Annotated in this window: 42 protein-coding genes and 1 pseudogene; 19 read left to right on the forward strand and 24 right to left on the reverse strand. The window is 73.1% G+C overall.

Annotated elements, in window-relative coordinates:
• The first annotated feature begins 144 nt into the window (after positions 1–144).
• The gene (locus GCL84_RS00295; RefSeq protein WP_156753277.1) at positions 145–1035 is read left to right on the forward strand and encodes an ABC transporter ATP-binding protein; all 891 of its coding nucleotides are present in this window, start codon (positions 145–147) and stop codon (positions 1033–1035) included.
• On the forward strand, positions 1032–2093 hold the full coding sequence (locus GCL84_RS00300; RefSeq protein ID WP_156753278.1) for an ABC transporter permease: 1062 nt from the start codon (positions 1032–1034) through the stop codon (positions 2091–2093). The genes GCL84_RS00295 and GCL84_RS00300 overlap by 4 nt, the downstream gene beginning before the upstream one ends.
• A 333-nt stretch (positions 2094–2426) precedes the next feature.
• Here GCL84_RS00300 and GCL84_RS00305 read toward each other — a convergent pair whose 3' ends face one another.
• The 8 genes from GCL84_RS00305 to GCL84_RS00340 form a co-directional block, all read right to left on the reverse strand.
• Positions 2427–3584: a hypothetical protein gene (locus tag GCL84_RS00305; RefSeq protein ID WP_156753279.1), complete on the reverse strand. Its 1158-nt coding sequence runs from the start codon at positions 3582–3584 to the stop codon at positions 2427–2429.
• Positions 3585–3593: 9 nt separating this feature from the next.
• Positions 3594–4709, reverse strand: a complete 1116-nt coding sequence (locus GCL84_RS00310; RefSeq protein WP_156753280.1) for a hypothetical protein — start codon at positions 4707–4709, stop codon at positions 3594–3596.
• Between the two features lie 37 nt (positions 4710–4746).
• Positions 4747–5079: a hypothetical protein gene (locus GCL84_RS00315; RefSeq protein ID WP_156753281.1), complete on the reverse strand. Its 333-nt coding sequence runs from the start codon at positions 5077–5079 to the stop codon at positions 4747–4749.
• Positions 5076–5573, reverse strand: a complete 498-nt coding sequence (locus tag GCL84_RS00320) for a YbaB/EbfC family nucleoid-associated protein (RefSeq protein WP_156753282.1) — start codon at positions 5571–5573, stop codon at positions 5076–5078. Before GCL84_RS00320 ends, GCL84_RS00315 begins: the two co-directional genes overlap by 4 nt.
• 157 nt (positions 5574–5730) lie before the next feature.
• The gene (locus GCL84_RS00325; RefSeq protein WP_235925894.1) at positions 5731–8673 is read right to left on the reverse strand and encodes an ATP-binding protein; all 2943 of its coding nucleotides are present in this window, start codon (positions 8671–8673) and stop codon (positions 5731–5733) included.
• Positions 8670–9302 carry a hypothetical protein gene (locus tag GCL84_RS00330; RefSeq protein WP_197522905.1) on the reverse strand — a complete coding sequence of 211 codons (633 nt, stop codon included), beginning with the start codon at positions 9300–9302 and terminating at the stop codon, positions 8670–8672. The genes GCL84_RS00325 and GCL84_RS00330 overlap by 4 nt, the downstream gene beginning before the upstream one ends.
• On the reverse strand, positions 9302–10918 hold the full coding sequence (locus GCL84_RS00335) for a CATRA system-associated protein (protein WP_235925895.1): 1617 nt from the start codon (positions 10916–10918) through the stop codon (positions 9302–9304). Before GCL84_RS00335 ends, GCL84_RS00330 begins: the two co-directional genes overlap by 1 nt.
• Before the next feature lie 2 nt (positions 10919–10920).
• Positions 10921–11511, reverse strand: coding sequence for a toll/interleukin-1 receptor domain-containing protein (locus GCL84_RS00340; RefSeq protein WP_197522906.1), 591 nt, complete (start codon positions 11509–11511; stop codon positions 10921–10923).
• Positions 11512–11671: 160 nt separating this feature from the next.
• Between GCL84_RS00340 and GCL84_RS00345 the strand changes: the two genes are divergently transcribed.
• Both GCL84_RS00345 and GCL84_RS00350 read left to right on the forward strand, forming a co-directional pair.
• The gene (locus GCL84_RS00345) at positions 11672–12622 is read left to right on the forward strand and encodes an SEFIR domain-containing protein (protein WP_197522907.1); all 951 of its coding nucleotides are present in this window, start codon (positions 11672–11674) and stop codon (positions 12620–12622) included.
• Positions 12623–12706: 84 nt separating this feature from the next.
• Complete coding sequence (locus tag GCL84_RS00350; protein ID WP_156753286.1) at positions 12707–13402, forward strand: hypothetical protein; 696 nt, start codon at positions 12707–12709, stop codon at positions 13400–13402.
• Positions 13403–13471: 69 nt separating this feature from the next.
• On the opposite strand, the gene GCL84_RS00355 is transcribed toward GCL84_RS00350, so the two are convergent.
• Entirely contained in the window at positions 13472–14116 is a 645-nt protein-coding gene (locus GCL84_RS00355) for a biliverdin-producing heme oxygenase (protein WP_156753287.1), read from the reverse strand.
• Between the two features lie 198 nt (positions 14117–14314).
• On the opposite strand from GCL84_RS00355, the gene GCL84_RS00360 reads away from it, so the two are divergent.
• The 6 genes from GCL84_RS00360 (at position 14315) to GCL84_RS00385 (ending at position 22564) form a co-directional block, all read left to right on the forward strand.
• Positions 14315–14986 carry a Crp/Fnr family transcriptional regulator gene (locus GCL84_RS00360; RefSeq protein WP_156753288.1) on the forward strand — a complete coding sequence of 224 codons (672 nt, stop codon included), beginning with the start codon at positions 14315–14317 and terminating at the stop codon, positions 14984–14986.
• A 128-nt stretch (positions 14987–15114) separates the two neighbouring features.
• Positions 15115–16020: a nucleotidyl cyclase domain-containing protein gene (locus GCL84_RS00365; protein ID WP_156753289.1), complete on the forward strand. Its 906-nt coding sequence runs from the start codon at positions 15115–15117 to the stop codon at positions 16018–16020.
• Positions 16017–18041 carry a hypothetical protein gene (locus GCL84_RS00370; protein WP_156753290.1) on the forward strand — a complete coding sequence of 675 codons (2025 nt, stop codon included), beginning with the start codon at positions 16017–16019 and terminating at the stop codon, positions 18039–18041. Before GCL84_RS00365 ends, GCL84_RS00370 begins: the two co-directional genes overlap by 4 nt.
• Positions 18038–19216 (forward strand): hypothetical protein, encoded by a 1179-nt coding sequence (locus GCL84_RS00375; RefSeq protein ID WP_156753291.1) that lies wholly within the window; start codon positions 18038–18040, stop codon positions 19214–19216. Before GCL84_RS00370 ends, GCL84_RS00375 begins: the two co-directional genes overlap by 4 nt.
• Positions 19217–19253: 37 nt before the next feature.
• Positions 19254–21485, forward strand: coding sequence for a phosphoketolase (locus tag GCL84_RS00380; RefSeq protein ID WP_156753292.1), 2232 nt, complete (start codon positions 19254–19256; stop codon positions 21483–21485).
• The gene (locus GCL84_RS00385; RefSeq protein WP_328618750.1) at positions 21482–22564 is read left to right on the forward strand and encodes an acetate/propionate family kinase; all 1083 of its coding nucleotides are present in this window, start codon (positions 21482–21484) and stop codon (positions 22562–22564) included. The genes GCL84_RS00380 and GCL84_RS00385 overlap by 4 nt, the downstream gene beginning before the upstream one ends.
• An 83-nt stretch (positions 22565–22647) precedes the next feature.
• On the opposite strand, the gene GCL84_RS00390 is transcribed toward GCL84_RS00385, so the two are convergent.
• Positions 22648–23046, reverse strand: a complete 399-nt coding sequence (locus GCL84_RS00390) for a RidA family protein (RefSeq protein WP_156753294.1) — start codon at positions 23044–23046, stop codon at positions 22648–22650.
• Between the two features lie 125 nt (positions 23047–23171).
• On the opposite strand from GCL84_RS00390, the gene GCL84_RS00395 reads away from it, so the two are divergent.
• Positions 23172–24125, forward strand: a complete 954-nt coding sequence (locus GCL84_RS00395) for an arsenic resistance protein (RefSeq protein WP_328618751.1) — start codon at positions 23172–23174, stop codon at positions 24123–24125.
• 156 nt (positions 24126–24281) lie between these two features.
• Here GCL84_RS00395 and GCL84_RS00400 read toward each other — a convergent pair whose 3' ends face one another.
• Complete coding sequence (locus GCL84_RS00400) at positions 24282–24710, reverse strand: hypothetical protein (protein WP_197522908.1); 429 nt, start codon at positions 24708–24710, stop codon at positions 24282–24284.
• Between the two features lie 122 nt (positions 24711–24832).
• Entirely contained in the window at positions 24833–25729 is an 897-nt protein-coding gene (locus tag GCL84_RS00405) for a proteasome assembly chaperone family protein (RefSeq protein ID WP_156753296.1), read from the reverse strand.
• A gap of 231 nt (positions 25730–25960) precedes the next feature.
• On the opposite strand from GCL84_RS00405, the gene GCL84_RS00410 reads away from it, so the two are divergent.
• The gene (locus tag GCL84_RS00410; protein ID WP_156753297.1) at positions 25961–27208 is read left to right on the forward strand and encodes a glycosyltransferase; all 1248 of its coding nucleotides are present in this window, start codon (positions 25961–25963) and stop codon (positions 27206–27208) included.
• An 11-nt stretch (positions 27209–27219) separates the two neighbouring features.
• Here GCL84_RS00410 and GCL84_RS00415 read toward each other — a convergent pair whose 3' ends face one another.
• The 6 genes from GCL84_RS00415 to GCL84_RS00440 are packed head-to-tail and all read right to left on the reverse strand — an operon-like array spanning position 27220 to position 33026.
• Positions 27220–28236: an NAD-dependent epimerase/dehydratase family protein gene (locus tag GCL84_RS00415; RefSeq protein ID WP_156753298.1), complete on the reverse strand. Its 1017-nt coding sequence runs from the start codon at positions 28234–28236 to the stop codon at positions 27220–27222.
• Between the two features lie 36 nt (positions 28237–28272).
• A complete protein-coding gene (locus GCL84_RS00420; RefSeq protein ID WP_156753299.1) occupies positions 28273–29475 on the reverse strand; it encodes a cytochrome P450 in 1203 nt (400 codons plus the stop codon).
• A gap of 52 nt (positions 29476–29527) precedes the next feature.
• On the reverse strand, positions 29528–30598 hold the full coding sequence (locus tag GCL84_RS00425; protein ID WP_197522909.1) for an ANTAR domain-containing protein: 1071 nt from the start codon (positions 30596–30598) through the stop codon (positions 29528–29530).
• Positions 30599–30647: 49 nt separating this feature from the next.
• Complete coding sequence (locus tag GCL84_RS00430; RefSeq protein WP_156753300.1) at positions 30648–31322, reverse strand: GOLPH3/VPS74 family protein; 675 nt, start codon at positions 31320–31322, stop codon at positions 30648–30650.
• A 58-nt stretch (positions 31323–31380) separates the two neighbouring features.
• Positions 31381–32097 carry an ABC transporter permease gene (locus GCL84_RS00435; RefSeq protein WP_156753301.1) on the reverse strand — a complete coding sequence of 239 codons (717 nt, stop codon included), beginning with the start codon at positions 32095–32097 and terminating at the stop codon, positions 31381–31383.
• Between the two features lie 35 nt (positions 32098–32132).
• On the reverse strand, positions 32133–33026 hold the full coding sequence (locus GCL84_RS00440) for an ABC transporter ATP-binding protein (RefSeq protein ID WP_156753302.1): 894 nt from the start codon (positions 33024–33026) through the stop codon (positions 32133–32135).
• Positions 33027–33190: 164 nt separating this feature from the next.
• Between GCL84_RS00440 and GCL84_RS00445 the strand changes: the two genes are divergently transcribed.
• From GCL84_RS00445 to GCL84_RS00455, 3 genes are all read left to right on the forward strand, one after another.
• Positions 33191–34327, forward strand: a complete 1137-nt coding sequence (locus tag GCL84_RS00445) for a sensor histidine kinase (protein ID WP_156753303.1) — start codon at positions 33191–33193, stop codon at positions 34325–34327.
• On the forward strand, positions 34324–34926 hold the full coding sequence (locus GCL84_RS00450; protein ID WP_156753304.1) for a response regulator transcription factor: 603 nt from the start codon (positions 34324–34326) through the stop codon (positions 34924–34926). The genes GCL84_RS00445 and GCL84_RS00450 overlap by 4 nt, the downstream gene beginning before the upstream one ends.
• A 62-nt stretch (positions 34927–34988) precedes the next feature.
• On the forward strand, positions 34989–35903 hold the full coding sequence (locus GCL84_RS00455; RefSeq protein ID WP_156753305.1) for a phosphatase PAP2 family protein: 915 nt from the start codon (positions 34989–34991) through the stop codon (positions 35901–35903).
• Here the strand turns inward: GCL84_RS00455 and GCL84_RS30505 are convergent.
• Together GCL84_RS30505 and GCL84_RS00465 are read right to left on the reverse strand one after the other, a co-directional pair.
• On the reverse strand, positions 35892–36458 hold the full coding sequence (locus GCL84_RS30505; protein ID WP_197522910.1) for a TetR/AcrR family transcriptional regulator: 567 nt from the start codon (positions 36456–36458) through the stop codon (positions 35892–35894). The two genes, GCL84_RS00455 and GCL84_RS30505, sit on opposite strands and share 12 nt — an antisense overlap.
• Before the next feature lie 100 nt (positions 36459–36558).
• Complete coding sequence (locus GCL84_RS00465; protein WP_156753307.1) at positions 36559–37359, reverse strand: poly(ethylene terephthalate) hydrolase family protein; 801 nt, start codon at positions 37357–37359, stop codon at positions 36559–36561.
• Positions 37360–37455: 96 nt separating this feature from the next.
• Here GCL84_RS00465 and GCL84_RS00470 point away from each other — a divergent pair, with 96 nt between their 5' ends.
• From GCL84_RS00470 to GCL84_RS29035, 3 genes and pseudogenes are all read left to right on the forward strand, one after another.
• Complete coding sequence (locus GCL84_RS00470; RefSeq protein WP_156753308.1) at positions 37456–38775, forward strand: zinc-binding metallopeptidase family protein; 1320 nt, start codon at positions 37456–37458, stop codon at positions 38773–38775.
• A 116-nt stretch (positions 38776–38891) separates the two neighbouring features.
• Positions 38892–39715, forward strand: a pseudogene (locus GCL84_RS29030) (serine hydrolase domain-containing protein); the annotation flags it as partial.
• A gap of 100 nt (positions 39716–39815) precedes the next feature.
• A complete protein-coding gene (locus tag GCL84_RS29035) occupies positions 39816–39971 on the forward strand; it encodes a hypothetical protein (RefSeq protein ID WP_197522912.1) in 156 nt (51 codons plus the stop codon).
• Here the strand turns inward: GCL84_RS29035 and GCL84_RS00480 are convergent.
• From GCL84_RS00480 to GCL84_RS00495, 4 genes are all read right to left on the reverse strand, one after another.
• Positions 39966–40682 carry an SDR family NAD(P)-dependent oxidoreductase gene (locus GCL84_RS00480; protein WP_156753309.1) on the reverse strand — a complete coding sequence of 239 codons (717 nt, stop codon included), beginning with the start codon at positions 40680–40682 and terminating at the stop codon, positions 39966–39968. The genes GCL84_RS29035 and GCL84_RS00480 overlap by 6 nt on opposite strands.
• Positions 40683–40719: 37 nt before the next feature.
• Positions 40720–41976 carry a helix-turn-helix transcriptional regulator gene (locus GCL84_RS00485; protein ID WP_156753310.1) on the reverse strand — a complete coding sequence of 419 codons (1257 nt, stop codon included), beginning with the start codon at positions 41974–41976 and terminating at the stop codon, positions 40720–40722.
• A gap of 533 nt (positions 41977–42509) precedes the next feature.
• Positions 42510–42944 (reverse strand): type II 3-dehydroquinate dehydratase, encoded by a 435-nt coding sequence (locus GCL84_RS00490; RefSeq protein ID WP_156753311.1) that lies wholly within the window; start codon positions 42942–42944, stop codon positions 42510–42512.
• A gap of 105 nt (positions 42945–43049) precedes the next feature.
• Positions 43050–44336 (reverse strand): cytochrome P450, encoded by a 1287-nt coding sequence (locus tag GCL84_RS00495; protein ID WP_156753312.1) that lies wholly within the window; start codon positions 44334–44336, stop codon positions 43050–43052.
• Positions 44337–44603: 267 nt separating this feature from the next.
• Between GCL84_RS00495 and mhpA the strand changes: the two genes are divergently transcribed.
• Positions 44604–46202 carry a bifunctional 3-(3-hydroxy-phenyl)propionate/3-hydroxycinnamic acid hydroxylase MhpA gene (gene mhpA / locus GCL84_RS00500; RefSeq protein WP_156753313.1) on the forward strand — a complete coding sequence of 533 codons (1599 nt, stop codon included), beginning with the start codon at positions 44604–44606 and terminating at the stop codon, positions 46200–46202.
• The last annotated feature ends 177 nt before the right edge of the window (positions 46203–46379 follow it).

Below are 46379 nucleotides of genomic sequence, written 5' to 3' on the forward strand. Positions count from 1 at the left end.
AACCCGGTCAGGCGCGTCGTGGGCGGGTCGAGACGGGGTGAACGTTCTGGGCCGGGCCACTAGGTCATCCTCCTCTCGGAGGACACCCCGATCTCGGCCGGCAGCAGGACGCGCGGGCGGCCGATCGTCCATAGTGTCTGCACCATGTTGACGGTGAGCGGTGTCAGCCGCGGCTTCAGCGGCAAGCGCGTGCTCGACGACGTGAGCTTCGCGGTCAAACCCGGTCGGATGACCGGGTTCCTCGGGGCCAACGGCGCGGGCAAGACGACGACGATGCGGATCATCCTCGGGGTGCTGGCCGCGCACGGCGGCGAGGTGAGCTGGAACGGCGCGCCGCTGACCGGCGCGGACCGCAAGCGGTTCGGGTACATGCCCGAGGAGCGCGGGCTCTACCCGAAGATGCGCGTCGGCGAGCAGATCGCCTGGCTGGGCGAGCTGCACGGGATGCCCCGGCAGCGGGCGCGCGCGGCCACCGCGGACCTGCTGGACAAGCTCGGCCTGACCGACCGGGCCGAGGACAAGCTGGAGCAGCTCTCGCTGGGCAACCAGCAGCGCGCCCAGATCGCCGCGGCCCTGGTGCACGAGCCGGACATGCTGATCCTGGACGAGCCGTTCTCCGGCCTGGACCCGCTGGCCGTGGACGTGGTGCTCGGGGTGCTGCGCGAGCGCGCCGCCGCCGGGGTGCCGGTCCTGTTCTCCAGCCACCAACTCGCCCTGGTCGAGCGGCTCTGCGACGACCTGGTGATCATCGCCAACGGCCGGATCGCCGCCGCGGGCGGTCGCACCGAGCTGCGCGAGCGCTACGGGCCGCCGCGCTTCGAGCTGGTCGTGGACGCCGACGCGGGCTGGCTGCGCGACCACCCCGGCGTGCAGGTCGTCGACGTCGACGGGGAGCGCGCGGTGTTCGACCTGGCCGTCGCGGGTGACGGCACCGAGCAGTCGGTGCTGCGCGCCGCGCTGGACCGGGGCCCGGTCCACGTGTTCCGCCCCGTCGTGCCCACCCTGGACGAGATCTTCAAGGAGGTCATCCGATGAGCGAGTCGACCACTGGCGCGATCCGGCTCGTCGCCGAGCGCGAGATCCGCACCTTCCTGCGGGTGAAGGGCTTCTGGATCGGCCTCGGCGTGATCATCGTCGGCCTCTTCGCGATCTCGGTGCTGCCGAGCCTGTTCGGCGGGGACGCGACGCGGGTCGCGGTCGTCGGCGTGGCCGCCGAGGCCGTCCCGGGCACGATGGACGCCGTCGAGGCGCCGTCGGTCGAGGCGGCCGAGGAGCTGGTCCGCTCGGAGGAGGTCGAGGCCGCGGTCGTGCCCGACGGCGGGGGCCTGCGGGTGATCGCGCTGACCAACCCGCCGACCGACGTGCTGGGCGCGCTGACCACCGCCCCGCCGGTCGACCTGCTCGAACCCGCCGACATCGGCAGCGGGCAGCGCCAGCTCGTGGTGACCGTGTTCGGCGTGGTCTTCCTGATGTTCGGCATGGGCGGCATGGCCATCGCGCAGAGCACCGTGACCGAGAAGCAGACCCGCGTCGTGGAGATCCTGGTCTCCGCCGTGCCGGTGCGCGCGCTGCTGGCGGGCAAGGTGGTCGGCCACACGCTGCTGACGCTGGGACAGGTGGTCGTCTTGGCGCTGCTCACGCCGGTCGCGCTCAAGCTCGGCGGGCAGGACGAGCTGTTGACGCTGATCGCGCCCGCGCTGGGCTGGTACGTGCCGTTCCTGGTGCTGGGCTTCGTGCTGCTGTCCGCGCTGTGGGCGGTCGCCGGGTCGCTGGTCAGCCGCCAGGAGGACCTGGGGTCGACCACGGGCGCGATCGTGACGCTGGTGATGGTGCCGTACTTCCTGGTGACGTTCTTCAACGACAACCCGGCGGTGATGACGTTGTTGTCCTACGTGCCGTTCTCGGCTGGGGTGGCGATGCCGGTGCGGATGTTCGCCGGGGAGGCGGCGGTGTGGGAGGCGGTGCTGTCGTTGGGGATCGTGGCTGCCACCTCGGTGGCGTTCCTGGCGTTGGCGAATCGGTTGTACGCGGGGTCGTTGTTGCAGACCGGGGGGAAGATGGGGCTCAAGGCCGCTTGGTCGAATCCTGACTGAGTCCTTGTGGGGGCTGGGCGGGGCTGTTGTGGGCCAGCGTGTGCTGGATGGGGCCTGTCCCGGAGGCCGCGGAGTGTGTAACTCCACGAGACCGGTGTCAAGGGCGCCTGCGGCGTCGGCTTCGCCGATGGGCTGCGCCCACCCTTGACACCGGTCTCGTGGAGCTACGGGCGGCCAGGACTGGGTCGAGGCCCAGGGATGACAGAGCCGGTTTTGTGGGGCGTGGTGGTGGGGCGCTGGGTGGCGGGGGGCGCTGAAACCCTGCTAGGGCGGGGGTTGCTGAAGCGGAGTCGACCGGGGGGTCGGCTCCGCTTTGGTCTCTGGGGATGGTGGTTACTGTGGTTCAGGGGTGGTGGCTGGGCGCTTTTTGGGCAGCACGGTTGCCCGTAGGTAGGCCCACAGGACGCCTGCGCCGGTTATCACCGCGGTGATCGCCGCAGTGGCGCTGACGCTCACCACGCCTGCTAGTAGGGCGGTGATCGCCAGCCAGGACAGGGTGCGGGTGGTGAGGGCGCTGGTGCTCAGTGGGGGTTTGCCCGCGGCGAGGCGGCGGTCGTTGATCGCGTGGGTGAGGCGGGGGTGGCCTGCGAACCAGGTGCGGGTTGAGGTGTCCGCCGCCGTTGCCAGGGTGGTGAAGTCCTTGTCCGGCCAGGGGATGACGGCGGCCAGGCAGGCCAGGTGGCGGGCGTTGATGAGGGTGGCGGACTCGGTCAGGCGTCCGGCTGAGGTTGTCCACAGGGCGCCGTCGGCCAGGGCCACGGGGTGGGTTCGGAACCACGGGTCGTTGGCGATGTGGTGCTGCACGGCGGGGGTGAGGAGCAGGCGGGCGGTGTCCGGGTGCGCGGCGTGGACGGTGAAGCGGTCGCCGAGGGTGACCGCGCCCGTCACCGGTTCCAGTGGGCCTGCCGGGCGCACGGCCCCGAAGCGGTTGCGGGTCGCGGCGGCGGTCTCGGACGGCGCGGCGTCGGCGGGCGCGGGGGCGATCACGACGGCGGGCACGCTGGGCGCTCGCAACTGCACCATCGAATAGGTCGCGTCGAGCAGGGTGATGGCCTCGTCGAGCCTGCCGCCCTCGGCCACGCCGGGTCGCTCGCGGCGGTGGGCCGCGAACTGCACCGCCGACGCCCGGTGGCCCTGCCGGTCGAAGACCACCCCGGTCGTGATCTCGCCGCGGTTGTCGTCGTGGGCGACCGCGGCGTTGCCCGCGGGCAGGACGCCGAAGCCGGGGTCGCCGGGCACCACGGTCCCGAGCCTGCCCATCCACGCGGTCTGGCTGCGGCCGAGCCACCACACGAGGGCGGTGAAGGCCAGCGGCAGCAGGTCCCACAGCGACAGCCACGTGCCGTCGAGGGTGTACCCGGTGGTCAGGCCGCCGACCGGCCCGGCGACGCCGTAGGCGACCCGCGCGGGCAGCCACCACCCCCGCCGCTGGGCGGCGACGCCGAACAGCAGCGCGAGGACGGCGACGGTGTAGCCGACGGCGGGGATCACACCGGGACTCTAGAAGTCGAGGTTGCGGCTGGTCTCCTCGGCGGTGCGGTCGCCGCCGGTGCTGCTCTCGTTCAGCGCGGGCGGGCCGCCGCCGAGCTGCTCGGTCAGCTCCGGCCGGACCTCGCCGTCGACGCCCTTGGCCGCGCCGATGCCCGCCTTGATGCCCGCGCCGGTGAGGAACGGGGTGATGCCCGCGTGGGTGCCCAGCATGGTGGTGAGCACGCGCCTGCTGGGTTGCAGGACCTGCCTGCCGCCGGAGTCGACGATCTTGCCGATCCGGAAGTGCTTGGCCAGCCCCTCCAGCTTGCCGGAGATCTTGACCAGGAACGCCATGAACTGGTCGAGCAGCTTGCCGAACCTGCCCAGGTGCTTGGTGACCTTGGCCAGCACCGAGGCGGCCTTGGCGATCGAGGCGGTCATCGCCGCGGCCACCGAACCGCCGAAGCTGATCACCGAGGCGGCCAGCGCGGGCAGCCAGAGGGTGATCAGCCAGCTCACCAGCTCGCTGATGATCGCCTTGATCACCTCCTCGATGACCACCATGACGATCGACCACATCTGCAGCGTCTCGGCGACCGACCCGGCGCTGGACCCGACGCCCTCGATGCCCACGGAGAAGTCGGCCAGCGCCGCGCGGGCGGCGTCGGCGGCCTCGCCCTGCCAGTCCTGCAGCGAGGTGTCGCCGGTCGCGCGGAAGTCCTCGGCGAGGGCGACGAAGCCCTGCGCGATGGTGGTGAAGTTGTCCGAGGCGTGCCCGATCGCCGGGCCGTCGCCGCTGACCTGGTGCAGCGCGTCCTGCAACGGCTGCACCAGCTCCAGCAGCATGTTCAGCCCGTTGCTGACCAGCCAGCCGATCGGGTCCATGGCGAAGGTGGTGACGTCGACCGCCGCCGAGGCCACGAAGGCGCCGCCGTCGGTGGCGAGCTGCCTGGCGCCCGCGACCACGTCGCCGAAGTCCTCGGCCTGGCCGAGCTCCTGGGCGGTCTCGACGATGCTCTTGCCGCCCTTGTAGACGGTGCCCACGCCGGGCACGTGCTCGACGGCGCGGTCGAGGTTGGCGCCGAAGCCCTCGTCGTAGGCGCTGACGTCCAGCGAGTCGGCGATGCTGGGGTGCGGGTCGGTCACGAGTCTGGTCCCGTCGTCTGGGGCTGCTGGGTGTCGTCTACTGGCCGTCGACCATGGCCTGGTGGCCGCCGAAGGTCATGACCGCGGCGTCCTCGGTGCCCTGGTAGATGGCGGCGGTGTCGCGCATCGCGGTCTGGATCTGCTCGACGCCCTGCTTCATCTCCTCGAGCAGTGACCGCAGCTCGGTCAGCCGCTCGGTGTAGCCGGACTTGGCGAAGGCGCCCATGACGCCCCACGCCTCGTTGCTCACGTCGGCCTCGTCGACCAGGCCGCCGAACTTCCCGGCCTCCTGGTCGTAGTAGCCGAGCTGGGTCGAGTAGGCGCTCAGCGCCTCGGCGTAGACCTGGTTCTGCCCGGTCGGGGGACTCATCGACCGCCTCCTCGCCGCTGGTCGTAGATGGACCCGTCGCCGAAGTCGTCGAAGTCCTCGTCGTAGTCGCGGGGCTGCCGCGCCGCGCCCGGCTGTGACGCGGCGTCCGCGGGCGCGGTTCCCAGCGCCTCCGCCTGGATCGCGCGAACCTGCTCGCCGGTGGCGAGCCCGAACGCCCCGCCCACGGTCTCGTCGACGATGTCGGCCTGGCGGCGCGCGGCCTCGGCCACCGCCTCGCGCAGCGTCGCCATGATCATCTCCGACAGCGCGGGCGCGGGGCGGCGCAGCGCGTCCGCGCCGAGCTGGATGTCCTTGACCATGCCCCCGGCCCCCGCCACGACCCGCACGGTCCGGTCCGGCGAGGTGGCCGTGACCTCCAGCTCCGCGACCCTGGCCTGCATCTCGCCGACGCCGCTGAACTTCGCCTCGGCCGCGCTGATCCTGGCCCGGAACCTCTCGAACTCGGCGGTGAGCCGCTCCAGCTCAGCAGACACCCTGCACTCCTCGCTCCGACTGTGGGACGGCCAGCATGCCAGCCGGGTCCGACAGCCGCGGGGGAACCCGGGAACCGTTCACTAACCCAAATCCCCGGCGGGCGGGGTCGGCCGTGGACGGTGGGTCCCCCCGTACGGCGTCCCGGGTGGACCGCTGTCAGCGGCGGGCGCGGTCGAGGACGTCCTCGACCCGCAGCGGGGCGGCCGGGTGGTGGCTCAGGCACAGCGGCGTGGTGACCCGCCGGAACCCGAACGCCTCCCCGGACACGTAGAACTGCGCCCGTCCCAGCGACGAGATGTCGGCGACCTGGCTGCCCTTGGCCCTGGCCAGCTCGGTGGCCGCGGTGATCTGCGCCGGGCTGTTGAGCCTGCCGAAGAACTGCGTCATCGCGTTGCCCACGACCTGGTTGTGCAGGCCCTTGGGCGCCTGCGTCGCGAACAGCAGCCCCAGCCCGTACTTGCGCGCCTGCGCGGCCAGCACGATGGTGCTGCGGGCGCTGGGCGTGAGCGACCCGGACGCGGCGAGGGTCTGCGCCTCGTCCATCACCAGCAGCGCGCCCAGCGGCCGGTCGCCCGCCGGGTTGCGCTTGGCCCAGGCGAACAGCTCCATCTGCAGCCTGCTGACGAAGCTCTGCCGCTGCTCCTCGGCGGGCAGGCCGACGAAGCTGATCACCGACACCCTGGCCCGCTTGCCCTCGGCGGGGGTGAGCAGCTCCCCCGGGTCGGCCGGCTCTCCCCCGCCCGCGAACAGCGGGTCGTTCACCGCCGCCGCCTTGAGCGACTCGGCCAGCTCCGCCGCGATCCGCCCCGCCCCCGCCAGCGTGCTGACGCCCTCGGGCAGGTCGGACAGCAGCTCGACCAGCCCGGGCAGCCCGCGCGCGCCCGAGCGGGCGTAGTGGGTGATGGCCTGCCGCAGCACCGCCTGCCCGATGACCGCCTTGCGCGTCGTCCCGGTGACCCGCACCTGCGGGGCCACCGTCGCCACCGCGACCTCGACGGCCGCGGTGAACTCGTCCTCGTCGTCGAGGGCCTCGGCGAAGTCGGGCAGCGGCCGGAACGCCAGCGGCCGCCCCGCCGCCCGCCCCGGCGTCCACACGACCACGTCGGTGCCGTCGAGGTACCGCCGCGCGGCCTCGGCGTCCCCCGGCGCCCACCCCGACGGCGGCCGCGGCCACGGGTCGCCGAGCCGGGCCAGGTCGTTGTTGGGGTCGAGCACGATCGAGGAGACCCCCAGCAGCGCGCACTCCTCGACGATCCGCCGGAGCAGGACCGTCTTGCCCGAACCGGACCCGGCGAACACCGCCGCGTGCTGCCGCAACGCCTCGGGCTCCAACCGGATCCGCTCCCCGGTGCCCTCCTCGACCCCCAGCAGCACCCCGCCCTCGGCAGGCGCGGGCCCGGGGGCCGCCCGCCCGGTCGGCAGCACCTCCGAGAGCAGGGTGGTGCCGCTCGCGGGCCGCCGTTCCACCACCCAGTCGTGCAGCCCCGCCGGGTTCTCCCGCTGCAGCTCGCGCAGCGCCCAGAAGGTGCGCAGGTCCTCCTGCGCGATGCCGAGCCGCAACCCGCCCCCGGCGTCGAAGCGCTCCAGCTCGGCCACCGTCTTGTCGCCCTTGGACCACTCGCGGTTGCGCAGCACGATCAGGTGCCGGTCGCCGGAGCCGAACCCGATGGCCGAGCTGGCCTTGCGGAACCGGCTGAGCACGGCGATCGGGTGATCGACCGAGATCGTGCGGAACCCCCAGTGCTCCTCGATGTCGGCGTGCTCGTCGAGGGTGCGGATCAGCATGGCGTGCAGCTCGTCGTTCGCGCCGTGCCAGTCCCGGTAGGCCCACTCCAGGTCGTCGTTGCCCACCTCCTGGATCCAGGAGCGCAGCGCGGCGGCGAGCACCTCCGGCATCAGGTCGTCCTCGGCGGCGGGCGTCAGCAGCCGGTCCGGGTCGGCCTGGGCGCGCAGCGCCTCGAACGACTCGTCGAGCTGGGCGAACCGGTCGGGCGGGGTGTCCGCGCGCAGTGCGTCATCGATGTGGCGGTAGACCAGCCGCAGCACGTCGCGCGGGGAGGGCGCGCCCCACGCGGCCTGCTCGAACAGCTCCGGCGGGACGGGCCAGGTCGGGTGCGGCGGGGTGAACCCCAGGTCGGCGTAGGCTACCCCGAGGCGGCGCTCGGCCAGCCTGCGCCCGACGTCGGGGTCGAGCACCCGGCCCAGGACGCTGGCCTCGCGGAAGCGGTCGGGGACGGTGTCCGCGGCCCGGTCCTTGATCAGGTCCCAGGTCTCGGGCAGGCAGGTCAGCACGGTGAGGGTCCGCCTGGTGCGCTCCCGCAGCCCCATCAGGCCGTCGGCCACGGGGGCGACGAGCTCGCGCTGGGCCAACAGCCCGTCGAGCTGGTCGACGCCGATGACGACGGGCCCGGTCAGCGCGAGGAGCCGGGTGACGTCCTGGACCCGCCGCGACGCGTAGTGGTTGCGCGTCCGGATGCCCCAGGCCTGGCGCTCGTCCGGCTCGAACTCGTCGTCGCCGCCCAGGTAGCTCTCACCGATGTGGCTGTGCCCCTGGCCGTAGAGCACCATCGCGCGCAGGGCGTCGCCGCACTCGGTCGAGAGCTGGCGGTCCACCGCCCGCAGGGCTGTGACGAGGGTGTCGAGCTTGCCCCGGTCCAGCTCGTGCCCACCCGCGACGGCGGCCCTGGTGGCGGGGTCGACCCCGAGCCGCCGGCACAGCCGGAGGACGAACTCGCCCAGTTGCGTGCCGCCGGAGCTGTGCGGGCGCAGCAGGCCGCTGCGCACGGCCACGGCGGTGTCGTCCCAGAAGTCGCCGCCGGTGGTGGCGGTGGAGAGGAAGAAGTAGCCGCCCGCGCCGTGCGCGCGCCCGCGGATGGTCCCGTGCAGGTGGGTCTTGCCGATCCCCTTGGCGCCTTGCAGGACCAGCCCGATCGGGCTCGACCCCGTGCTGTCGGCCGCGGCCCGGATGCCGCGCTCGACCTGGGCCGTGGCGGCGCCGTGCAGGCCGTCGACGTGGTAGCGGGAGTCCTGCCAGACGGTGTCGGGTGTGTCGGCCCAGTCGATGTGCAGCTTGGCCAGCGCCTCGCTCGGGCTGATCACGACCGCTCCACCGCCAGCTTGTGGTTGTCCTCGCCGCCCACCCGCACGGCGGCGGCGTGGTCGGCCTCGGTGAGGACCGCCCGGTCGGCCTCGGGGACCAGGTGGACCCTGCCCTGCTTGAGCATCGCCACGAGCACCGCGTCGACGTCGGCCTTGGCGGCGCCGTCGAGCAACGGGCGCAGCTCGGCGAGCCGGACCCACGTGCCCCTCCCGGCCAGCGTGGTGTGCGCGGCGACGATGGCCCGGTCGAGGTCGGCCGGGTCGACCTCGGGCCGGAACACCTCGGAGAGGGCGAGCCGCTCCCGGCGCAGGTGCCGGTCCAACCCGGCCAGCAGCAGGTAGAGGGTGGGGCCGAAGTGGCTGCGGGGCCGGGGCGGCGGCGGCTCGCCCTGGCCCATCTCCTCGACGCACCACCGCAGTCCCGGCTCGGTGATCTTGTGCGCGTAGGGCCTGCCGACCTTGGCGACCTGCTTGCTCTCGACCAGGCCCGCGGAGTTGAGCAGCTTGCGGTCGTCGCCGTCGAGGGTGAACCCGACCAGCTCGCGCAGCTCCGGGTTCGTCACCTCCCGCGCCAGCGCCATGAGCACCAGCAACGCGGCGCTCTGCTTGTGGGTCAAGCGGTCTGCCATCAGGTGTCCCTTTCCTTGGTGCGGGTGCGCAGCAGGGCGGCGGCCCCGCCCACCGCCTCGGCGAGTTCGGGGGGCGCGGCCACGCGGTATTCGTCCACGCGCGACAACCGGGGTCTGAGCAGCACCGCGAGGTCAGCCGCAGCCCGCCGGGACATGGCGTCGTCGCCCGCGGCCAGCGCCCCGTGCAGGTCGGCGAGCACGTCGTCGACCAGGTCCCACAGCGCGGGCCGCAACCGCGCCTCGGCGAGCTGTGCCAGCAGGCCTGCCAGGTCGACGGCCGCTTCGTCCTCCACCAGCGGGACATGGCCGCGCAGCCGGTCCGCCAGGACGGCGGCGACCTCGGCGGGCCCGCGCGCGGGACCGAGCCGCACGTGCCGGAGGTTGGCCAGGAAGCCGGGAAGGGTCTCCGGGTTGGTGTCCTGGGTCAGGACGAGGAAGACCCGGCGCTCCTGCCCGATGGTGCGGGTCATGAACAGCTCGGCCTGCGACTCCTGCCACCGGTTGACCTTCCGGTCGATCAGCACGCACAGGTGCCTGCCCTCGACCTCGGCCCTGGCCAGGGTCGACACGTCGCCCGACAGCGACCGCGCGGCGTTGACCCCCAACCCCCGCAGCCCTTCCACCAGCAGCCCCGCCACCGCCCTGTCGTCGTGGGCGGCGGCCACCACGACCTCGTGCGTGAACCGCTTGCCGTGCTCGCGGACGGCGGCCACGAAGGCGTCCCGGTTCTCCCCCAGCATGTTCGTCCGGTCGAAGTCGTGGGCGATGAGCGCGGCCAGCGTCTCGATGGCGTAGCTGACCTGCCCGGGCGTCGGGGTGCGCTCGGTGATGACCGGCAGCTTCTCCCCGAAGCTCCAGTGCGCGACGTAGGGCACGGTGAACTGCCGAGAGACCACGTCGACCGACACGGTGCGGTCGAGCCACCCCCGGTAGAGGTCCCTGGTCTCGGCCAGGCACCGGGCCCGCCAGTCCTGGGAGACCCCGTACTCCTCCCGGCTGTCGAACCGGGACAGCACAGGCAGCGCCGTGAGCCGGGAGCGGTCGTAGGGCAACAGGTCCCGGGCCACCTCCGCCCGCCGGGCCACGTCCACGACCCCCTGCACGCTCTGCAGGTTCGCGGTGAACAGCAGCACGAGCCGGTCGGGGAGCTGCGCGGTGCAGATGCCGCCGATGTCGGAGATCCCGGTGCGGCTGTCGACCAGCACGAAGTCGTACCGCTCGACCCACCGCTGCCTGCAACGCTCGAGGTAGTCGCCGAACCCCCGGTCGTAGAGCCCGGCCCAGTCGACCGCCTGCAGGCTCGCCGCGTAGTCGTCGTCGGTCCGGCCCGCGGCGAGCAGGTCGAGCGTGCGGTGGTCCGGCAGGCTCACGACGTGGTCGACCGGTGGGCGGTCCGGGTCGCGCTCGAAGTCCGCGACCAGGTCGACGACCCCGCCCGTGGGCTCCCGGTCGACGAGGTCCCGGAAGTACAGGTGCAGGCCCGGCGCCTCGAGGTCCCAGTCGACGCAGAGCACCCGGAAGCCCCAGCGGGCCAGCAGGACGGCGGTGTTGGCCATCGCGAAGCTGCGGCCCACCCCGCCCTTGTAGGAGTAGAAGGTGACCACGGTCCCCGGCACGCTCACAACCTCGGCAGCGCGGGGACCAGCGGGTCCTCCGGCGCCGGGGTCCGGACCGGGAAGTCCGCCCGCCAGGACGGGACCCCGGCCAACACCGCGGTCAGCTCGACGGCGAACTCCCGCAGCAGGCGCTCGAACCCCAGGTAATCAGCACTCGACTCGAAGAAGGCGCCCCCGTACGCGTATTCGCGGCAGTCCTGCGGTGTGCGCTCGTGCGCGTAGGACGGGTAGGTTTCCGAATCGCCGAAGATCACGGGGTGGATAAGGCCGTTGGGGATTTTCCGCGATGCCATTCCCAGGACCCGTTCCCGTTCCTCCATCGACTTCCACTCGGCCATGCACCACTCGTCGCGGAAGTAGTTGGGCGTGCACACCGGGATCAACAGCCTGGCGCCCAGCAGGGCCCGCTCCAGCAACCGCGGCCACCTGTCGCCCGACCGCGTGCCTGCCGGGGTGAAGACCGCCACGTCACCGATGTTGTCCTGCAGGTACCGCTTGAGCATCGGGGCGAAGTGCCGGGTCACCCACTCGGCGACGTGCGCCGCCTTGCGGTCGAAGCTGATGAAGACGTCGTACTCGTACACGCTCGCCACCGACCCCCTCGGCCTGTCCGGTCGGGCCGAGACTAGGCGCAGCGACGGCGGCTCAGGCAGTCTCGCGGGGGCGACAAAAATACGACAAATGCTGCGCGGCGCGCCGTCGGAGCGGTGCGCGCAAGCAAAATCGAGCGCAGTCCGACGCCGAGGGGACGCGATGCCCGCACCGAAGGTCTTCTACAGCTACTCCCACGACGACCGCCACCACTCCGCCCGGGTGCGCGGGCTCGCCGCGCACCTGGAGCGGGAGGGCGCCGAGGGCTGGCTCGACCAGTGGAAGGACCACCACCGCACGGACTGGTCCTGGCACGCCGACCTGATGCGCGAGGCGGACTTCATCATCGCGGTCGGCTCACCGCAGTACCGCAGGCGCGTGGACCGCACCGCACCGCCCACCGAGGGCCTGGGCGCGCAGCACGAGGGCCAGATCCTGCGCGACCTGATCACCGAGGACCAGGCGGCGGCGCTGCGCAAGATCCTCCCGGTCGTGCTGCCCGGCGGGACGATCGACCACCTGCCCCGGCTGCTCAACCCCTACTCGACCACGCGGTTCGACATCCCGGAGATCTCCCCCTCCGGTCTCGCGCCGCTGATCCGCGCCATGACGGGCGTGTCGGTGCACCAGCCGCCCCCGCGCGGGGTGTGGCTGCGCGACACCGCCCCCACCGGCCTGCCGCGCGTCGCCGAGGAGCACGGCCCGGTCCTGGTCGCCGAGGAGGAGCGCTGGCTCGAGCACAACAGCCACGCCCACGCGGGCAGGACCCGCATCGCGGGCGTCGAGTACCCCGACAGCATCATCGTCCGCCCGCGCGGCCCGCTGCGGGCCCCGGCCTTCGTGGAGGTGGCGGTCACCCGCGACCGGTTCACCGCTGTGGCCGGGGTGCCCGACGACGCCACGGAGGCGTTCCAAGTGGGCAGGTTCCGCGTCCTGGTCGACGGCGCGGTCCGCTGGGAGGGCCGCGCGGGCCACGGCGGCCCTACCCACATCGACCTCCGCGTGCGCGGCGCGAAGCGCATCCGCTTGGAGGCCGAGCGCCCACCCGCGTTGCCCGGCGCCACCGCGACCCGTCCCCCCGAGTTGGCGTGGGGCGACCCGACGCAGGTGTGAGGCTCGGCCCTTGTCGCTCGCGGCGGTAACGTCCTGTGACCCACACCGATCCCCCCAGCAGGCACGGCCGAGGGGAGACAGGCGATGGGGTCCGGGGCGCGGCGGGCGGGCGACACGGTACGACAGGTTTGGAGCCTCTGGTACGTCGTGGTGCCGTTGTTCAGCCTCGGGCTGTTGGCCTTCGCGCCGTTCGTCCACGCGGCCGTCCGGCTGCGCAGGCCACGCCTGCTGGGCTGGGTCGCGGCGTTCATGGGCACCTCGGGACTGGCGTTCTACATGGGCGGGGTGCCGGAGGGCTCGGTCAACCCGGTTCTGGACGCGGGCGCGGTGGTCATGGTGTTCGGTGGCGCCGTCGTGGCCACCGTCCTGGCGGGCGGCCTGCGGCGCGAGGTGTACGCGCTCCCCCCGATGCCCGTCGCCCCGCAGGCCCCGGCGCTGCCCGGCCAGTGGCCGCTCGACCCGGCGGTGGCGGGCGTGCTCCGGGCGCGGGCCCGCCGCGCCGAGGCCAGGCAGTTGGCCGCGGGCGACCCGCTGATGGCCCGCGAGCTGGGCATCGGCCGCCCCGACGTGACCCGCGAGTACGACGACGGCGGCCTGGTCGACCTGGCCAGCGCCCCCGCGCACACCATCGCCGAAGTGCTCGACCTGACCGCCGAGCAGGCCGAGGGCATCATCGCCGTCCGGGCCGCCGCGATGACCGTCGACGACGTCTTCTCCCTCACCGACCTCCCTGTCGACACCTGGGACCGCATCCGGGACCGCTCCATCGTCATCCGCTGACCTGACCTGATTCAGCGGCCGAGGTCCTGACAAGAGCGACGCCCGCCGCATCTATTGCAGCTTCAACTATCAGCAGTGCACGGCCGCCAGGTCCGTGAAAACCGCCCGGTTGAGCCGAAAGGCCGCGTTCGCCTCGGCCACCACCCCGGCCCGCCCCTGCTCGCCCCAGGACGTCGCGCTCAGCAACTCGCGATACCGGTCTCGGAACGGCTTGACCTTCCCCACCCCGTCGAAGTCGCAGAACCGCACCCCGTCGTCCGCCAGCCCGTAGACCTCCCGCATCCGCCGCCGGATCACCTGCCCACCCGACAGGTCTCCCAGGTACCGCGTGTAGTGGTGCGCCACGAACGCCGCCTGGTCGTCGAAGCACACCTGCCGAATGCGATCCACATAGGACTCGGTGGCCGCCAGCGGCCGCAGCCCCGCACGCCACCCAGGCCCCAGCAGGAAGGCCAGATCCGCCGCCAGGGCGTCGCGCCGCAACAACCCGTCGACCACGAACCCGCCGATCACCGGGTCCCCCCGCCACCGCTCCCCGGCGTCCTCCAACACCGCGTAGAACAGGTAGCTCTGACCCAACATCCCGGCGTAGGCCTCAATCCCCAACCGCCCCGCTAACAGGGACTCAACGAACACTGCCCGCTCAGCGCGCTCGTGCTCCTCCCTGGTCCCCTCGCGCAGCCTGGCCGCGAAACCCTCGCCCACCGCAGTCATGCACACCGTCCTTACAAGGGTGCCTAACCTAACCAGGCGGGCAAACCCACCCAGAACCAGGCCGATTTCCGCCACAACCCGAACACATGCCGTAACCACCGTGGACAATCGGCGTCGACATGTCAGCCCTTGATCCATTTGGGTTAATTGAGCACGGGTCAGCCTCGCTTCGCCGGTGGGCGGCTGTACAGATGGTCCGTGATCAACACACCTCCGCCGCCCCGCGGGTTCCACGCGCTCCTCGGGACGGAGCCGTGGCGGGCGCTGCTGCGCACCGGGGTGCCACGGGAGTTCCGGCGCGGGGCGGCGCTGCTCCGCCAGGGCGCGCCGGGGACCCACGTGCTCCTGCTGCGGAGCGGCCGGGTGAAGATCATGGCGACCGACGCCGACGGCAACGGGGTCCTGGTCGCCCTGCGCGGCCCCGGCGACCTCGTCGGGGAGTTGGCCAGGCTGCGGGGGACGCGGACAGCGACGGTGATCGCCATCGACGCGTGCGCGGCCGTCGAGGTGGCCGCGCCGGATTTCGACCGGTTCCTCGACCGCGGGGAGCACTGGAGGCGCTTGCAGGAGTACTCGTTCACCAAGGTCACCGAGACCATGCCGTACCAGGTGCAGACGGTGCACCTCAACGCGCGCCAACGCATCGCGCGACTGGTGCTCGAACTGGTGGCGCTCGCCGATCCCGGCGATCCGCACCGCCTGACGATCCCGTTCTCGCAGGAAGCCATCGCCGAAGCGCTGGGAGTCGTGCGCAGCACCGTCAGCGAACAACTCGCCGTGCTGCGCGAGAGCGGGGCGCTGGGCGCCGGTCCGCGCCTGGTCGTCGCCGACCTGGACGACCTGGCCAAGCACGCGGGCCTGCCGAGTTGACAGTGGGCCGCGTCACAACCTGACTGTCCGACGCCGGACAACGATCACCACCGCGGACGACGAGCCTGGTCATGCCCGCCACGGCACACCGCCGCACACACCACCGCTTTGCGACAGAAGGAGAACCCATGCCGCTCGAGAGCGCCGACCCGGCCCCGCTGCCGCCCTACACCGCTCTCCTCGCCGTGGACGTGAAGGACTTCAGCGGCAGACAGGGCCGTGACCACGCCCGGGTCACCGAATCGATCCCGGCCATCCTCCGGCAGGCGTTCCGCCGCGCGGGGCTGGTGGACCACTGGGACGGCAACAACTTCGAGGACGGCACCGGCGACGGCTACGTGGTCGGCTTCCGCCCGCCGGTGCTGCCGTTCCTGCTCAACCCGTTCCTGCCCGCGCTGCAGGAGGAATTGGCCTACCGCAACAAGGTCCACCCCGACGCGGACCCCGGCGCGCCGCTGCGGATGCGCGTGGCCGTGCACGTGGGCCCGATGACGGGCTCCGGCGCCAACCCCCTGAGCCGGGGCAGCGGCGCGTCGCGGGTCGAGGCGCACCGGTTGCTCGACGCCGACCCCGTGCGCGACCTGCTCTCCCGCTCCACACCGGTCACCTGCGTCGCCGCGATCGTCTCCGCCCGCGTCTTCGCCGACGCCGTCGAGAGCGGGTACACCGGCGAGGACCCGGAGCTGTACATCCCCGCGCCGGTCAAGGTGAAGAGCTACGAGGGAACCGCCTACCTGCGCGTGCCCGCCCCGTCCGGAGAGCTGCTCGCACACGGGTTCCGCGGTGCGGACCCCGACATGGACCAGCGGGAGCGGTCGTCCGCCGAGCCGGAGGTGCGGAGCATCAGCAACTCGATCGACCAGGTCCACGGCAAGGCGGTCCAGACGGACTCCTACACCGACAACCGGCAGGGCGGCACCGGCGACATCATCGGGGACCACAACCGGGTGGCGCCCGGCGCCCAGGGCACCGTGCACATGGGCGACACCTACTCCCACGGTCCCGCGCCCCGCCGTCCCAGGCGCGCACGATGATCGACGAACCCACCACCACCCACCACGACCACCGCAGCGGCGGAACCGGGGAGGTCCGCGGCAACCACAACCGGGTAGCCACGGACCCGCGGGGGACTGTGTACCAAGGCGACATCTACAACAACTGGGGAAACCCGGACTCAGCCGACCCGGTGCCCAGGCGTGAGGTGAGCGCGACCCGCCTGGACCTGCTCGCGAAGAAGTTCGCGCCGCCGTCGGGGATCGATTACGCCCGTGCCCAGGCCAAGCTCCGCGAGCGGGGCGCGGTGCTGATCACCGGACAGCCGGGAAGCGGCAGGCACACCGCCGGGCTGATGCTCCTGCACAACTCGGGGAAGGGCACGGGCTCGTTCCAGGAAGTGGCGATCCTCCCGGAGAACGGGGAGTTCACCACGGTCCCCCAGGCGCAGACGGTCCAGGACGGCGAGCGCCTGCTGCTCGACCTGACGACCTGGAACCGGGACGAGCTGCGCGCCGTCGAGCCGGTCGTCAAGGGCTTCCACGCCGCGGTGGAGGCCACGGCGTACCTGGTGATCGTGCTCCCCAGGGACCACGGGGACGCGTGGCGCACCGACTTCGTCGGCCTCCTGGAGATCGGGTGGCCGAACCGCCGCCTCGCGTTCCAGCGGCACCTGGCGGCCGAGGAGGTGGCGCTGCCGGACAGCGCCCTGCTCAACCCCGACCTCGCGGACCGCCTGCGCGAGGGCAGCATGGGCGAGATCGCCGTGCTCGCGCAACTGGTGCGCGCGGCACGAGATCGCCGGGGCGGGAAGGGTGATCCCCAGGCCTGGGTGTCCGAGGCCGTCAACGCCCTGACCGACCAGCGCGAGAACGCCGAGGAACTGGTGGGTCGAGCAGCGGACGGGCGGGGCAAGACCCTGCTGTTCACCGCCGCGATGCTCCACGGCTCCTCGGTGGACGAGCTCTTCTTCGCCGAGCAGAAGCTGTTGACGCAGGTGGACTACCCCAGCGGCGACACGCACGCACTCGACCAGAAGGACTTCGCCCAGCGGTTGGGCGACGCGCGCATCGAGGTCAACGACAGCGGGCGCGTCGGTTTTCCCAAGCTGGGACTCGACGCGGCGCTGCGGAGGTACTTCTGGTCGGCCATGCCCGCCCAGCGCCCGGCGTTCCGCGAGTGGGTGGCCAAGGTCGTCGCCACCCGGGGCGTGACCGGCGTGCACAAGCGCGATCTGGTCGAGCGGTTCGCGGACCAGGCGCTCGCCTCGGGATCGGCCAAGCACGTGGTCAGGTTGGCCGAGCGGTGGACCTACCCCGCCGTGCAGGTCGACTCGGATCTGTACGCGCTGGCTGAAGCCCTCCTCTTCCGCGGGCTGACGCACGAGCGGCAGGGGCAGTACTTCCGGCAGCAGTTCTACGCGTGGGCGACGAGCTCGACGACGAATCCGCCGCTCGCCCGGCTCGTGATCAGGTTGTCCGAGGACGTGCTCGCCCCGACCTACGTCGATCAGGCGCTTGTCCGGCTGCACCACCTCACCGCGCACGGCGACCGGTCCGTGCGGGCGGAGGCGGTCGACGCGCTGCTCCGCCTGTCGCAGGCGCCGAGTTTCTGGCACAGGGTCATGTACCGGCTCCACACCTACAAGGCGGGCTCGGCGCTCCCCGAGTCCGATCGCGCCCTGTTCACCGGGCTGGCGGGGATGGACGTCCTGCCCCGGGCTCGCGGCGGGCTGGCGAGGGCCCAGGTCCGCGATCAGCTCGCCCACTGCTGGAGGGCACTGCTGGCACAGCCGCTGGACACGACCCCCGTCCTAATCGGACAATGGCTCGGCACGGGCGATCAGCGCCTGTGGTCGATCATCGTCGAGGCCGCCGACGGCAGGCCGCAGCTTCTCTCCGCCCTGCACGGCACGGCCGACCGCTGGCGCGCGCAAGCGGACGAACCACTGGATCAGCGCGCGCGCCAGGACGTCGTCGACGCACTCGGGGCGGCGATCGACCGCGCCCTGGGGCTGGACTTCCTCGAACCCGACCTCGCGACGAAGGGCACCGGACAATGAACGACAGCAACAAGATCCTCGGGGCGGCCGCGGCGGGCGCGGTGCTCGTGCCCCTGTTCGCCGCCACGGTCCTCGACCCACCTACCTGGCTCATGGTGACGCTCCTGCTCGTGGCCGTGGCGGTGTTGCTAGTGGTCGTGGGCAGGTTCATGACGAGCCTGCGCGATCACGAGACGCAGTTGCGGAGCGCCCGGATGGACAGCTTCCCCGACCGGCAGCCCACCCCGCCGCCCCCGCCGATGCCGGAGGAGACCCCGCAGGAGGACCGCCTCGCCGCGGTTCCCGTGCCGAGTGCCGTGGCCGACTACCGGTTCACCGTGTCCGCCACCGTGCGCTGGACCCAGACGCTGAACGGCAGGCCCGTCGTCGGCGAGCCGTCGGCGATGGTCAAGCAGATGGTCCTGGACCGCATCTGCGCGATCACCTCGACCCGCCAGCCCACCAACCCCCTGCTCGTGCAGCACGAACTCGCCGCCGACCTGGGCCTGCGGCGGCCGGACCGCAGCGGCACGCTCGTCGGCTGGGCGGTCGACATCGTCCTGGCGCTGGACGACGACGACGCCGAGCGGCTCACGCGGCTGGCGTCCCTGCGCAAGTCGGAGCAGGTCTGGGAGCACGAGCGGCGCTTCGAGATCACCAAGCGCGACTACCTCGGCAACGACGTGCTCAAGTCGACCGGCAGCGCGGTGGTCTGGCGCTTGGCCCAGGACCACAAGATCGTCGAGACCGTCGACCTGATCGACACCATCACCCGGCTCACCGCCGCGGCGAACGACGAGAGCGTGCCGCGCCCCCTGGAGCCCGGAGCCCCCGCCCAGCCCCCGATCGACGCGCACGAGGCGCCCGACCGGCCCGGGTTCGGGGCGCCCCTCGACCTGGGCGAGCAGGGCCCGCCGCCGGTTCCGCCGGTGGTCGCCCTGGCCGACGACGTGGCCGACCGGGGCACCGACGACCAGCGCGACCTGTTCGTGCGGCAGCTCGCGCGGCTGCTCCGCGCACACGACCGGGCGGACCTCGCCGACCTGGTCGACCAGCGCCCGGACCACGCCGAGGGCCACCCGGCCGAGGACGCCGCCGGCGCGGACGCGTCCGACCCCGACACCGCGGGGTCCGCGGACGCACCCGCGCGACCCTGGTCCGACCAGCCCGCCGCGTCCGCAGGCGAGCCGGGCTAGGCCGAATACTCGGCGGCGCTCGGGGTATCCGGCGGGTATGGCGGTTTCCCCCGAGCGCTACCGGCGCGCATGCGACTACCTGTCCGCGGCGATGATCTACCTGCGGGACAACGTGCTGCTTCGCGAACCGCTCCAGGTCAAGCACCTCAAACCGAGGCTGCTCGGCCACTGGGGCACCTGCCCCGGGATCACCTACCTCTACACGGCGCTCAACCGCGTCGGCGACGAGCGCACCTTGCTGGTCACTGGCCCCGGCCATGGCGCGCCCGCGATCCACGCCAACCTCTGGCTGGAGGGCACGCACGAGCGGTTCGACCCCGCCCTGGGCCGCGACGGCGCCGGGTTGGCCGAGCTGGTGCGCCGCTTCTCCTGGCCCGGCGGGTTCCCCAGCCACCTCTCGCCGGAGGTGCCCGGGGTGATCCACGAGGGCGGCGAGCTGGGCTACGCGCTGGCGACCGCCTTCGGCGCGGTCCTGGACAAGCCCGACCTGCGCGCGGTGTGCCTGGTCGGCGACGGGGAGGCCGAGACCGGGCCGACCGCCGGGTCCTGGCACGGGCACAAGTGGCTCGACCCCGAGCGCGACGGGACCGTGCTGCCGGTGCTGCACCTCAACGGGTACAAGATCGCCTCGCCGACCGTGTTCGGCTGCATGTCGGACGAGGAGCTGTCCGACTACTTCCGCGGCTGCGGCTGGTCGCCGCGCATCGTCGACGCCTGCACCACCGACGATCCCGACGACCTGCTGCTGCGCGCCCTGCTCGACGCCGATCCCCGGGACAGGCCGATGATCGTCATGCGCACGCCGAAGGGCTGGGGCGTGCCCGCGCACGACGCGGACGGGGCCCCGCTGGAAGGGACGTTCCGCGCGCACCAGGTGCCGCTGGGCGACGTGCACGAGGACGCCGAGGAGCTGGCGCTGCTGGAGTCCTGGCTGCGGTCCTACCGCCCGGATGAGCTGTTCGACGCGAACGGGGCGCCCGCCGCCGACCTGGTCGAGGACCTGCCCGGGTTCGGGATGCTGCCCGAGGCCAACGGCGGGGCGCTGCGCCGCGACCTGCCCCTGCCCGACCTGCGCCCGTTCGCCGCCGACGGCCCGGCGAGCCCGACCGGCACGGCCGGGACGTGGCTGGCCGAGTTGATGCGCGCCACCGAGGACCGCCGCGACTTCCGGGTGGTGTGCCCGGACGAGCTGGAGTCGAACAAGCTGGGCGCGATCCTGGAGGCCACCGACCGCGCGTTCACCCCACCGGTCCCCGGCTACGCCGAGCACGTCCGCCCGGGTGGCCGGGTCATGGAGGTGCTCTCCGAACACCTGTGCCAGGGCTGGTTGCAGGGCTACCTGCTCACCGGGCGGCACGGCCTGTTCCCGTGCTACGAGGCGTTCGCGTCCATCGTGGACAGCATGGTCAACCAGCACGCCAAGTTCCTCAAGATGTCGGCCGAGGTGCCGTGGCGGGAGCCGGTCGCGTCGCTGAACTACCTGTTGACCAGCGAGGGCTGGCGGCAGGAGCACAACGGCTACAGCCACCAGGGCCCGGGCTTCCTGAACAACCTGCTCACCAAGAAGGCGTCGGTCTCGCGGATCTACCTGCCGCCGGACGCGAACACGCTGCTGGTGACGCTGCGCGACTGCCTGGGCAGCACCGACCGGATCAACCTGGTCATCGCGGGCAAGAACGAGGCCCCCCGGTGGCTGGACCTCGACGCGGCCGAGCGCCACTGCGCGGCGGGCGCGGGGGTGTGGGACTGGGCGAGCACGGACGGCGACCCGGAGGTGGTGCTGGCCTGCGCGGGCGGCATCCCGACCGTCGAGGTGCTGGCCGCGGCCGACCTGCTCCGCGAGCACGCCCCCGAGCTGCGGGTGCGCTTGGTCAACGTGGTCGACCTGCTGGCGCTGGCCCCACCCGACCGGCACCCGCACGGGCTGCCCGAGGACGATTTCGAGGCTTGCTTCGGCTCCGGTGTGCCCGTGGTGTTCGGCTTCCACGGCTACCCCTCGGCGGTGCACGAGGTGCTGCACGGGCGCGAGGACCCGCAGCGCTTCCACGTGCACGGCTACATCGAGGAAGGCACCACCACGACCCCGTTCGACCTGCTCGTGGGCAACCGGATGTCCCGCCACGACCTGGCCGCCGACGCGCTGCGGCGGGTGCGCGGCGACAACGGCCTGAGCCGCTGGCTGATCGAGGAGCGCGACCGCGTCCAAGCCCTCGCCCGCCGCGACGGCGAGGACCCGGCGGAGATCACCGAGTGGGAGTGGTCGGCGTGATCCTGACCGTCAACACCGGCTCCGGCAGCGTCAAGGCCGACCTCGTCGCCGACGACGACCAGGTCGTGGCCAGCGCCCACCTCGACTCCCCCAGCACCGAGGAGGCCCTCGACGCGCTGTCGGACCTCGCCGACCGCGCGAGCGACCTGACCGCCGTCGGCCACCGGCTCGTCCACGGCGGCCCGGACGTCACCCGCCCCGTCGTCGCCGACGCGCAGACGCTGGCGGCCGCCCGCGCGGCGGAGAGCCTGGCCCCGCTGCACGTCCCGCCCGCCCTGCGGTTCCTCAAAGCCCTGTCGGACCGCCTCGACACCGTCCCGCAGGTCCTCTGCCCCGACACCGCCTTCCACCGCGACCTGCCCGAGCACGCCGCCACCTACGCCCTCCCCGCCGAGTGGCGCGACGAGTACGGCTTGCGCCGCTACGGCTTCCACGGCCTGTCCTACTCCTGGGCCCTGAGCCGCACCGCCGCCCTGCTCGACCGCCCGGAGTCCGAAGTAGACGCGGTGCTCACCCACCTCGGCGGCGGCTGCTCGGTCTGCGCGGTCCGCGCGGGCCGCAGCGTCGACACCTCCATGGGCTTCACCCCCCTCGACGGCGTCCCGATGTCGAAGCGCTCCGGCGCCGTCGACCCCGGCCTCCTGCTGTGGCTGCAACGCGAGGCCGGGCTGACCGCCGAGGAGGTCGAGGACGGCCTCAACCACCGCTCCGGCCTCCTGGGCCTGTCCCGCGGCGAGTCCGCCGACACCCGCGACCTGGTCGCCAGTGACTCCCCCGCCGCCCAACTGGCCATGACCGCCTTCACCCACCGCGTCCGCCGCGAGATCGCCGCCAGCACCACCAACCTGACCCGCCTGGACGCCCTCGTCTTCACCGGCGAGATCGGCTGGGACCAACCCGAGGTCCGCACGGCTGTCACCGAGGGCCTGCACCTGCTCGGCATCCCCACGATCATCAGCGACAACTCCCCGGTCGACGCCGTGCTGACCCCACCGGACTCGGCCGTGGCCGTGCTGGTCGTCGAACCGCGGGAGGAACTGGCGATCGCACACGCGACCCGGTCCGCGATCGGCGCTTGAGGTGCGGGGTGGGGGCATCCAGGCGGTGACGCGCCCGGACGGGTTGTCGATCCGGATCGGACCCGGGTCGGCGCACGGCCGGATCAGTTCGTGATGGCAACGGCGTCGACCTCGACGAGTTGGCCCTGGTAGCCGAGCACCGTGACGCCCAGCAAGGTGCTCGGCGCGTCGTGGTCGCCGAACCGGGCGCGCACCACGTTCCAGGCTGTGACGAGGTCCGCCTGCTCGGTGCTCGCGACGTGGACGGTCGTCCGCACGACGTCTGTCAGCTCAGCCCCCGCCGCCCGCAGCGCCACCTCGAGGTTGTCCATGACCTGCCGGGCCTGCCCGGCGACGTCACCGAGCGCCACAACCCGGTCCTGCTCGTCGATCGGGCACGCGCCGGCGGTGTGCACGAGCCGGGCACCGGCGGGGACTATCGAGGCGTAGGCATACGGGACAGCGTCGGTCAGGCCGCTGGCACGGATCAGTTCCACAGACATGACGCCGACGATGCCACGTCCGCCGCCCGCCATACCACCGAGTTCACGGCAGCATTCGTGGGAGATGGTTTGGGGGGCGGGGTAGGTCGGTGGGGCGTGGGGGTGCGGTCGCTTATCGTTGGTTGGTGGGTGTGGTGCGGTGGATGGAGCGGTGGCAGGTCGGGATCTACTTGGGCGCGTTGGTTGGTGGGGTCGCGCTCGGCGTGGGGCTGCCCGGGGGCGCGTCCGGGTTGGAGGTGGCGGTTTACCCGACGCTGGGGGTGTTGTTGTATGCGACGTTCCTGCAGGTGCCGTTCACCAAGGTGGCGGAGGCGTTTCGGGATGGTCGGTTCCTCGGGGCGGTGCTGGCGGTCAACTTCGTGGTGGTGCCGCTGGTCGTCGCTGGGTTGACGGCGGTTGTGCCGTTGGGGCGGGCGGTCTTGCTCGGGGTTCTGTTGACGTTGTTGGCCCCGTGCGTTGACTACGTGATCGTGTTCACCGGGGTGGCTGGTGGGGACAGCAGGCGGTTGCTGGCGGCGGCGCCGGTGTTGATGTTGGTGCAGATGGTGGTGCTCCCGGGGTTGCTCTGGGTGTTCCTCGGGGCGGAGTTGGGCGATGTCGTCGACATCGGGCCGTTCGTCGAGGCGTTGGTGCTGCTGATCGTGTTGCCGCTGGGGCTGGCTTGGGCGACGGAGGCGCTGGCCGCGCGTGGTCGGGTCGGGCGGGTGGTCACCTCGGCGATGGGGGCGGCGGTGGTGCCGTTGATGGCGGCCACGCTGGTGGTCGTGGTGGGTGGGCAGGTGCCGAAGTTGCGGGGGCAGGTCGGGGCGATGGTGGCCGTGGTACCGGTGTTCGTGGCGTTCTTGCTGGTCATGGGGATGATCGGGGTGGCGGTCGGCCGGGTGATGGGGTTCGACGCGGGCCGGGCCAGGGCGCTGGTGTTCACCGGGGCGACCCGCAACTCGCTCGTCGTGCTGCCGCTGGCGCTCGCCCTGCCGGTCGGGTTCGAGGTCACCCCGGTCGTCGTGGTGACCCAGACCTTGGTGGAACTGCTCGGCATGGTCTTGTTCGTCCGGGTCGTCCCGCGGCTGGTGCGCTGACCCGCGACCGTGCGCGGAGGTCCCCGTCGCGGTCTCCTGCTCGGCGCGCTGGCGGTCCGCCGCGCCACCCACCAAGGACCTTCGCCACCGGCACGGCGCTGCCGCTCATCGGCCACGACCACACCGAACTGTCCACAATCGCCGGACCGGCGGGGGTCAGGTCTCGCGGTTGAACACGGCCGTGAAGGTGGCGGCGGTCCCGGGGTCCGGGTCGCCGATGTCGGTGAGGCTGATCTGGTCGGCGTAGCCCACCATGGTGCGCCACTCGTCCGCCTGGACGCCGTCGGTGGCGATGGTGTCGAGGCTCCAGGTGAAGTGGTTGGTGGCGGTGAGCACCACCACGTCGTCGTCGATGTGGAGGGCGACCTCGGCCTCGCTGCCGTCGTCGACCCGGGGGTTGCGGATGAGGTGGTCGATGGAGCTGCTCAGGGCGGCGTCGAGGACCCAGACCACCGCGTCGCGCACCTCCGCGGCCACAGCGCGCGCGTGCAGCCAGGCTTGAGCGCGCTTGCGGGCGGGTCGAAGCGAGCCCACCTGTCGCGGCACGCTCAGGGTGTACAACGCCATGTCCCTCTCGGCTCCCATGAAGCCGGAGTTCCCCGTGGATCGGCCCTCAACACTTTCCGCGCCCCCAGACCGCCCGACATCGCCCAGCGGTCGGCGTCCCGGGCTGCGCGGCGCCGCACGACGACCGGCGAGCCGGGAAGTCAGTTGTCGCGCGTCCGCTCGGCCAGGAATCGTTCGAACTCGGCGGCCAGCTCGTCGGCGCTGGGCACCTCCTCGCCCTCGGCCAGCAGGTTCTTCGGGCTGCTGACATAGGCGTCGTACTGGCGTTCCAGGGCCTCGACCAGTTGGGCCACCTCGCTGGACTCGGCCACCTGGCCCTCGATCTCGGCGGTGGCCACCTCGGCGGCCTTGCGCAGCGCGTCGACCCGCACGGTCAGACCGGTCGTGGTCGACAGGGTGTCGATGAGCTTGAGGGCGGCGGTGGGGTAGGTGGTCTGCGCGAGGTAGTGCGGGACGAACGCGGCCAGGCCCATGGCGTCGTGGCCCGCCTCGCCGAGGCGGTACTCGATCAGGCCGGAGAGGTGGCCGGGGACCTTGACCCGGTGGAAGGGCGACTCGCCGGTGACCAGCTCGGGCCGGGTGGCGTGCGAGATCACCGTGAGCTCGCGGGTGTGCGGGACGCTCATCGGGATGCCCTGCAGGCCGACGGTCAGGCGCACGCCCCAGCGCTCGACGAGCGCGCGCACGGCGGCGGCGACGGCCTCCCACCTGCGGTCCGGCTCCGGGCCGGTCATCAGCAGGAACGGGGTGCCCAGCGCGTCGTGCAGCAGGTGCACGACGAGTTCGGGGGCCGCGTACCCGGTCCAGCGGTCGGTCTCGTAGGTCATCGTGGGGCGGCGCGCGCGGTAGTCGAGCAGGTCGTCGACGTCGAAGCGGGCGATCACCCGGTGCTCGAGGGTCTCCAGCAGGTGGGCCACCACGCTCCCCCCGGCCGCGCCCGCGTCCACGAAACCGTCCAGGTGGTGCAGGAGCACGACCCCGTCCAGGTCCGGGATGTCGGAATCGACATCGACCATGTCCACCGGGTCCACCGCCACGACTTACCTCCAGCCAGATCACAACCGTCACTGAGGTGAACGCGGGCGCGCCGCCCGCTTATTCCCCTCCGGGCGCGGGGATGCGCCCGCCGGCTGTTCGACGGGGAAACACCGGCGCGGCACCGGTTCCACGGCTGATCGGCGTTTCACCGACCTGCGATCGGGTAATCCTGCGCCAATACGTCGCGGCGAGAGGTGGTGGGGGTTCGGTGAGCACGACCGGACACGGCGATGCGTGATCCACAACACTCCCGCACCGTCGTCGACCTGGTCTGCTACGACGCCGACCCACTCGCCGACCCCGGCGGTCCCGGGGGCTCCAGCGTGGGGCTGCACGTGCGCGAGCTGGCCTCGGCGCTGGGCAGGCTCGGGTGCCGGGTGACCGTGCTGACCCGGCGTGCCGGTCCCGAGGGCGAGGAGCGGGGCAGCGGCTTCACCCTGGTGCGGCTGCCCGCGGGCCCGGCTGAGCCGCTGGGCGTCTGCGAGGCGGTCGGGCGGGTCGGCGAGTTCGCCGAGGGGCTGCGGCAGCGGTGGCGCCGGTCGCCGCCGACCGTCGTGCACGCGCACTCCTGGATGTCGGGGCTGGCCTCCGCACTGGCCACCCCGGACCTCGACGTGCCGGTGATCCAGACCTTCCACGGCTTGGCGGGCGCGCCGGGCCGCACTGCCCCACCAGCGGAGCCGCCCCAGCGGCGGGGCGCCGAGCGGGTGGTGGCCCAGCGGGCGCGGCTGGTGCTGGCGACCTCCACCGAGGAGGTCGAGCACCTCGCGGTCGTCGGCGTCACCCGCCGGTCGGCGGCCGTCATCCCGGGCGGGGTCGACCTGGCCGCGTTCACCGTCAACCCGACCCGCTTCGCCGCCCCCGCGAGCGCCAGGACCCGCACGGTGCTGGCGGCGGGCCGGTTCACCCCGGAGTCCGGGCTGGACGCCGTCGTCGCCGCGCTGGCCCTGGTGCCCGACGCCGGGTTGGTGCTGCTGGGCGGCGACCCGGGCAGCGAGGGCGGTCAGCGCGTCCGCGACCTCGCCGAGCGGGTCGGGGTCACCCGGCGGGTCCGGTTCGCCGGGCGGGTGCCGCACGCCGAGGTGCCCGCGCTGCTCAGCGCCGCGGACCTGGTGGTCAGCGCGCCCGAGTACGAGCACGGCAACGGAGTCGTCGTCGAGGCGATGGCCTGCGGCACACCGGTCCTGGCACTGCCCGTCGGCGGTCTCGCCGACGCCGTGGTCGACGAGATCACCGGCGTGCACCTGCGCTCGCGCGCGCCCCGGCACATCGCCGCCCGGCTGCGGTCGCTGCTGGACTCCCCGCTGCGCCGCGAGGCGCTGGGGTTGGCGGGCGCCGACCGCGCGTCCAGTCGGTACTCGTGGGACCGCGTGGCCGCCGAGACGCTCCGCGTCTACCTGGAACAGGGCCCGGCGCCGGGGGTCGTCGACACCGGACTGCCCGAGCCGGGTGTGGCCGTCCCGCAGGTCGCGGGCTGATCGCGCCGCGCTCAGGGGCGCAGTGCCGGGCTGGCCTCGACGCCCTCGCCGTCGGCCATGCCCGCCAGGAGTTCGGCGACGACCTCGGTGGCGGTGTGGGTCGGTGCCCAGTCGAGCACGTCGGCCGCCCGGTCGGTGCGCAGGAGGGGGACCGAGGTCGCCAGGTCGTACCAGCCGGGCGAGGTGGGGAGGGCGCGGGCGCGCCAGGCCAGCGTCACCGCGGAGCGCAGGGGCCGGGAGGGGACGGCGATCACCCGGTTGCCCGTGGTCCGGGCGATGGCGTCGTGGTTGATGACCGGGGCGGCGGCCAGGTTGACCGCGCCGCGCACGAGGCGTTCGGCGGCGGTCAGGACGGCTGAGGCCACGTCGTCGGAGTGGACCACCTGAACCACCAGGTCCTTGGGCAGCGGCAGGACGCCCAGGCGGCCCCGGCGCAGCAGGTCCCAGAGCTTCCTCGGGGCGAGCGGGCCCACGAAGTAGCGCTGGATCTCCGCCGCCGCGTCGCGTTGCAGCACCAGGCCGGGGCGCAGCCGGGTCACCGCGATGGTCGGGAAGTCGGTCTCGAACTCGTCCAGGATGGACTCGACCGCGGCCTTGTCCTCGCTGTAGGCCGACGTGGGCATACCGGTCACCGGCCACTGCTCGTCCACCGGTTCGAGGCTGGTGCGCGGCGCGTAGGCGCCGACCGAGGACAGGTAGACCAGGGACGGCACGCCCGCCCGGGCGACGGCCTCCAGGACGACCCGCGTGCCCTCGACGTTGACCTCCCGCAGCCGGTCGCGGTCGTGCGTGGGTTGCAGCGCCCACGCGGCGTGGACGACCGCGTCGGCGCCTCGGACCAGGTCCGCCAGCTCGGCCACGGCCCCGGCCGCGGTGAGGTCCAGCGGGCGCCACGTGGCGCCGTCGTACACCCCGCCGGGGGCGGGGGCCCGCCGGGAGACCGCGTCGACGGTGTGGCCCGCCGCGAGCGCGGCCCGCAGCACGGCGGTGCCGATGTTCCCGCTGCCCCCGACGATGACGATTCTCATGGTGTCGCGATACCCGCCCAGCGGGCGCTTAACCGGTCAGCCGCGGGGGGTGACGGTGAAACCGCTGCGCGGCAGGGTGGGGATGCGGTCGAAGGGGATCTCGAGGTCCTGGTCGGGGACCTCGACGTCGAGCCGGGCGATGCGCGGGACGAGCACCGACAGCAGCGCGACCACGATGTCCTCGCCCGGGCAGCGGTGCCCGGAGGCGGGGTGGCCGCCGCCCTGCGGGATCAGCTCGTACTGGCCGATCTCGCGGCCCTCGAAGCGGGCGGGGTCGAAGGTGTAGGGCTCGGGGAACAGCGCCGGGTCGTGGTTGTGGCCGTAGACGTCGAGGATGACCATGGCGCCCTCGGGCACGCGCGTACCGGCCAACTCGAAGTCCCGGGCCGCCACCCCGCCCAGGAACGGGGCGAACGGGTAGAACCTGCGCACCTCGTCGGCGAACGCGAGCACGTAGCGGTCATCGTGGGCGACCCGGTCGCGCGTGTGCGGCCACAGGTGCATGGCGTGCGCGGAGAAGGTGGCGAACCACGCGACGGCCACCGTGGGCCGGATGACGTTGAGGATCTCCACCGCCGCCACGCGCGGCGGGAGCAGGTCGCCGTTGTCGTCGGTGTGGGTGGCGATGGCGTGCACCGCCGAGTCGGCGGGCACGGACGCGGCGCCCGCCCGAACGTCCTGGACCACGGCCGCCAGCCTGCGCTCCTGCCGGTCGCGGGCCCGCCGCGCGGCGAAGTGCCGGGGCGAGGGGGTGGCGAAGCCGTCCACCATCGCCACCAGGTCCGACGCCGCGCCGTCGTCCTCGTCGGCCAGACCGACCCAGGTGGACACCGCGCTGGTCAGCACGGCGGCGCTCTCCTCGAACAGCGAGACCGGTCGGCCGGGCCGCCACGCCGAGACCCGCTTGTCCCAGGCCACCTCGACCAGGTCGCACAGCGAGCCGATGCCCTCCCGGTTCATGAGGAGGCCGGTGAACAGCTCCTTGCGCCTGCGGTGGCTGTCGGTGTCGAGGGTGTGCACGGCGCCGTGCCCGAACAGGGTGCTCTTCACCGGCTCGGGCAGCGCGCCGCCACGGCGCACGTTCGCCTCGTCGTAGAACGCCTTCGCCGCGTCGACGCCGTGCACGCACACCGCCCGCTTGCCCATCACCCGTGTCCGCACGACCGGGGCGCCCGCTGCCCGCAGCAGGTCCGGCAGCCACGCGTATCCCTGGGTCAGCACCGCCAACGATTGATCCATGCGGCACGGCTACCCGGGTGGGGGACGCGGAAACCCGCCGCCGGAGGTGAGTTCAGCCGCCGTCGCGGGCGAGGGTGGTGGCGAGGTCGACGAGCTTGACGTTGAGGTCCTGCGAGGTGCGGCGCAGCACGGTGAACGCCTCGTCGGCGGAGATGCCCTGGCGGTTCATCAGGATGCCCTTGGCCTGCCCGATGACGTCGCGGGAGTCGATGGCGCGGCGCAACTGGGCGTCGCGCAGGTCGGCCAGTTCGGCCTGGCGCACTTGGGCCAGTGCGAGGGAGGCGTGCGTGGCCAGCAGCAGGGCGGCGTGCCGGTCCCATGTGGTCAGGCCGTGGGGGCGGGTGGCGTAGACGTTGAGGGCGCCGGTCAACCGGCCGGGGCCCGCGGCGGGGAGCAGGGCGGTGGACAGGACCGAGTGGTAGCCGGCGGCCACCGCCGCCGCGGCGAACTCGGGCCAGCGCGGCTCGTCGCGCAGGTCGGCGCTGGCGGCGAACGCGGGACCGTCGTCCTTGGCCGAGTCCGCGCACGGGCCGCGCCCGCTGCGGTACTGGACCTGGTCGAGGTCGGCGGCGATCCCGGCGGTGCCGAGCGGGGTGCGGAAGGCGCCGTCGGGGTGTCGCAGGTTGACGCTGACGGTCGCGGCGCCCGGGATGGCGAGCGCGGCGGCGTCCACGACCTGGCGCAGCACGTCGTGGACGGTCGTGACCTGCAACAACGACCGGGTCAGCACCCGCACCTGCTGGTCGAGGCTGGCCTCGTCGTAGGTCGTCTCGACCGCCAGGGCCGCGCTCAGGTCGTCGAACCGCGGCAGCCGCCGCCGCGGGTCGACGGCGTCCAGCGCCAGCGGGACCGGGCTGTCCGGGGCGACGAGCAGGCCGAACCACATCCCCCTGGCCTCGGCCGCCCTGGCGAACGCGACCAGGGTGCGCGCCCCGTCCTCGCTGAGCCGCTCGACGTCGCGCACGTCGACGACGACCTGGTCCGGCGGGGGCGCGCCCTCGGTGGCGTCCGCCAGCTCCCGCCGCGTCTCGGCGGCGGTGGCGCTGTCGAGCGTCCCGGCCAGCCGCACCACGACCGCCGCGCGCACCACGCCCGCCTCGACCCGCACCCGCTGCATCGCCATCCGTGCTCCTCTCCTCCCGACCAGGTACCCACTCGACCGCGCCGGGTAACTACGTGACCGTCGTGATGACGGAGACGCTGACGGCCGCGGTCGACGCGGCGATGGCCGCGGCGGTGCGGGTGACCGCGGTGTTGACGGCCTCGGCGCCCCAGTTGCCGGTCTCCAGCTCCTTGGCCCGCTTGGCGACCTGGCCCGACCAGGCGAGGGCCGGGCGCAGGGCGGGCAGGGCGCCGCTGGCCGACAGCAGGCCGATGACCGCGGCGGTGCGGGTGTCCGGGCTCGCGCCGTCGACCAGCACGGCGCGGACCGCGCGCCGCAGTTCCGCCTCGTGGCCGGTGTCCTGGGCGGGCAGCGCGTTCACCTTGAACAAGCCCAGGACCCGCTTGTGCTCGCGGCGGATGATGCCGCGCTCGACGAGCCGGTCGGTCACCGCCGACCAGAGGTCGGCGCCGATGTCGAGCAGGACGGACTGGACGCCCCGGGGCTTGCGGGCGATCTTGTCGTGGGCGGCCTGCAGCAGCGGGTCCGGCAGCGGGCCGTCGCCGACCGCGCGCACCTTGGGACCGGCGAGCCCGGTCTTGCCCTCGTCGGCCTCGACCCGGCCCAGCAGGGCCAGTTCGACGAGCACGGCGCCGCCGAGGGTGTAGGGCAGGGTGCCCGCGGCGGCCGGGGTCCCGGTCTCGTCGTCGAGCAGGAGCATCATGAGGTCTTCGACGATCAGCATGTCCTCGGTCCTCTCACCAGGGTCGAGAGCGTCTCGCGATCACGGGGGCCGGCCACCGCTACCGGCGCGGCTCCCAGCCGAACACGCGGGAGGCCACCGCGACGGCGACGACGACCCAGCCCAGGGTGGGGGCCAGCAGGATGAGGGAGTCGGCGACGGGGACGCCGCCGTTCCAGGCGTTGCCCACCAGTTCGGCGGCCGCGCCGCCGGGCAGCAGCCGCTTGAGCAGGGTGAGCTCCTCGGTGCCGGTGGTCCCCACCCAGGTGGCCACGCCGATGACGCCGAGGATGACCGGCAGCGTGGTGACCTGGGCGTGCTCGGGGGAGTTCGTCAGCCCGGCCGTGGCCAGCCCCAGGGCGAGCAGCATGGCCGCCGCGGCCAGGACGGCGAGCACCAGCAGGCCGATGTTGTCCGGCCGGGTGCTGACCACGGCCAGCGCGGTCAGGATCACGGCCGCCTGGAACAGCGCCAGGGCCACGACCGGGAGCAGCAGGCCGGTGAGGATGCCCGCGTTGCTGACCGCCGTGGACGACAGGCGCTTGAGGAACAGGGTCTGCCTGCGGGCGGCGAGGGTGGTCACGGAGGTGGCGTAGAGGCCCATCGCCAGGACGGCGAACAGGCCGGACACGGCGATGTACCCCAGGCCCAGGGAGGCGAAGGCGTCGCGCTTGTAGATGAAGAAGGCGCTCGCCCCGGCCGGGATGAGGAACATGGTGACGAGCACCAGGCGGTTGCGGAAGATCTGGATCAGTTCGCTGCGGGCGATCGCGAGCATGTGGGGGTCCTTCGTCTCTCGGGGGTGGAGGTGGGTCAGTCGTTGCCGATGGCGCGGAAGACGTCGTCGAGCCGGGTGGGACCGGCCTCGATGTCGTCCAGCCGCACCGCGTGGGTCCGGGCCCAGTCGAGGAGGACGTGCAGGTCCTCCTGGAGGCGGGCGGTCTCGACGCGGTGCTTGCCGTCCCCCTCCCGGGTGGCGGGCAGGGGCAGCGCGGGCAGGGCGGGCCCAGCCGCGGGCAGGGCGAAGCGGATGACGGCGGGCAGGGTCCTGGTCAGCTCGGAGACGGTCCCCTCCATGTGGAAGGCGCCCCGGTGCATGAGCCCGACCCGGTCGGCGCGCTGCTGGGCCTCCTCGAGGTAGTGCGTCGTGAGCACGATGGTGGAGCCGTCCTCGCGCAGCTTGTCGACCGCCGCCCACAGGTCGTCACGGGACTGGATGTCCAAGCCGGTCGTCGGCTCGTCCAGGAAGACCAGCTCCGGGGTGCCCCACACGGCGGTGGCGAAGTCCAGCCGCCGCTTCTCCCCGCCGGAGAGCTGCGCGACCAGGGTGTCGGCCTTGCGGGTCAGGTCCACGACGTCGAGCACCCGCGCGACCGTGTCCCCGCGCTGGGTGAGCTTCCCGATCAGGTGAACCGACTCCCGCACGGTCAGGTCCGCGGAGAAGCCGCTCTCCTGCAGCATGATCCCCATGCGGGGCCGCACCGCCCGGCGGTCGCGCGGGCTGTGGCCAAAGACCCGGACGGCGCCCGAGGTGGCGGTGCGGTGGCCCTCCACCACCTCCAGCGTGGATGTCTTCCCGGCGCCGTTCGTGCCGAGCAGCGCGTAGAACTCCCCGCGCTCGACCTGGAAGGACAGGTCCTTCACGGCGTGGAAGTCGCCGTAGCTGAGGTTGAGGCGGTCGACGTCGATGACTGGTGTCGTGGGCATGGCACCGATTCCACCGGCTGGAGCGCGTCCCGACCAGTGGGACCACGTCATGACCCGGGCATGACGTTCCCACCGGTGCACCCATGACGTGGTGTCACTGGTGGCGGTGCCGCGTGGCCGGGATACTGGGCTGGACCCCGCTGTCGACTTCCGGAGAGCCCACAATGGACGCCAACCCGCCCGGGGAGCGCGGAGTGGCGCGGGGACGGCTGCGCAGGCTCAACCTCGTCATGTTCCTGCCGGTGGTCGCCCTCGGCGGGGTGCTCGTGGTGGCCATCGACTCCCGGGAGTGGTGGCACGTCGTCGTGCTCGGCCTGGGCGCGGCGGCCGCCATGGTCTCCTTCGTCCGCTGGGCGGCCGGGGACGTGCTCAGCGTCGCGCTGCCCTGCCTGGTCGTCGGCGCCGGGGTGTGGGTGGTGGGGGCGCTGGCCGTGGACAGCGACTCGGCGTACTTCGGCCTCGCGGTCGTGGCCTCCCTCAGCATCCCGCCACTGCCGCGCCACCGGACCGCGATGGCCGTGGGCGTGCCGCTGTTCGTCCTCGCCGTCGGCGTGGCGCGGCTGCTGACGGCGCAGGGCGCGGCGCAGGACGGCGACCTCGTCCAGTACGCCGTCATCCCCACGGGCATCACCGCGGTGATGATCGGGGTCATGTTCCCCAACAAGCGCTTCTACGACGTCGTCCAGGACCTGGAGGACTCGCGGGACCGGGAGGCGGAGCTGGCGGTGGCCCGCGAGCGGGTGCGCTTCGCCAGCGACCTGCACGACATCCAGGGGCACACGCTGCACGTGGTGAAGCTGAAGGTGGCGCTGGCCCAGAAGCTGCTGCACAGCGACATCGGCCGGGTGGAGGAGGAGCTGCGCGAGGTGCACGCCCTCGTCGCCGACACGATCGCCCAGACCAAGGAGCTCGCCTACGCGCAGCGGCGGCTGAACCTGTCCGCCGAGCTGGAGAACGCCAAGAACCTGTTCGAGGCCGCGGGCATCGATGTGCGCGTCGACCGCCGCGCCGAGGTCGACTCCGCCGCGGGCGAGCTGTTCGGCCAAGTTCTGCGGGAGACCACGACCAACATCCTGCGGCACGCGCAGGCCACCCAGGTCCGGATCACCCTGGCGGAGTCGGGCATCAGCATCGTCAACGACGGCGCGCAGGAGGCCGGGCGGCTCAGCGGGCTGGCCGCCCTCCGGGAGCGGCTGACGGCCGCCGGGGGCGAGCTGACGGCGGAGCAGGTGGGCGGGCGCTTCCTGACGGCGGCGGAGTTCCCCCCGCGGCCCGCCACGACCGGGAGGGGACGCCGATGACCACGGTGGTGCTCGCCGACGACGAGGTCCTGCTGCGCAAGGCGCTGGCCGCGCTGCTGCCGCTGGAGGGCGACATCACCGTGCTGGCCGAGGCCGAGGACGGCGAGGGGGCGGTGCTGGCCACCGTGCGGCACCGGCCCGACGTGCTCGTCATCGACCTGGAGATGCCCGGCGTGGACGGCCTCGGCGCCGTCGCGCGGATCCGCCGCGAGCTGCCCGAGCAGGTCATCCTGATGCTGACCCGGCACGCCCGCCCCGGCGTGCTCCGCAAGGCGCTGCGGCTGGGCGTGCAGGGCTTCGTCAGCAAGGCGGCCGAGCCCGCGCACATCACCTCGGTCATCAAGACCCTGCACGGGGGCAAGCGCTGGATCGACCCGGACGTCTCCGCCCTCGCCGTCGTCGACGACTGCCCCCTCACCGACCGCGAGACCGACGTCCTGCGCGCGACCCGCGACGGGTACTCGGTCGCCGACATCGCCGCCCAGCTCCACCTGGCGGAGGGCACGGTGCGCAACTACCTGTCCAACGCGATGCAGAAGACCCAGACGCGCACCCGGCACGAGGCGGCGCGGTACGCGCGCGAGCACGACTGGCTGTAGTCCTGTCAGGACCAAGTGCCGCGGGCCTGCGAGGCGCGCGCACCCGTGTTGTACTGCCGCACATGGGAATTGTGGCGGGGCGCCGCTGGTTGGTGGTCGCGGCGGGGAGCGCGGTCGCGCTGGCGGGGGTCTACCTCGCGGGGGTGTGGACGAGGGCGGGGCAGGCGGCGGAGAACGCGGCGTTGCGCGGGGCCGACGAGGCCGGGGCGGGAGCGGTCCGCGCGGCCGACGACCAGTTGGGGCAGATCACCGTGGTCTCGCTGGGCACCGCCGTGGTCCTGGTGACGGCGATCGGGCTGCTGCGCAAGCGGGTGGACCTCACGGTCGCCGCCGTGGGGGTGATCGTCGGTGGCCAGGTGGTCACCCAGGTGCTCAAGCGCTTCGTGCTGCCCCGGCCGGAACTGGTCCCGGTCTCGGGCGACTACGCGCACAACAGCCTGCCGAGCGGGCACACCACGGTCGCCATGACGGTGCTGTTCGCCGCGCTGATCGTGGTGCCCTACCGGTGGCGGGGCGTGGCGGTGTTCTTCCTGCTGTCCTGGGCGGTCGGCATCGGCGCCTACACCGTCACCGCCAAGTGGCACCGCCTGTCCGACACCCTGGCGGCGGACGCGATCGCCCTCGGGCTGGCCTGCGCGGCGTCCTGGTGGCTCGCCCGGCGCGGGCTGGTCCGCCGGTACACGGGACCCCGCAAGATCCCCCGCACAGTGATCATCGGCTGCACGGCCTTCGCCGGTGTGGGGCTCGCCGGTGTGGGCGCGCTGCTGATCGGTCTCGCGGTCCACCGGGAGGGCTGGGCCGCCACCGTCGCCAGCAACGAGTACGTCGTCTACCTGGCGGCCAACGCCTTCGCCTCCGCCGGGTCGATCCTCGCGGCCCTGGCCTTCCTGTGGACCTGGCGCAGGCTGGAACTGGTGACACCCGCAGGCGGGCACGAGGCGCGCCCCGAGGGGGAGCACGCGACATCAACCAGGTGAGCGGCGATCGGGGCGCAGCATCCTGATCGCCAGCTCCGCGAAGGAGTCGGCCAGGTCCGCCGGGCCCTGCTCCGGCGTCGGGAGGAACCAGTACGGTGCTCGGACGCCCATGCTGGCGATGGCGGCGGTGGTGGCGACCAGCTCGGTGGGGCTGAACACGCCCTGCCGGGCGCCCCGGAGGCCGGGCTCGGTGGCGAGCCGCTCGGCGCGGGCGCGCAGGGCGAGCGCCTCGGCGGAGCGCTCGGGGGCCAGGTGGTGCAGCTCGTCGTTGGTGACGATGGCGAGCAGGGGGTAGGTGACGTGGGTCAGCACGTGCGTGCGGACCAGGGCGCGGACCTGGGCCACCGGGTCCGGCTCGCACTCGGCGAGGGTGCGTTCGAAGGCGGCGAGCAGGTCGCGGTGGCCGATGAGGACCAGGCGTTCGAGGATGTGCTGCTTGGACGGGAAGTGCTCGTAGAGGCTGGGGGCCTTGATGCCGACGGCGGCGGCGATCTGGCGGGTGCTGGTGCCGGGGAAGCCCTGGTGGGCGAACAGCCGCAGGGACTCCAGGAGCACCCGCAGCTCGGTCCCGGCGCCGTTGCCCGGGGGCAGGCGCGGCTCCGCGGTGCGGACGCGCGTGAGGGCGGTGAAGTCCCGCGCCTGCCCGCCGGGAGGGTCAGCCGGTCGCTCTCGGGTTGCGCCGGACGTCGCTGTAGGCCGGGTCGGCGCAGAGCCCACAGGCGCCGGTGAACTCGGCCGCCGCTCGCTGGTCACCCGTCAAGTTGTACAGGAACCACGCGGTGATCACGCCGCGGTACCCGCCGCCGTCCGGGACGGGGGTGAAGTGCGTGGCACCCGCCAGCTCGGCGTACCAGGCGGGCACCCCGGCCGACCGCTCGTAGAGCGGGAGGACGAGCCGTTCCGGGTCGACGATGGAGTCGCGCTCCCCCGACAGGAACAGGATCGGGCCGTGCAGCCGCTCCGGGGTGGCCAGCGGTCCCGGTTGCAGGGCGACAGTGGTGTCGACGGCCGGGTCGGCGGCCGCGTTGATGGCGCCCGCGCCGCCCTGGGAGTGGCCGACGGCGCCGACGTGGTCGAGGTCGACCTTGCCGCGGTACGGGCTGACCGGGTTGGCGTTCGCGGCGCGCAGCCAGGACAGGCCCGCGAGCATCTCCTGCCCGCTGTTGGATTGGGGCGTGTTGGCGGCGGCGACGATGAACCCGTGCGAGGCGAGGTGGCGCAGCAGTCCGGAGTAGACACCCGGGATGGCGCCGGTCCCGTTGCCCCAGAGGATCACCGGCAGCGGCCGGTCCATCTTGGCTGGCCGGTAGTAGGTGTTGCCCAGCCGGATGTCGACCGCCACGGCGTTCGGGCCGGGCGCGGACCAGTCCGGCGGGGCGGCCGCGCCCACCGGGTTCACCCCGACCAGGACCACGACGGCGGCGAAGGATGCGATCAGCGAGCGACGGAGTCTCATCGGTGAAACCCTCCCTAACGACTGTTAGGGTGATGGTCGCAGCGGCCCTGGGGCCTGTCAACCGGGCCGGACCTGTAAACCGGATCGGGAGGAATCGTGGAAGCCTTGGACGAGACCTGGGTGGCAGCCGAGATCGAGGCCCTGCGCGTGCTCGGTCCCCGGCTGACCGGCACCCCCGCGCACGACCAGTTGGTGGACCGCGTCGCCGCCCAAGTGCGCGGACTCGGCCTGGCGGTGGACGAGGACCGGCACGCGTTCACCCGCTGGGACCTGACCGCCGAGCCCACCCTGGTGGTCGGCGGCGCCCGGGTGGAGGTGGCGTCGGTGTTCCCCTACTCGGGCACGGGCAGCGTGTCGGGCCCGCTGGTCCGGCTGCGCGGCCCGCTCCCCCGCTGGTCGCGCGCCCGCGACGGCATCGCGGTCGTCGAGGTCAACAACCGCGAGCTGCCCGTCCGGCACCTCATCGACACCTGGGACGCCGACCAGGCGTGGCCGCCGGTGGCGCACCCCCTGATCCCGGCCACGATCGCCGGTCTGGGCCTGGGCCGGGCGCGGCGGGCCGGGGTGCGGGCGGTGGTCTTCGCCTGGCGCGGCCTCGACGACGAGCGGGCCCGGGGCCAGTACGTGCCGTTCACCCTCCCCTACCAGGACATCCCGGCCGTCTTCGTCTCCGGCGCGAGCGCCGAGGCCGTGCTCGCGCCCGGGGCGGACGCCACGCTGACCGTCCCCGCCGCGTTGACCCCGGACGCGACCATGCGGACGGTGTGGACGGTCATCGAGGGCACGCGAAGCCCAGCCGAGACCGTCGTCGTGGTCACGCACACGGACGGGACCAACACCGTCGAGGAGAACGGACACATAGGACTGCTCGCCCTGGCCCGCGACCTCGTGCGGACCCCGCCGGAGCGCACGGTCGTGCTCGTGTTCATCGCGGGCCACCTCCGCATCCCAGCGGTGACGCGCTCCGGCCAGGCTGGCACGCGGTGGCTCGACGACCACCCGGACCTCTGGTCGGGCGCGGTAGCGGGACTGGCCGTGGAACACCTCGGGGCCCGCGCCCGCGAACTGCTCTACGCCACCACCCCGGGTCTGCGCCACCTCGCGGAGACCGCCTTCCCCGGAACCGCTCCCTCCCGCCCCAGCCCCCTCGTCCACTTCGGTGAGGGTGAACCCCTGCTGCACAAGGGAATCCCCGCCGTCTCCCTGGTCAGCATCCCCGACGACCTGCTGTCCACCCGACCCGGCGACCACGTCGACGTGCCGTTGGCCGCGAGGCAGATCGACGGCTTCCGCCGCCTCCTGCGCGCACTGGACACCGCCGCCCCCGACGACCTGGGCCGGGTCCGCCCGCCCGGCCCGGCGCGCAAGGCGCTGGCCGCCGCCCGCCTCGCCCTCGCGCTCGCCACCGGCGGGTGATCTGGTTGGCTGCGCCGGCGCCAGGGATCGAGGGCGGGACCGCGCCGGGGTTCCACGCCGTGCGCGACGCGTTCGCGGCGAACTTCGCCGACCACGGGGAGATCGGCGCCGCCGCCGTGAGCGTCTACCTGGGCGGGGAGAAGGTCGTCGACCTCTGGGGCGGCACCGCCGCCCCAGAGCGGGACCGCCCCTGGCGGCGGGACACGCTGCAGGCCGTCTACTCCGCGACCAAGGGCGCGACGTCGGCGTGCGCGCTGCCGCTCGCCCAGCGCGGCGAGCTGGACCTGGACGCGCCCGTGCGGGAGCACTGGCCGGAGTTCGCGGCGCGGGGCAAGCAGGACATCCCCGCCCGGTGGCTGCTCACCCACCAGGCGGGCCTGCCGGTGCTGGACGAGCCGGTCCCGCTCGCAGCCGCGCTGGCCTGGGACCCGGTGGTCGAGGCACTGGCCGCGCAGCGCCCGGCCTGGCCGCCGAGACCGGGCACGGCTACCACGCGCTCACCTTCGGCTGGCTCGTCGGCGAGGTCGTGCGCCGGGTGTCCGGCCTGGGTCTGGGCGAGTTCTTCCGCACCGAGATCGCCGAACCGGCCGGGCTCGACTTCTGGATCGGCCTGCCCCGGGCCGAGCGGCACCGGCTCAGCACGCTCGTGCGGGCCCCGCCCGACCCGGGCGCGACGTCCGGGTTCGACCTCGACGACCTGCCCGAGGCGGTCCGCGCGGTCGTCGAGGCCTACTCCGACCCGGCGTCGCTGACCACGCGGGCGTTCACCTGCTTGCGGCCCGCCATGGACCACAACGACCCGGACTTGCTGGCCGCGGTGGTCCCCGCGACCAACGGCGTGCGCACCGCCCGCTCCCTGGCCGAGTCCTACGCGGCGCTCATCGGCGAGGTCGACGGCCACCGGGTGTTCGACCCGGCCGCGCTGATCGAGGCCACGACCGAGCAGGCCGCGGGCGTCGACCGCGTCCTGCGCACACCCGTGCGGTGGAGCCATCGGCTACGCCCTGCGCGGCGGGCAGTCGGCTTGGCTGCCGCCGGGCATGTTCGGGTTCTCCGGGCTCGGCGGCTCGCTCGGCTTCGCCGATCCCGGGACCGGGCTCGCGTTCGGGTACGCGATGAACCACATCAGCCAGGGCATGGCGCCGGACCCGCGGGCCGAGCGCCTGGTCACCGCCGTGCGGGCGGCGGTGTCATGAGGGGCCCGGCGGCGACGGCCGCGCCCCGGACACCAGGTCGCGCCCGCCGTTGACGACCGCCTCGTGCCACTCGTCGGGCACCCAGGCGAAGCGGTCCGCCTCGATCAGGGCGACCGCGTGGCCCGCCGCCTCCTCCGGGGTGATGCCCTCGGTGGACATGGCCGTGCGGACGAACGCGGGGCACAGCACGTGCACGGAGACCGGTGTCCCGGCCAGTGCCATCGCCGCGTGCCGGGCCACGGCGAGCACGGCGTGCTTGGACGGGCCGTAGGCCCCGCCGCCGGGGAAGACCGCCGCCCCGGCGAGCGAGGCGGTGATGACGACGTGCGCCTGGGCCCCGCGCCGCAGCAGGGCGGGCACGAAGGCCCGGAGGCCGTTGACGACGCCGCCGACGTTGGTCGCGAAAACCGAGTCCCACTCCCCCGCCGGGACCTCCCAGGGCGCGCCCACCGCCGATCCGACCACGCCCGCGTTGAGGAAGACCAGGGTGGCGTCGGGGTGGCGGTCGGCGAGGTCGGCCATCGAACCGGGGTCCGACACGTCCACGTGCTCCGCCGTCCCGCCCGCGCCGCGGGCGACCGACAGGGCCCGGTCCAGGTCGCGGTCGGCGATGACCGGGGTGGCCCCCCGCTGGGCGAGCTCCCGGGCGAGCGCGGCGCCGATGCCGCTGCCCCCGCCGGTGACGACCGCCGTGGCGCCCTGGAACCGCATTGTCGACCTCCCCCGTGCCCGTCGGCACGGCACCAGCCTACGCAGGCACCTTCCAGCCCGCGGCGAGCTCGACGCGCGAGGCGACGCTCATCTTCTGGAAGACCTTCTTCAGGTGGAACGCCACGGTGTGCTGGGAGATGAACAACTGCCTGCCCACCTCGCTGTTGGTGTACCCCTGGCTCACCAGCTCCGCCACCGCGAACTCCGCGTCCGTGAGCCCGTGCTGCGCGCAGCCCTCGCGCTCGACGCTGCGGGATACCCCGCGCCGCACGCCGAGCTCGCGGAGCTTGTTGACCACGCGGGAGACGTCGCGCGTGGCGCCGACCGCGTTGTAGGTGTCGAGCACGGACTCGAACAGGCGGATCGCCCGGTCCCGCTCCGCGAGCCGCTTGGCCAGCAGGTCGGCCATGTCCTCGCGGGCGGACGCCGCGCACCACCGGTCCGGGTAGATGTTGGCGGCCTCGTGCAGGGCGCCCACGTCGCCGTCGAGCAGCCCGGCGGCGTGCAGCGCCGACGCGCGGATCACGCTGAAGTGCGGGTGCTTGACCGAGGCGTCGGCGGCGGCCGCCACGGAGGTCCTCGCCAGCTCGCGTTCGCCCAACTTCAACGAGGCGCGGACGAGCCAGGAGGCCGCCGCGGGCTCGGACACGAGGAGCTGGCGCAGGACGACGGGGTCGGTGACGATCCCGGCGACGAGGCCCGCCGCGGTCGTCACACCGCTGCGGGCCTCCATGGCGTGCGCGGTGACCCAGGCGCCCGCGGCGTGCCCGTAGCCCAGCAGTGCCTCGTCGGCCAGCTTGTCCACGAAGTGCAGGCAGGCGCGCATGTCCGCGCGGCGCAGCGCGCCGAGCGCCATCACCACGTAGCTCGGCGGGCGCATCGACCGCACGCCGCACCGCTCGGCGAGGCGCAGCCCGACACCGGTCTCGGCGATGGCGTCGTCGACGTTGCCCATGGCGAAGAGCAACTCGCCCCTGGCAGCGTGCGACAGGGCGCTCATCCGCTGCGACTGGTCCTCGCCGCCGCGCGCGTCGATGCCGTCGAGCACCAGCGCGCCCGCCTCCAGCTCCCTGGCCTTGGTGAGCAGCTTGACGTACCAGAGCTGGGCCAGGTGGCAGAACTCGTGCGGCTCGTGGCACGGCGTGGCGGTCGCCGCGGCGGCGTACTGCAGGCCCAGGTCGAGGCGTCCGCTGTACCACGAGGACGTGGAGCGCCGGAGGAACCCCGCCGTCTCGCACAGCCCCGGCGCGGGGTCGTCGGTGAAGCCAGTGAAGAAGTCTTGGGCAAATCTCATGTCGGTTTCACCTAACGACGGTCGGCCATCCAGGTCACACGCGATACGAGATCGTTCTCAGTGGCAGGCGGCGACGGCCCCGGCGCCGCGCTCGACCATGAAGCCACAGCAGATCGTTCGTAGTTAGTTTGTTACAGACTACAAGCAGTAACGGCAGGCACGTCGTGAGTGTGACGCTCATCCCTTTTACGCCGGCAACACCAGAGCGAGCCTCGTCTACAAAAAGCGATTAATCACCGGTTTCCCGCCCGCGCGCAAACGGCGACCAGAACGTGGCGCGCAAACCAACAACGCACTCAAGAACAAGCATCATCGCTGGTCAGAGCTCTCAACGCGGCGATGACACAGAGCAGGGGAAAGGCGTTTGGGCCATCTGTCCGAATACCTTCACACGTGCTGACCAGTTCGATCACAGAACGATTGCCGACTAGGCCGACATCGCTCTTGCTGGGCCGGATGCGCCGAACCGGCCTCACCGAGCGTGACGACGATTGCCGTCAATCACACGGTGGCAGGACGTTTGCGAGGTTCGATCATTCCGCCAGGTGCAGCAGCGCTCGGGCCGCGAGGCGGTAGCCGAAGGCCCCGAGACCGACGACGACGCCGCTGGCCAGTGGGGCGATGACCGACTCGTGCCGGAACCGCTCGCGGGCCCACACGTTGCTCAGGTGCACCTCGACCCACGGCGGCGCGTAGCTCGCCAGCGCGTCGCGCAGGCTCCACCCGGCGATCATCAGGGCGCCGGGGTTGACGATCGCGCCGACCGTGCTGTCGCGGTGCGCGTGGATCGCGCTGACCAGCTCGCCCTCGCCCTCGCGCTGGATCGAGACGACCTCCCAGCCGCGGACGGCCACCTCCTCGGCGACCGCGGCCGCGATGTCGGCGAGCGTGTCGGTGCCGTACACCTCCGGCTCCCGCTGGCCGAGGATGCCGAGGTTCGGACCGTTGAGCAGGAGCACGGCAGTCAAGGGGACCTCGCAGTTCGGCGGCCACTGGGACATCCCCATGCTGGCCACGCCGTCCCTGGGGCACCACCCTCAGAGCTGATAGTGCTGGCCCCGGGCGGCGTCACATCACGGGGCGGCGTCCCACCGCACGGGCAGGCTGTGCACGCCGTAGACGGCCATCTTGTCGCGCAGCGGGACTTCCCCGGCCGGGACCGCGAGGCGCAGGCCGGGCAGCCGCCGCAGCAGCTCGGTGAACCCGACGGTCATCTCCAGCCGGGCGAGCTGCTGGCCGATGCACTGGTGGACGCCGTGTCCGAAGGAGAGGTTGCCCTGCCGCGGGCGGGTGACGTCGAACTCGGCAGGCCGGTCGTAGTGGCGCGGGTCCCGGTTCGCCACCGACAGCGACACGATGACCAGCGACTCCGCCGGGATGACCTCGCCCGCGATCTCGACGTCCTCGGTCGCGGTGCGCAGCAGGCCGTGGTGCACGATGCTCAGGTAGCGCAGCATCTCCTCCACCGCCCCGTCGATCAGCTCGGGCCGGTCGCGCAGCGCCGCGAGCTGCTCCGGGTGCTCCAGCAGCGCGAAGGTGCCCAGCGCCAGCATGTTCGACGTCGTCTCGTGCCCGCCGACGAGCAGCAGGTTCGCCATGCCGACGACCTCGTTGTCGGTGAGCGGGGGGTCGGACTCGCTGTGGATGAGGTCGGAGAGCATGTCGTCGGTGGGGGTGGCGCGCTTGAGCCGCACCTGCCCGTGGATGAACCGGCGCAGCTCGTCGAGGACGGCCAACTGCTCCTCGAACGCGACCCGCAGGTCGAGCAGCTTGTCGGTGCGCGCCTGGAACTCCTCGCGGTCGTCGTAGGCGACGCCGAGCAGTTCGCAGATCACCAGGGACGGCACCGCCAGGGCGAAGTCGCGCACGAGGTCGGCGCTGGTGCCGCCCGCGAGCATCGCGTCGAGGCGCTCGGTGACGATCTCGCGGATGCGCGGTTGCAGCCCCCGGGTCCGCCGCAGGGTGAACTGCCGTGCCAGCAGCCTGCGGTACCGGGTGTGGTCGGGGGCGTCCATGGCGATGAAGTTGCCCGCCACCGCGTCGTCGTGCATGAGCTGGTCGCGCAGGTCCCGCGGCAGCTTCACGACCAGCGGGTTGCGCAGCCGGTCGGAGCTGAGCCGGGGGTCGCTGAGCGCCTGGCGGGCCTCCTCGTGCCCGGTGACCAGCCAGCCGGTGTCGCCGTTGGTCAGGCTGAGCCGGTGCACGGCGGCCTTCGCGCGGTACTGGCCGAGCAGGGCGGGCGGGTCGAACGGGCAGCCGCCGCGGTCGGTGAACCCCTCGGGGAAGGGCAACCGGTACACCGACCTGGTGCCGCCCTCCGACGAAGTGGACCCGGTGGGCGCCGCGGTCGGGTTGCTCATCGCTCGTCCTGTTCCCGGCGGGGCGGGCGGCCCAACCGCTGTCGTCGGGGGGTCGCCCCGTTGGCGTGCGTGGCGGGGCAGCCGATAGTCCACAATGGATCATCTTGCCCACGCGACTCCGGCAGAGTAGTCCGGCGAGGGCCGTCCGGGCACCCCTCAACCTGATAGTCCCCGCTGCCCTTGACGCGCGGCGGAATGGCGAAATACCGTTGGCAGAACTGCGAAGTGGCGAACTCCGAGCACGCGAGTGGGATCACGGTGCCGACCATGCGACCGCACGAGACACAACCCCAGCCCGACGCCGACGTCGTCATCGTGGGCAACGGACCGATCGGCGCCGTGCTGTCGGTGCTGCTGGCCCAGCGCGGCTGGCGGGTGACGGTGCTCGAACGCCGCCCCCGCCCCTACCGGCTGCCCCGCGCGACCAGCTTCGACGGCGAGACCGCCCGGCTGCTGGCCGCCACCGGCATCGGCGCCGACCTGGGTCGGATCACCGAGCCCGCCACCGGGTACCAGTGGCAGACGGCCGCGGGCGCGGCGCTGCTGGACATCGCGTTCACGACGTCGGGCCGCTACGGCTGGCCCGACGCCAACACGATGCACCAGCCCGCCCTGGAGGAGCTGGTCGCGGCCAGGGCCGCCGCGCTCCCCGGGATCACGGTGCTGCGCGGCCACGAGGTCGTCGACATCGCCGACGGCGGACAGGGCGCCCGGGTGACCGCCACGACCGACGACGACACGACCCGCGTCCTGACCACCCGCTGGGTCGTGGGCTGCGACGGAGCGAACAGCTTCGTCCGCGACCACCTCGACGTCCCCGTCACCGACCTCGGCTTCTCCTACGAGTGGCTGCTCTGCGACGTCCAACCGCACGAGCCGGGCGAGTTCACCCCCACCAACGTCCAGATCTGCGACCCGGCCCGCCCCACCACCGCGGTGGCCAGCGGCCCCGGCCGCAGGCGCTGGGAGTTCATGCGCCTCCCCGGCGAGCCCACCGCCGGACTGGCCGAGGACGAGACCGCCTGGCGCCTGCTCTCCCCTTTCGGCGTCACACCCCGGAACGCGACCCTGCTGCGCAGCACCACCTACATCTTCCAGGCCCGGTGGGCGGACCGGTGGCGCGTCGGCCACGTCCTGCTGGCCGGGGACGCGGCGCACCTCATGCCGCCGTTCGCCGGGCAGGGCATGTGCTCGGGCATCCGGGACGTGGTGAACCTGTCGTGGAAGCTGGACCTGACCCTGCGCGGCCTGGCCCCGGAGACGCTGCTGGACACCTACACCGAGGAACGCCGCGCGCAGGCCAAGGAGGCGATCCTCGCCTCGGTCCAGCTCGGCCGGGTGATCTGCGTGACCGACCCCGCGGCGGCGGCCGAGCGCGACGCCACGGTGCTGGCCAACCGCCGGGGCAAGCCACCGACGCGACCGGAGCCCGCGAAGCCGTTGACGGGTGGGCTGCTGCACGCGGGGGTTGCCGCTGGGGCGGTCGTGCCGCAGGGGCGGGTGGGGTCGGGCGGTGCGACCGGGTTGTTCGACGACGTTGTCGGGCGGGGGTTCGTGCTGCTGGTCGCGGACGAGTCGGATGCCGGGCTCGGGGAGGACCGGCTCGCGTTCCTGGCCGGGCTGGGGGCGCGTGTGGTGCGGTTGGTGCCTGGGGGGCGGGTGGCCGGTGCGGGGGAGGTGTCGGATGTGGATGGTGTGTATGGGGCGTACTTGGCCGGGTTCGGGGTGACGGGGATGCTTGTGCGGCCGGATTACCACGTGTTCGGGGCGGCGAGTGGGGTTGAGGGTTTGCGCGTGGTGGTTGATGACCTGCGTGAGCGGCTGCGGGTGGCGGAGTCCGCGGGGGTCGCGCGTCGGGCCGGTTGACTGGGTTGGTGGTTGGTTCGGGAGTTATCCACAGGCATGATCGACTTCGGGGCGTCGATCGGGTGAAGCCGGTAGAATGGGACTCGGGACGCCCCCAGAGGTGTGGCGGGGTTTGGTGTCGCGGGGTTCGGTGTCGCGGGGTTCGGTGTCGCGGGGTTCGGTGTCGCGGGGTTCGGT

This window comes from Actinokineospora pegani (assembly GCF_009745975.1).
Lineage (GTDB): Bacteria > Actinomycetota > Actinomycetes > Mycobacteriales > Pseudonocardiaceae > Actinokineospora > Actinokineospora pegani.

Coding starts and splice junctions, on each gene's coding strand:
- GCL84_RS00410 (WP_156753297.1), top strand. CDS start 25,961: ATGCGTGATCCACAACACTCCCGCACCGTCGTCGACCTGGTCTGCTAC.
- GCL84_RS00375 (WP_156753291.1), top strand. CDS start 18,038: ATGAACGACAGCAACAAGATCCTCGGGGCGGCCGCGGCGGGCGCGGTG.
- GCL84_RS00445 (WP_156753303.1), top strand. CDS start 33,191: ATGGACGCCAACCCGCCCGGGGAGCGCGGAGTGGCGCGGGGACGGCTG.
- GCL84_RS00440 (WP_156753302.1), bottom strand. CDS start 33,026: ATGCCCACGACACCAGTCATCGACGTCGACCGCCTCAACCTCAGCTAC.
- GCL84_RS00370 (WP_156753290.1), top strand. CDS start 16,017: ATGATCGACGAACCCACCACCACCCACCACGACCACCGCAGCGGCGGA.
- GCL84_RS00330 (WP_197522905.1), bottom strand. CDS start 9,302: ATGGCAGACCGCTTGACCCACAAGCAGAGCGCCGCGTTGCTGGTGCTC.
- GCL84_RS00425 (WP_197522909.1), bottom strand. CDS start 30,598: ATGGCGATGCAGCGGGTGCGGGTCGAGGCGGGCGTGGTGCGCGCGGCG.
- GCL84_RS00485 (WP_156753310.1), bottom strand. CDS start 41,976: ATGAGATTTGCCCAAGACTTCTTCACTGGCTTCACCGACGACCCCGCG.
- mhpA (WP_156753313.1), top strand. CDS start 44,604: ATGCGACCGCACGAGACACAACCCCAGCCCGACGCCGACGTCGTCATC.
- GCL84_RS00315 (WP_156753281.1), bottom strand. CDS start 5,079: ATGAGTCCCCCGACCGGGCAGAACCAGGTCTACGCCGAGGCGCTGAGC.
- GCL84_RS00365 (WP_156753289.1), top strand. CDS start 15,115: ATGCCGCTCGAGAGCGCCGACCCGGCCCCGCTGCCGCCCTACACCGCT.
- GCL84_RS00495 (WP_156753312.1), bottom strand. CDS start 44,336: ATGAGCAACCCGACCGCGGCGCCCACCGGGTCCACTTCGTCGGAGGGC.
- GCL84_RS00390 (WP_156753294.1), bottom strand. CDS start 23,046: ATGTCTGTGGAACTGATCCGTGCCAGCGGCCTGACCGACGCTGTCCCG.
- GCL84_RS29035 (WP_197522912.1), top strand. CDS start 39,816: ATGTTCGGGTTCTCCGGGCTCGGCGGCTCGCTCGGCTTCGCCGATCCC.
- GCL84_RS00380 (WP_156753292.1), top strand. CDS start 19,254: ATGGCGGTTTCCCCCGAGCGCTACCGGCGCGCATGCGACTACCTGTCC.
- GCL84_RS00300 (WP_156753278.1), top strand. CDS start 1,032: ATGAGCGAGTCGACCACTGGCGCGATCCGGCTCGTCGCCGAGCGCGAG.
- GCL84_RS00455 (WP_156753305.1), top strand. CDS start 34,989: ATGGGAATTGTGGCGGGGCGCCGCTGGTTGGTGGTCGCGGCGGGGAGC.
- GCL84_RS00465 (WP_156753307.1), bottom strand. CDS start 37,359: ATGAGACTCCGTCGCTCGCTGATCGCATCCTTCGCCGCCGTCGTGGTC.
- GCL84_RS00350 (WP_156753286.1), top strand. CDS start 12,707: ATGGGGTCCGGGGCGCGGCGGGCGGGCGACACGGTACGACAGGTTTGG.
- GCL84_RS00450 (WP_156753304.1), top strand. CDS start 34,324: ATGACCACGGTGGTGCTCGCCGACGACGAGGTCCTGCTGCGCAAGGCG.
- GCL84_RS00400 (WP_197522908.1), bottom strand. CDS start 24,710: ATGGGAGCCGAGAGGGACATGGCGTTGTACACCCTGAGCGTGCCGCGA.
- GCL84_RS00355 (WP_156753287.1), bottom strand. CDS start 14,116: ATGACTGCGGTGGGCGAGGGTTTCGCGGCCAGGCTGCGCGAGGGGACC.
- GCL84_RS00415 (WP_156753298.1), bottom strand. CDS start 28,236: ATGAGAATCGTCATCGTCGGGGGCAGCGGGAACATCGGCACCGCCGTG.
- GCL84_RS00345 (WP_197522907.1), top strand. CDS start 11,672: ATGCCCGCACCGAAGGTCTTCTACAGCTACTCCCACGACGACCGCCAC.
- GCL84_RS00295 (WP_156753277.1), top strand. CDS start 145: ATGTTGACGGTGAGCGGTGTCAGCCGCGGCTTCAGCGGCAAGCGCGTG.
- GCL84_RS00430 (WP_156753300.1), bottom strand. CDS start 31,322: ATGCTGATCGTCGAAGACCTCATGATGCTCCTGCTCGACGACGAGACC.
- GCL84_RS00435 (WP_156753301.1), bottom strand. CDS start 32,097: ATGCTCGCGATCGCCCGCAGCGAACTGATCCAGATCTTCCGCAACCGC.
- GCL84_RS00420 (WP_156753299.1), bottom strand. CDS start 29,475: ATGGATCAATCGTTGGCGGTGCTGACCCAGGGATACGCGTGGCTGCCG.
- GCL84_RS00480 (WP_156753309.1), bottom strand. CDS start 40,682: ATGCGGTTCCAGGGCGCCACGGCGGTCGTCACCGGCGGGGGCAGCGGC.